53 protein-coding genes (1 of these 53 running past the window's edge) are annotated in these 55,363 nt (G+C 70.6%); 24 read left to right on the plus strand and 29 right to left on the minus strand.

The window, feature by feature from the left end:
* Window positions 1-198: 198 nt before the first annotated feature.
* Window positions 199-3,228 (minus strand): excinuclease ABC subunit UvrA, encoded by a 3,030-nt coding sequence (gene uvrA / locus ACFV7R_RS00985; protein ID WP_385258337.1) that lies wholly within the window; start codon window positions 3,226-3,228, stop codon window positions 199-201.
* A gap of 225 nt (window positions 3,229-3,453) precedes the next feature.
* Here uvrA and ACFV7R_RS00990 point away from each other — a divergent pair, with 225 nt between their 5' ends.
* Window positions 3,454-4,140: a maleylpyruvate isomerase family mycothiol-dependent enzyme gene (locus ACFV7R_RS00990; protein WP_385258340.1), complete on the plus strand. Its 687-nt coding sequence runs from the start codon at window positions 3,454-3,456 to the stop codon at window positions 4,138-4,140.
* A 112-nt stretch (window positions 4,141-4,252) separates the two neighbouring features.
* Window positions 4,253-4,909, plus strand: coding sequence for an MBL fold metallo-hydrolase (locus ACFV7R_RS00995; protein WP_385258343.1), 657 nt, complete (start codon window positions 4,253-4,255; stop codon window positions 4,907-4,909).
* A gap of 229 nt (window positions 4,910-5,138) precedes the next feature.
* On the opposite strand, the gene aroQ is transcribed toward ACFV7R_RS00995, so the two are convergent.
* Entirely contained in the window at window positions 5,139-5,618 is a 480-nt protein-coding gene (gene aroQ / locus ACFV7R_RS01000) for a type II 3-dehydroquinate dehydratase (protein WP_385258346.1), read from the minus strand.
* Between the two features lie 104 nt (window positions 5,619-5,722).
* On the opposite strand from aroQ, the gene ACFV7R_RS01005 reads away from it, so the two are divergent.
* Both ACFV7R_RS01005 and ACFV7R_RS01010 read left to right on the plus strand, forming a co-directional pair.
* A complete protein-coding gene (locus tag ACFV7R_RS01005) occupies window positions 5,723-6,769 on the plus strand; it encodes a S66 peptidase family protein (protein ID WP_385258349.1) in 1,047 nt (348 codons plus the stop codon).
* A 61-nt stretch (window positions 6,770-6,830) separates the two neighbouring features.
* Window positions 6,831-8,135, plus strand: coding sequence for an MFS transporter (locus ACFV7R_RS01010; RefSeq protein ID WP_385258352.1), 1,305 nt, complete (start codon window positions 6,831-6,833; stop codon window positions 8,133-8,135).
* 32 nt (window positions 8,136-8,167) lie between these two features.
* On the opposite strand, the gene ACFV7R_RS01015 is transcribed toward ACFV7R_RS01010, so the two are convergent.
* The 6 genes from ACFV7R_RS01015 to ACFV7R_RS01040 form a co-directional block, all read right to left on the minus strand.
* Window positions 8,168-9,268, minus strand: a complete 1,101-nt coding sequence (locus ACFV7R_RS01015; RefSeq protein ID WP_385258355.1) for a calcium:proton antiporter — start codon at window positions 9,266-9,268, stop codon at window positions 8,168-8,170.
* Between the two features lie 135 nt (window positions 9,269-9,403).
* On the minus strand, window positions 9,404-10,405 hold the full coding sequence (locus ACFV7R_RS01020) for a TerC/Alx family metal homeostasis membrane protein (protein WP_385258358.1): 1,002 nt from the start codon (window positions 10,403-10,405) through the stop codon (window positions 9,404-9,406).
* Window positions 10,406-10,665: 260 nt separating this feature from the next.
* Window positions 10,666-12,651 (minus strand): TerD family protein, encoded by a 1,986-nt coding sequence (locus tag ACFV7R_RS01025; protein WP_385258361.1) that lies wholly within the window; start codon window positions 12,649-12,651, stop codon window positions 10,666-10,668.
* A gap of 54 nt (window positions 12,652-12,705) precedes the next feature.
* Window positions 12,706-13,284, minus strand: a complete 579-nt coding sequence (locus ACFV7R_RS01030; RefSeq protein ID WP_129797301.1) for a TerD family protein — start codon at window positions 13,282-13,284, stop codon at window positions 12,706-12,708.
* Window positions 13,285-13,444: 160 nt separating this feature from the next.
* Window positions 13,445-15,595, minus strand: a complete 2,151-nt coding sequence (uvrB, locus tag ACFV7R_RS01035) for an excinuclease ABC subunit UvrB (protein ID WP_385258364.1) — start codon at window positions 15,593-15,595, stop codon at window positions 13,445-13,447.
* A gap of 40 nt (window positions 15,596-15,635) precedes the next feature.
* Complete coding sequence (locus ACFV7R_RS01040; protein WP_385258366.1) at window positions 15,636-16,505, minus strand: MHYT domain-containing protein; 870 nt, start codon at window positions 16,503-16,505, stop codon at window positions 15,636-15,638.
* A gap of 279 nt (window positions 16,506-16,784) precedes the next feature.
* On the opposite strand from ACFV7R_RS01040, the gene ACFV7R_RS01045 reads away from it, so the two are divergent.
* Together ACFV7R_RS01045 and ACFV7R_RS01050 are read left to right on the plus strand one after the other, a co-directional pair.
* Window positions 16,785-17,654, plus strand: coding sequence for a glycerophosphodiester phosphodiesterase (locus ACFV7R_RS01045; RefSeq protein WP_385258368.1), 870 nt, complete (start codon window positions 16,785-16,787; stop codon window positions 17,652-17,654).
* A gap of 55 nt (window positions 17,655-17,709) precedes the next feature.
* Window positions 17,710-18,264 carry a methylated-DNA--[protein]-cysteine S-methyltransferase gene (locus ACFV7R_RS01050; RefSeq protein WP_385258370.1) on the plus strand — a complete coding sequence of 185 codons (555 nt, stop codon included), beginning with the start codon at window positions 17,710-17,712 and terminating at the stop codon, window positions 18,262-18,264.
* A 13-nt stretch (window positions 18,265-18,277) separates the two neighbouring features.
* Here the strand turns inward: ACFV7R_RS01050 and ACFV7R_RS01055 are convergent, their stop codons facing one another.
* Window positions 18,278-18,706 (minus strand): VOC family protein, encoded by a 429-nt coding sequence (locus ACFV7R_RS01055; protein ID WP_385258372.1) that lies wholly within the window; start codon window positions 18,704-18,706, stop codon window positions 18,278-18,280.
* Window positions 18,707-18,772: 66 nt separating this feature from the next.
* On the opposite strand from ACFV7R_RS01055, the gene ACFV7R_RS01060 reads away from it, so the two are divergent.
* The 3 genes from ACFV7R_RS01060 (at window position 18,773) to ACFV7R_RS01070 (ending at window position 22,338) form a co-directional block, all read left to right on the plus strand.
* On the plus strand, window positions 18,773-19,714 hold the full coding sequence (locus tag ACFV7R_RS01060) for a pseudouridine-5'-phosphate glycosidase (protein WP_385258374.1): 942 nt from the start codon (window positions 18,773-18,775) through the stop codon (window positions 19,712-19,714).
* Entirely contained in the window at window positions 19,711-20,667 is a 957-nt protein-coding gene (locus tag ACFV7R_RS01065) for a carbohydrate kinase family protein (RefSeq protein WP_385258376.1), read from the plus strand. Before ACFV7R_RS01060 ends, ACFV7R_RS01065 begins: the two co-directional genes overlap by 4 nt.
* A gap of 543 nt (window positions 20,668-21,210) precedes the next feature.
* A complete protein-coding gene (locus tag ACFV7R_RS01070; RefSeq protein WP_385258378.1) occupies window positions 21,211-22,338 on the plus strand; it encodes a magnesium and cobalt transport protein CorA in 1,128 nt (375 codons plus the stop codon).
* A gap of 57 nt (window positions 22,339-22,395) precedes the next feature.
* Here ACFV7R_RS01070 and ACFV7R_RS01075 read toward each other — a convergent pair whose 3' ends face one another.
* Together ACFV7R_RS01075 and ACFV7R_RS01080 are read right to left on the minus strand one after the other, a co-directional pair.
* Window positions 22,396-22,824, minus strand: coding sequence for a CBS domain-containing protein (locus tag ACFV7R_RS01075; RefSeq protein ID WP_385258382.1), 429 nt, complete (start codon window positions 22,822-22,824; stop codon window positions 22,396-22,398).
* Between the two features lie 158 nt (window positions 22,825-22,982).
* Window positions 22,983-23,615, minus strand: a complete 633-nt coding sequence (locus ACFV7R_RS01080) for a uridine kinase (protein ID WP_385258385.1) — start codon at window positions 23,613-23,615, stop codon at window positions 22,983-22,985.
* A 197-nt stretch (window positions 23,616-23,812) separates the two neighbouring features.
* On the opposite strand from ACFV7R_RS01080, the gene ACFV7R_RS01085 reads away from it, so the two are divergent.
* The 3 genes from ACFV7R_RS01085 (at window position 23,813) to ACFV7R_RS01095 (ending at window position 26,897) form a co-directional block, all read left to right on the plus strand.
* Window positions 23,813-24,535 carry a DUF2293 domain-containing protein gene (locus tag ACFV7R_RS01085; protein WP_385258387.1) on the plus strand — a complete coding sequence of 241 codons (723 nt, stop codon included), beginning with the start codon at window positions 23,813-23,815 and terminating at the stop codon, window positions 24,533-24,535.
* Window positions 24,536-24,779: 244 nt separating this feature from the next.
* Window positions 24,780-25,259: a DUF1772 domain-containing protein gene (locus tag ACFV7R_RS01090; RefSeq protein ID WP_385258390.1), complete on the plus strand. Its 480-nt coding sequence runs from the start codon at window positions 24,780-24,782 to the stop codon at window positions 25,257-25,259.
* Window positions 25,260-25,409: 150 nt separating this feature from the next.
* The gene (locus ACFV7R_RS01095) at window positions 25,410-26,897 is read left to right on the plus strand and encodes a glutamate synthase subunit beta (RefSeq protein ID WP_385258393.1); all 1,488 of its coding nucleotides are present in this window, start codon (window positions 25,410-25,412) and stop codon (window positions 26,895-26,897) included.
* 136 nt (window positions 26,898-27,033) lie between these two features.
* Here ACFV7R_RS01095 and ACFV7R_RS01100 read toward each other — a convergent pair whose 3' ends face one another.
* The 3 genes from ACFV7R_RS01100 to ACFV7R_RS01110 all read right to left on the minus strand — a co-directional run bounded on the left by ACFV7R_RS01100 (window position 27,034) and on the right by ACFV7R_RS01110 (window position 29,061).
* Window positions 27,034-27,846: an SAM-dependent methyltransferase gene (locus tag ACFV7R_RS01100; protein ID WP_385258395.1), complete on the minus strand. Its 813-nt coding sequence runs from the start codon at window positions 27,844-27,846 to the stop codon at window positions 27,034-27,036.
* 78 nt (window positions 27,847-27,924) lie between these two features.
* Window positions 27,925-28,200: a DUF397 domain-containing protein gene (locus tag ACFV7R_RS01105; RefSeq protein ID WP_129797315.1), complete on the minus strand. Its 276-nt coding sequence runs from the start codon at window positions 28,198-28,200 to the stop codon at window positions 27,925-27,927.
* A complete protein-coding gene (locus ACFV7R_RS01110; protein ID WP_385258398.1) occupies window positions 28,201-29,061 on the minus strand; it encodes a helix-turn-helix domain-containing protein in 861 nt (286 codons plus the stop codon).
* 256 nt (window positions 29,062-29,317) lie between these two features.
* Here ACFV7R_RS01110 and ACFV7R_RS01115 point away from each other — a divergent pair, with 256 nt between their 5' ends.
* Both ACFV7R_RS01115 and ACFV7R_RS01120 read left to right on the plus strand, forming a co-directional pair.
* Entirely contained in the window at window positions 29,318-29,938 is a 621-nt protein-coding gene (locus ACFV7R_RS01115) for an ATP-binding protein (RefSeq protein ID WP_385258400.1), read from the plus strand.
* The gene (locus ACFV7R_RS01120) at window positions 29,929-30,363 is read left to right on the plus strand and encodes a hypothetical protein (RefSeq protein WP_385258402.1); all 435 of its coding nucleotides are present in this window, start codon (window positions 29,929-29,931) and stop codon (window positions 30,361-30,363) included. The genes ACFV7R_RS01115 and ACFV7R_RS01120 overlap by 10 nt, the downstream gene beginning before the upstream one ends.
* A 44-nt stretch (window positions 30,364-30,407) precedes the next feature.
* On the opposite strand, the gene ACFV7R_RS01125 is transcribed toward ACFV7R_RS01120, so the two are convergent.
* From ACFV7R_RS01125 to ACFV7R_RS01135, 3 genes are all read right to left on the minus strand, one after another.
* Complete coding sequence (locus ACFV7R_RS01125; RefSeq protein WP_385258405.1) at window positions 30,408-30,584, minus strand: hypothetical protein; 177 nt, start codon at window positions 30,582-30,584, stop codon at window positions 30,408-30,410.
* A 181-nt stretch (window positions 30,585-30,765) separates the two neighbouring features.
* Window positions 30,766-32,124, minus strand: a complete 1,359-nt coding sequence (locus ACFV7R_RS01130; protein WP_385258408.1) for an amidohydrolase — start codon at window positions 32,122-32,124, stop codon at window positions 30,766-30,768.
* A gap of 159 nt (window positions 32,125-32,283) precedes the next feature.
* Window positions 32,284-34,155, minus strand: coding sequence for an FUSC family protein (locus tag ACFV7R_RS01135; protein WP_385258411.1), 1,872 nt, complete (start codon window positions 34,153-34,155; stop codon window positions 32,284-32,286).
* A gap of 175 nt (window positions 34,156-34,330) precedes the next feature.
* Here ACFV7R_RS01135 and ACFV7R_RS01140 point away from each other — a divergent pair, with 175 nt between their 5' ends.
* Both ACFV7R_RS01140 and ACFV7R_RS01145 read left to right on the plus strand, forming a co-directional pair.
* Window positions 34,331-34,567 (plus strand): hypothetical protein, encoded by a 237-nt coding sequence (locus ACFV7R_RS01140; RefSeq protein WP_385258413.1) that lies wholly within the window; start codon window positions 34,331-34,333, stop codon window positions 34,565-34,567.
* Between the two features lie 80 nt (window positions 34,568-34,647).
* Window positions 34,648-35,598, plus strand: coding sequence for an expansin EXLX1 family cellulose-binding protein (locus ACFV7R_RS01145; protein WP_385258415.1), 951 nt, complete (start codon window positions 34,648-34,650; stop codon window positions 35,596-35,598).
* Here ACFV7R_RS01145 and ACFV7R_RS01150 read toward each other — a convergent pair whose 3' ends face one another.
* Together ACFV7R_RS01150 and ACFV7R_RS01155 are read right to left on the minus strand one after the other, a co-directional pair.
* On the minus strand, window positions 35,599-36,426 hold the full coding sequence (locus ACFV7R_RS01150; protein WP_385258417.1) for a maleylpyruvate isomerase family mycothiol-dependent enzyme: 828 nt from the start codon (window positions 36,424-36,426) through the stop codon (window positions 35,599-35,601).
* Window positions 36,423-37,199 (minus strand): nucleotidyltransferase domain-containing protein, encoded by a 777-nt coding sequence (locus ACFV7R_RS01155; RefSeq protein ID WP_385258420.1) that lies wholly within the window; start codon window positions 37,197-37,199, stop codon window positions 36,423-36,425. The genes ACFV7R_RS01150 and ACFV7R_RS01155 overlap by 4 nt, the downstream gene beginning before the upstream one ends.
* A 333-nt stretch (window positions 37,200-37,532) precedes the next feature.
* Between ACFV7R_RS01155 and ACFV7R_RS01160 the strand changes: the two genes are divergently transcribed.
* From ACFV7R_RS01160 to ACFV7R_RS01175, 4 genes are all read left to right on the plus strand, one after another.
* On the plus strand, window positions 37,533-38,219 hold the full coding sequence (locus ACFV7R_RS01160; RefSeq protein ID WP_385258423.1) for a hypothetical protein: 687 nt from the start codon (window positions 37,533-37,535) through the stop codon (window positions 38,217-38,219).
* A 121-nt stretch (window positions 38,220-38,340) separates the two neighbouring features.
* Window positions 38,341-39,195, plus strand: coding sequence for a GNAT family N-acetyltransferase (locus ACFV7R_RS01165; protein ID WP_385258425.1), 855 nt, complete (start codon window positions 38,341-38,343; stop codon window positions 39,193-39,195).
* A gap of 86 nt (window positions 39,196-39,281) precedes the next feature.
* A complete protein-coding gene (locus ACFV7R_RS01170) occupies window positions 39,282-39,695 on the plus strand; it encodes a RidA family protein (protein WP_385258428.1) in 414 nt (137 codons plus the stop codon).
* On the plus strand, window positions 39,692-40,153 hold the full coding sequence (locus ACFV7R_RS01175) for a GNAT family N-acetyltransferase (protein WP_385258431.1): 462 nt from the start codon (window positions 39,692-39,694) through the stop codon (window positions 40,151-40,153). The genes ACFV7R_RS01170 and ACFV7R_RS01175 overlap by 4 nt, the downstream gene beginning before the upstream one ends.
* A gap of 107 nt (window positions 40,154-40,260) precedes the next feature.
* On the opposite strand, the gene pip is transcribed toward ACFV7R_RS01175, so the two are convergent.
* From pip to ACFV7R_RS01190, 3 genes are read right to left on the minus strand one after another with little or no spacing between them, the layout of a single operon-like run.
* Window positions 40,261-41,235 carry a prolyl aminopeptidase gene (pip, locus tag ACFV7R_RS01180; RefSeq protein ID WP_385258434.1) on the minus strand — a complete coding sequence of 325 codons (975 nt, stop codon included), beginning with the start codon at window positions 41,233-41,235 and terminating at the stop codon, window positions 40,261-40,263.
* 37 nt (window positions 41,236-41,272) lie between these two features.
* Window positions 41,273-41,974, minus strand: a complete 702-nt coding sequence (locus tag ACFV7R_RS01185) for a uracil-DNA glycosylase (RefSeq protein ID WP_385258436.1) — start codon at window positions 41,972-41,974, stop codon at window positions 41,273-41,275.
* Between the two features lie 32 nt (window positions 41,975-42,006).
* Window positions 42,007-43,962 (minus strand): glycoside hydrolase family 5 protein, encoded by a 1,956-nt coding sequence (locus tag ACFV7R_RS01190; protein WP_385258439.1) that lies wholly within the window; start codon window positions 43,960-43,962, stop codon window positions 42,007-42,009.
* Between the two features lie 301 nt (window positions 43,963-44,263).
* On the opposite strand from ACFV7R_RS01190, the gene ACFV7R_RS01195 reads away from it, so the two are divergent.
* A complete protein-coding gene (locus ACFV7R_RS01195) occupies window positions 44,264-44,788 on the plus strand; it encodes an RNA-binding S4 domain-containing protein (RefSeq protein WP_385258886.1) in 525 nt (174 codons plus the stop codon).
* A gap of 118 nt (window positions 44,789-44,906) precedes the next feature.
* Here ACFV7R_RS01195 and ACFV7R_RS01200 read toward each other — a convergent pair whose 3' ends face one another.
* Together ACFV7R_RS01200 and ACFV7R_RS01205 are read right to left on the minus strand one after the other, a co-directional pair.
* Window positions 44,907-45,365, minus strand: coding sequence for a DoxX family protein (locus tag ACFV7R_RS01200; protein ID WP_385258441.1), 459 nt, complete (start codon window positions 45,363-45,365; stop codon window positions 44,907-44,909).
* Between the two features lie 124 nt (window positions 45,366-45,489).
* Entirely contained in the window at window positions 45,490-46,170 is a 681-nt protein-coding gene (locus tag ACFV7R_RS01205; RefSeq protein WP_385258443.1) for a class I SAM-dependent methyltransferase, read from the minus strand.
* Between the two features lie 193 nt (window positions 46,171-46,363).
* Between ACFV7R_RS01205 and ACFV7R_RS01210 the strand changes: the two genes are divergently transcribed.
* A complete protein-coding gene (locus ACFV7R_RS01210; protein WP_385258445.1) occupies window positions 46,364-46,630 on the plus strand; it encodes a DUF6343 family protein in 267 nt (88 codons plus the stop codon).
* A gap of 28 nt (window positions 46,631-46,658) precedes the next feature.
* Here the strand turns inward: ACFV7R_RS01210 and ACFV7R_RS01215 are convergent, their stop codons facing one another.
* The 4 genes from ACFV7R_RS01215 to rpsA form a co-directional block, all read right to left on the minus strand.
* Window positions 46,659-47,039 (minus strand): tetratricopeptide repeat protein, encoded by a 381-nt coding sequence (locus tag ACFV7R_RS01215; RefSeq protein WP_385258448.1) that lies wholly within the window; start codon window positions 47,037-47,039, stop codon window positions 46,659-46,661.
* A gap of 50 nt (window positions 47,040-47,089) precedes the next feature.
* A complete protein-coding gene (gene coaE / locus ACFV7R_RS01220) occupies window positions 47,090-47,710 on the minus strand; it encodes a dephospho-CoA kinase (protein ID WP_385258452.1) in 621 nt (206 codons plus the stop codon).
* Window positions 47,711-47,808: 98 nt separating this feature from the next.
* The gene (locus ACFV7R_RS01225; RefSeq protein WP_385258454.1) at window positions 47,809-48,747 is read right to left on the minus strand and encodes a PAC2 family protein; all 939 of its coding nucleotides are present in this window, start codon (window positions 48,745-48,747) and stop codon (window positions 47,809-47,811) included.
* Between the two features lie 314 nt (window positions 48,748-49,061).
* Entirely contained in the window at window positions 49,062-50,552 is a 1,491-nt protein-coding gene (gene rpsA, locus ACFV7R_RS01230) for a 30S ribosomal protein S1 (RefSeq protein WP_129797332.1), read from the minus strand.
* 294 nt (window positions 50,553-50,846) lie between these two features.
* Between rpsA and ACFV7R_RS01235 the strand changes: the two genes are divergently transcribed.
* Both ACFV7R_RS01235 and hrpB read left to right on the plus strand, forming a co-directional pair.
* Window positions 50,847-51,797, plus strand: coding sequence for a class I SAM-dependent methyltransferase (locus tag ACFV7R_RS01235; protein ID WP_385258457.1), 951 nt, complete (start codon window positions 50,847-50,849; stop codon window positions 51,795-51,797).
* 49 nt (window positions 51,798-51,846) lie between these two features.
* Window positions 51,847-54,384: an ATP-dependent helicase HrpB gene (gene hrpB / locus ACFV7R_RS01240; protein ID WP_385258459.1), complete on the plus strand. Its 2,538-nt coding sequence runs from the start codon at window positions 51,847-51,849 to the stop codon at window positions 54,382-54,384.
* Here hrpB and ACFV7R_RS01245 read toward each other — a convergent pair.
* Window positions 54,374-55,363, minus strand: the 3' portion of a protein-coding gene (locus ACFV7R_RS01245) for a DUF3068 domain-containing protein (RefSeq protein ID WP_385258462.1). The gene runs 3 nt beyond the window's last position; the window shows 990 of its 993 coding nt (coding positions 4-993); the start codon falls outside the window, past its right edge; the stop codon is at window positions 54,374-54,376. The two genes, hrpB and ACFV7R_RS01245, sit on opposite strands and share 11 nt — an antisense overlap.

Genomic DNA, 55,363 nt, shown 5'->3' on the forward strand with positions numbered 1-55,363 from the left:
GGTCCGGGGAGCAGAGGGCGTCGGAGGCGCCGCGGCCGCCGGCGTTCGTGGTGCCGGGGTCGGCGCGGGGGGGGGGGGGGCGCGCCGGTCGGGGTCGTATGTGGTTTCGGTGTTGGGGGGGTGCGGGTCCACGGGGGGGCCCCCCGGGGGGAGTCCCCGGGGGGCGCCGCCCTTCGCATGGTTCTTGCGAGGTGCTGCTCAGGCCTTGCGGGCCCGCGTCGTCTTCTTCGCAGGCGTCGTCTTCTTGGTGACCCCGGCCGCCTTCTCGGTCGACGTGTTGTTGGCCGTCCTGGCCGTCGCCGTCTTCTTCGCCGGCGCCTTGGCGGCCACCGTCTTCTTCACCGCGGACTGGCGCGGGACCTGCACCGCAGCGGCGTCGCTGATCCGGTCGGCGCCGAGGATCTCCCGCAGGAACTTGCCGGTGTGGCTGGTCGAGACCGCAGCGACCTGCTCGGGGGTGCCCTCGGCGACGACGAGGCCACCGCCGGCTCCGCCTTCGGGGCCCATGTCGACGATCCAGTCGGCAACCTTGATCACGTCGAGGTTGTGCTCGATCACGATGACCGTGTTGCCCTTGTCGACCAGGCCGGACAGCACCGTCAGCAGCTTGCTGATGTCCTCGAAGTGCAGGCCGGTGGTCGGCTCGTCCAGGACGTAGACCGTACGCCCCGTGGAGCGCCGCTGAAGCTCACTGGCGAGCTTGACGCGCTGGGCCTCACCGCCGGACAGGGTGGTGGCGGACTGGCCGAGCCGGACGTAGCCGAGGCCGACGTCGTGCAGCGTCTTCAGGTGGCGGGCGATCGCGGGGACGGCCTCGAAGAAGTCGAGGGCCTCCTCGATCGGCATGTTCAGGACTTCGGCGATGGACTTGCCCTTGTAGTGGACCTCCAGCGTCTCCCGGTTGTAGCGGGCGCCGTGGCAGACCTCGCACGGGACGTAGACGTCCGGGAGGAAGTTCATCTCGATCTTGATCGTGCCGTCGCCCGAGCAGTTCTCGCAGCGGCCGCCCTTGACGTTGAAGGAGAACCGGCCGGGCAGGTAGCCGCGGACCTTCGCCTCGGTCGTCTCGGCGAACAGCTTGCGGATGTGGTCGAAGACGCCGGTGTACGTCGCCGGGTTCGACCGCGGCGTGCGGCCGATGGGCGACTGGTCGACGTGCACGACCTTGTCGACGAGGTCGTCGCCGTCCACGCGCGTGTGCCGCCCGGGCACGTTCCTCGCGCCGTTCAGCTCGCGGGCCAGGTGCGTGTACAGGATGTCGTTGACCAGCGTCGACTTTCCGGAGCCGGACACGCCCGTGACCGCGGTGAACACGCCCAGCGGGAAGGACACGTCGATGTCCTGGAGGTTGTTCTCACGGGCACCGTGCACGGTGAGCTGCCGGGACGGGTCGCGGGGGCGACGGATGTCCGGCATCGGGATGGACTTCTTCCCGGCGAGGTACTGACCGGTCTGCGACTCCTCGTTGGCGAGCAGCTCCTTCAGGGAGCCGCTGTGCACGACCTTGCCGCCGTGCTCGCCCGCGCCGGGGCCGATGTCGACGACCCAGTCGGCGGTCTTGATGGTGTCCTCGTCGTGCTCGACGACGATGAGCGTGTTGCCCATGTCGCGCAGCCGGACGAGGGTCTCGATCAGCCGGTGGTTGTCGCGCTGGTGCAGGCCGATGGACGGCTCGTCGAGGACGTACAGGACGCCGACGAGGCCGGAGCCGATCTGGGTGGCCAGGCGGATGCGCTGGGCCTCGCCACCGGACAGCGTGCCGGCGGCGCGGTTCAGCGAGAGGTAGTCCAGGCCGACGTCGACCAGGAAGCGCAGCCGCTCGTTGACCTCCTTCAGCACGCGCTCGGCGATCTTCTTGTCCCGGGCGTTGAGCTTCAGCTCGCCCAGGAACTCCGCGCAGTCGCTGATCGACATCGCGGAGACCTCCGCGATCGACTTCTCCATGATCGTGACCGCGAGGACGATCGGCTTCAGGCGCGTGCCCTCACAGGTGGGGCAGGGCACCTCGCGCATGTAGCCCTCGAAGCGCTCGCGGCTGGCGTCGCTCTCGGCCTCGCTGTGCCGGCGCTTGACGAAGGGGACGGCACCTTCGAAGGGCGTGGTGTAGACGCGCTCGCGGCCGTACCGGTTGCGGTAGCGGACCTCGATCTGTGTCTTGTGGCCGTGGAGCAGCGCCTTCCGGGCACGCTGCGGCAGGCCCGCGAAGGGGATGTCCGTCCGGAAGCCCAGCGCGTCCGCGAGCGCGCCGATCAGGCGGCCGAAGTAGTCCTTGGTGTGCCCGTGCGACCAGGGGTGGATGGCGCCCTCGTCGAGGGACTTCTCCTCGTCCGGGACGATCAGCTCGGGGTCGACCTCCATACGCGTGCCGATGCCGGTGCAGTCGGGGCAGGCGCCGAAGGGTGAGTTGAAGGAGAAGGAGCGCGGCTCCAGCTCCTCGAAGGAGAGGTCGTCGTACGGGCAGTACAGGTGCTCCGAGTACATACGCTCGCGCTCGGGGTCGTCCTCGGGGAGGTCGACGAAGTCGAGCACGACCATGCCGCCGGACAGGCCGAGGGCGGTCTCCACGGAGTCGGTGAGGCGGCGCTTGGCGGAGTCCTTCACCGTGAGACGGTCGACGACCACCTCGATGGTGTGCTTCTCCTGCTTCTTCAGGGTGGGCGGGCTGGAGAGCTGGATCGTCTCGCCGTCCACCCGCGCGCGGGAGTAGCCCTTGGTCTGGAGGTCGGCGAACAGGTCGACGAACTCGCCCTTGCGCTCGCGCACCAGCGGCGACAGCACCTGGAAGCGGCTCCCCTCCGCCAGCTCCAGGACCTTGTCGACGATGGCCTGCGGCGACTGCCGCGAGATCGGGCGGCCGCATTCGGGGCAGTGCGGCTTGCCGATCCGCGCGAAGAGCAGACGCAGATAGTCGTAGACCTCGGTGATGGTGCCGACCGTGGAGCGCGGGTTGCGCGAGGTCGACTTCTGGTCGATCGAGACGGCCGGGGACAGGCCCTCGATGAAGTCGACGTCCGGCTTGTCCATCTGGCCGAGGAACTGGCGGGCGTACGAGGAGAGCGACTCCACGTAACGCCGCTGACCCTCGGCGAAGATGGTGTCGAAGGCCAGGGAGGACTTGCCCGACCCGGACAGGCCCGTGAAGACGATGAGCGAGTCCCGAGGCAGGTCGAGCGAGACGTTCTTCAGGTTGTGCTCGCGCGCGCCACGGACGATGAGACGGTCGGCCACGCCGGTCCGCACCTTTCTTGAGAGAAGTGACAGGGGCGGGGCCCCCGTGCTTTCTCAGACTAGGGGGAGCCACTGACAACGCCGGTCGGATTCCCGAGTTGCATAGCAATCCCCGACCATCCAGCATGCCCGACGCCACAACCGACCATATAGCACGCGCATTCGATTTACGGGCCGGGTCCACCACCTTCACCCAAACGTGTGGCGGGAGCTAGGGTCGGCATCATGACTGATCACGCGCGTGACCTGGTGTCTGTACGTGAAGCGACCGAACGGCTGCTCATCGCGGTCGGCAAACTGGACAACGCGTCCGTGTCGCAACCGTCACGGCTCCCCGGCTGGAGCTGCGGTCATGTTCTCGCCCACCTCGCCCGCAACGCGGACGCCCTCGTGAACGTCCTGGAGGGCCGTCCCATGTACGTCTCCGGCCAGGCCCGGGACGCTGACATCGAACGGGACGCGCCCCGTCCGCTGGACGTCCAGCTCGGTGATCTCCGCGAGAGCGCGGCCCGCTTCCAGGATGCGGCGGCCGTGCCCGCCGACTGGTCGCGCACGGTGGAGCTGCGCAACGGCGTCACCGACTCCGCGTCCCGGTTGCCCTTCCGGCGGTGGGCCGAGGTCGAGCTGCACCATGTGGACCTCGGCATCGGGTACGAGCTGGAGGATCTGCCGGCGGAGTTCGTGGAGCGGGAGATCGACTTCCTCGCGGACAGGTTCGCCGGTCATCCAGAGGTGCCGTCCACCCGGCTGACGGACGGCACGCGCGCGTGGAGCACGGGCAGCGCAGCGCCTGAGCCCGAGATCACCGTGACGGGGTCCCGGGCCGACCTTCTGGGCCGGCTCGCCGGCCGCCGCGACGGAGCCGGCCTGACCGTGTCGGGCGGCCCCCTGCCGACGCTTCCACCCCTGTAGCCGACGGGCAGCTCACACTCCTCCGGGCCGGGGCCGTGCCCGCCGCTCCCGGCCGCCCACGGTGGCCCCCTCGGCGGGCCCCGGCCCGGACTCCCGGCGATAGGCTGCCACCATGACGTACAGCGGACAGGTGACGGTCGGCGGCCCGGCGGACGTGCACGAACTGAAGGACCTGATGATCACCAAGATCGCGGTGGGCCCGATGGACAACAACGCCTATCTGCTGCGCTGCCGGGCCACGGACGAGCAGGTGCTGATCGACGCGGCGAACGACGCCCACACGCTGCTCGGCACGATCGGTGACGACGGCATCGCGTCCGTCGTCACCACGCACCGGCACGGCGACCACTGGCAGGCGCTCGCCGAGGTCGTGGCAGCCACGGGAGCACGCACCTACGCGGGCCGGGACGACGCCGACGGAATCCCCGTACCGACCGACGTCCTGGTCGACGACGGCGACACCATCCGGGTCGGGCGCGTGGAGCTCACCGCGCGCCATCTGGTCGGGCACACGCCGGGCTCGATCGCCCTCGTCTACGACGACCCGCACGGGCACCCCCATGTGTTCACGGGGGACTGCCTCTTCCCGGGAGGTGTGGGCAACACCCACAAGGACTCCAAGGCGTTCGCCAGTCTGATCCACGACGTCGAGACGAAGATCTTCGACGTACTTCCGGACGAGACATGGGTCTACCCGGGACACGGCAACGACACCACGCTGGGAGCCGAGCGGCCGCATCTGCCGGAGTGGCACGCGCGCGGGTGGTGACCCCCGTCTCCGGGGGGCGTGAACCGCCAAACGCGCGCCCCGTGTGAATCCTCTGCACGCGCCGGCCTCCCGCGCGCACTCCCCGCGCACGCGGTTGCGCGGTCAACTGGATGCAGCCCCGCGCGGGACGACGGCACCTGCGCGGTATGGGCCGCCGGCCCCCCTCGATCCCCGCCCTCGGCCGGCGGCCCGGGCAACACCCGTACCCCAGCGCCACCCTGACGGCGCTTCAGGACTGCGTGTCGGCCTGTGCCGACCCGACCAGCGCCGCGACCCGCTCCACCCCGAACACATACCCCTGGACTCCGCATCCCGCGATGACCCCGTCGGCGCGCAGGGAGACGTACGAGTGGTGCCGGAACGACTCGCGCTTGTGGATGTTGGAGATGTGGACCTCCAACACCGGAAGGCCGTCACAGGTGTTGAGCGCATCCAGGATCGCGACGGATGTGTGCGAGTAGGCGCCGGGGTTGATGACGATGCCGCAGTGATTCAGCCGCGCCTCGTGGATCCAGTCGACCAGCTCACCCTCGTGGTTGGACTGCCGGAAGTCGATCGTGCCGCCGTGCGCGGCCGCCGCCTTGGCGCACAGAGCCTCGACGTCGGCCAGGGTCTCGGAGCCGTAGATCTCCGGCTGGCGCTGGCCGAGCAGGTTCAGGTTGGGGCCGTTGAGGATCATGATCGGGGCGTTGGCCAGGGTGCGGGGCACGGTTCCTCCGGTCCGTTCGGGGTCGGGCGGTCCGTCGATGACCGCTGCTCAGACCCCGGTTTATCACGCTGCACGGACCACGCCATGGGTCATACCCTCCGGGTATGACCGTGATCTCGTATCCGCCCAAGCCCTTCCCCGGCGACCGCATCGCCGTCCTCTCGCCTGGCGCGGGCCTTCCCGGGCTCTTCCCACGCCCCTTCGAACTGGGCCTGGAGCGGCTGCGCAAGGACTACGAACTCGAACCGGTCGAGTACCCGGCGACCCGCAAGATGGGCTCGACACCGCAGGAGCGGGCCGACGACATCCACGCCGCGTTCGCCGACCCCGGCATCAAGGCGGTCATGGCGTCGGTCGGCGGCGACGACCAGATCACCGTACTGCCGCTGCTGGACCGGGAGTTGATCCGGGCGAACCCGAAGCCGTTCTTCGGGATGAGCGACAACACGAACCTGCTCATGCTCCTGCGCAACGCAGGAATCGTCGGCTACCACGGCGCGACGGTGATGACCGCGCTGGGCCGCCCGGGCGCCATGGACCCGCTGACGGCAAAGTCGCTGCGGGCGGCGCTGTTCACGTCAGGTGAGTACGAGTTGAAGCCCGCCGAACGTTGGAACGACGTCGACCGCGACTGGGCCGACCCGGCGACTTTCGAGGCGGAGCCGGAGACGCGGCCCGGCGCCGGGTGGAGCTGGGTGAAGCCCGACCGGGTGGTGGAGGGCCACAGTTGGGGCGGATGTCTGGAGATCGTCGGCTGGCTGCTGATGGCCGACCGGGAGATCCCGCACGACCTCTCGGAGTTCGACGGCGGCGTACTGCTCCTGGAGACCTCGGAGGAGATGCCGAGCGGCACGGAGGTCTTCCGCACCCTGCGGAACATGGGCGAGCGCGGGCTGCTCCAGCGCTTCTCGGCGCTGCTGATGGGCCGTCCGAAGACCTGGTCCTTCGACCGCCCCAACAGCGCGGAGGAGGCCACTCGTTACGCCGCCGGGCAGCGCGAGGCCGTCCTGCGCGCCATGGAGGCCTATGCCCCGGACACCACGATCGTCTTCGACGTCGACTTCGGGCACACCAGTCCGCAACTGGTGATCCCCTACGGCGGCCTGGTGCGCGTCGACGGGCCCGCCCGGCGCATCACCGTCACATACTGACGGGGCCGATCACCCCCGCGCGCCCCCGTAACCCGCCGTCACTGTGGGTAGTTGACGCAGCATGCACGACGTACGCACCGTAAGGGCGCCCTCCATGCTGCGGCTCGCGGCCGCCTCGCTCGCCGGAACGGCCATCGAGTTCTACGACTTCTTCGTCTACGGGACCGCCGCGGCGCTGGTCCTGGGGCCACTGTTCTTCCCGACGTTCTCGCCGGTGGCGGGGACCCTGGCCGCCTTCGCGACGTTCGGGGTGGGCTTTGTGGCGCGGCCACTGGGATCGGTGCTGTTCGGGCACATCGGGGACCGGCACGGACGCCGGCCGGTCCTCGTCGCCTCGCTGCTGCTGACCGGCGCCTCCACGGTCGCGGTCGGCTGCGTGCCCACGTACGACACGATCGGTGTGGCCGCTCCCCTGCTGCTGCTCGTGCTGCGCTTTCTGCAGGGGCTGGGGCTCGGCGGCGAGTGGGGCGGGGCCGTGCTGCTGACCGTGGAGCACGCGCCTGCCGAGCGGCGAGGTCTGTGGTCGAGCTTCCCGCAGGTCGGGCCGGCGCTGGGTTTCCTGCTCGCCAACGGCGTGGTGCTGGGGCTGTCGGCGACGCTGTCCGACGCCGAGTTCGCCGCCTGGGGATGGCGGGTGCCGTTCTGGGCGGCGGGGGTGCTGGCCCTGCTGGGGCTGTGGCTGCGGTCGTCGCTCGCCGAGAGCCCCCGGTTCCTCGAGATCGACGACCACGCGCGCGTGCCGCTCGCCGAGGTGGTACGCGACCACTGGCGGCTCCTCCTGCTGACGGCCGGGGGGCTGTCGATCGGATACGCGATCTTCTACGCCGTGACGACCTGGTCGCTCGCGTACGCCACGGAGCGGCTCGGTGTGAGCCGCTCCGTCATGCTGACCTGCATCATGGGCGCGGTGGTGGTGAAGGGCTCGCTCACACCGCTGATGGCGCTGCTCGGCGACCGGTACGGGCGGCGGCCTCTGTGCCTGATCGGGTGCGCTGCCGCCGCCCTGTGGATGTTCCCGATGGTCGCGCTCCTCGCGACGGGCGCGCCGTTGCCGATGTTCCTGGGCTTCGTCGGGGCGATGCTCGCGTTCATCACGATGTTCGCCGTGATCGCCGCGTATCTGCCGGAGCTGTACGAGCCCCGGGTGCGCTGCACGGGCGCCGCGGTGGGCTACAACCTCGGCGGCGTCCTCGGGGGCGCGCTCACGCCGATCGTGGCGACGGCGCTGGCCGAGCAGGGCGGTCGGGTGCCCTGGGGCGTCGCCGCGTACCTCACCATCATTGCGTTGCTCAGCCTGGGATGCTTCGCGCTGCTCCCGGAGACCCGTCCGGTGCGGGTGGCGGCGGCAGAGGCGACGGCCGGCTGACGCAGGACGTCCATGGGTGGCTCGTACGCCTCCTAGGGATTGATCGCGAGTTCCAGGTAGGCCGCGAACATCACCAGGTGGACGCCTCCCTGGAGGGGTGTGGCCCGGCCCGGCACCACGGTCAGGGAGGTCACCACGACGGTGAGCGCGAGCAGCACCATGTGGGTGGCGCCGAGGCCCAGGACCAGGGGTCCGGAGAGCCAGATGGAAGCCAGGGCGACTGCGGGAATGGTCAGGCCGATGCTGGCCATCGCGGAGCCGAGGGCGAGGTTGAGGCTGGTCTGCACACGGTCGCGGCGGGCGGAGCGCAGCGCGGCGATGGTCTCGGGGAGCAGGACGAGCAGCGCGATGATCACACCGACGACGGCGTGATGCAGACCGGCGGCCGCCACTGCGGACTCGATGGTGGGCGACACACCCTTGGCCAGTCCGACCACCCCCACCAGCGCGAGCCCCAGCAGGGCCAGACTGATCCACGCGGTGCGCGCGGACGGCGCTTCGGCGTGGTCGTCCGCGGTGATCACCTCGCCCTGCCGGGTGATGGGCAGGAAGTAGTCGCGGTGCCGCACGGTCTGGGTCGCCACGAACAGGCCGTAGAGGATCAGCGAGGACAGTGCGGCGAAGGTGAGTTGTACGGCGGAGAACTCCGGGCCCGGCTTGCTCGTGGTGAACGTGGGCAGCACCAGGCTGAGTGTGGCGAGCGTCGCGACGGTCGCGAGGGCGGCGCCGGTGCCCTCGGGGTTGAAGACGGCCGTGCCGTGGCGCAGGGAGCCCACGAGGAGGCTGAGGCCGACGACGCCGTTGCAGGTGATCATCACCGCCGCGAAGACGGTGTCCCTGGCCAGGGTCGAACTCTTGGCGCCGCCGTCGGCCATCAGGGTGACGATCAGGGCGACTTCGATGATGGTGACGGCGACGGCGAGGACGAGGGAGCCGAAGGGCTCGCCGACCCGGTGGGCAACGACCTCGGCATGGTGCACGGCGGCCAGGACCGCCCCGGCCAGCACCACGGTGACCACCGCTACGACTGCGGCCGACAGATCCCGCCCCCAGGTGAGGACGAGCAGGACCACCGCGAGCATCGGCATGAGGGACGTCCACCGGGTCGTGAACGACCTGAGCCGAGGGATCATGCGGCGATCGTCGCAGACGGGCAGGGGCCCCGCATTCCGGCCAGTCCCGGCATCAATGTCCGCACGAACGACCGGGGCGGTGGACGGCAATCCGCCGCACACCGCCCTGACTGCGTTGCTCTCGCGTCTCCGCGGTCAGGCGTCGACGCTGTTCTTCGGAGTGCCCTCGCTCGGCGCCTGCGCCGCTTCGGCGGCCGCCTGCTTCTTGGAGGCCCTGAGGCTGGTGATCGTGGTGATGACCAGGACCGAGCAGATCACGCCGAGCGAGACCGGGATGCTGATCTCGGGGACGTGGACCCCCGACTCGTGCAGGGCGTGCAGCACCAGCTTGACACCGATGAAGCCGAGGATGATCGACAGGCCGTACGACAGGTGGACCAGCTTCTTCAGCAGGCCGCCGATGAGGAAGTACAGCTGCCTGAGGCCCATCAGCGCGAAGGCGTTGGCCGTGAACACGATGTACGGGTCCTGCGTGAGACCGAAGATCGCGGGGATCGAGTCGAGCGCGAAGAGCACGTCCGTGGTGCCGATCGCGAGGATCACGACCAGCATCGGGGTCATGACCCGCTTGCCGTTCTGCTGGATCCACAGCTTGGTGCCGTGGTAACGGTCGGCCACACCGAAGCGCCGCTCGGCCGCCTTGAGCAGCTTGCTCTCCTCGTACTCCTCGTCCTCCTCCTCGGCCCGGGCCTCCTGGATGAGCTTCCAGGCCGTGTAGATCAGGAAGGCGCCGAAGATGTAGAACACCCACGAGAAGCTGGCGATGATCGCGGCGCCCGCGGCAATGAAGATCGCGCGCAGTACGAGAGCTATGAGCACGCCGATGAGGAGCACTCGCTGCTGGTACTGCGTGGGCACGGCGAACTTCGCCATGATCAGCACGAAGACGAAGAGGTTGTCGACACTCAGCGATTTCTCGGTGATGAAGCCGGCGAAGAACTCACCGGCGGGCTGGCCTCCGCCGAAGACGAGCAGCCCGAGGCCGAAGAGGCCCGCCAGCACGATCCAGACGACGGTCCAGATCCCGGCTTCCTTGATCGATACGTCGTGCGGCTTGCGGCCGATGAAGAAGTCGACCGCGATCAGCGCGGCCAGTCCTACGACGGTCAGGACCCACAGGGTCAGGGAAACATCCACTGCGCCTCCGGCAGTACGTAACGGCAAACAGTCAGTCAGCGTCGTCGCTGCCGGAGGTCTCTTCCACCCATAAGCGGGCCGACGCCCCGGGATCTGGCCTGATCCGTATTGACGGGTACGCCGCAGTAGTCAGGGAGTACTCCCCTCCGTGCTGAAAAGAGTACCCAATCACCAAGGAAAGGCAAAGTGATTAGTAAAAGAATGACCAAAGACGCTGGTCAGAGCGCTTTACATGTGCTTGGTACGGGCGGCGATGACGGTCACCGGTGCCATGTGCGGCGAGCCGCGGCCACCTGTGTGAGCACCTGCTGGAGCACCTGGCTGCCGGAGGGCACGACCGGCGGCTCGTACGTCCAGGCGTGCCCCACCCACGGGTCGGCGAGGTGGTCGTCGGCCACCGGAGTCAGTCGCAGAAGCGAACGCCACAGGGGGTCGAGCAGCGGTCCGTAACCCGCGGAGTCCTCGCGGTCGGCCACCATCATCAGATGGACGCCGACAGCCGGGCCCTCGTCGGCGAGATAACGCAGCTGGGTCACCGCCCGGTCGTCGAAGCCGTGCGGGAAGTCGTTGACCACCAGCAGGTGCTGGGAGGTGTCCATGCCCGGTGGCAGAGCGTCGGCCGCGCCGCCCCGCACCGCCATCTGCACGAGGTCGACGCGCTGAGTGAGTCTGGCCAGGGCGTCCGCCACACCGGCGGCACCTACGGCGGGCGGCGCCGCGAGCGCTCCGGTCTGCACCAGCGGTACCAGCGCCTGCGCTCCGGAACCGGCCGGGTCGATCACATGCACGGTGAACTCACCCGCCGGATGGACGGCGAGCAGCCGGGCCGCGTGGGCCACCGCCGATTCCATCGCCAGGCGCCGCAGATCGTGCGAGTCGGCGAACGAGCCGTCGAGCGCCCCGACACGTCCGCTGTCGATCCACAGACCGCGCTCCAGCGGCAACCGGACCAGCATCGGGATGCGCAGCTGGGCACACTCGGGCAGATGCAGGTCGCCCAGGCGCAGGGCCATCGGCATCTCCATCGGCACCCGGTAGCCGTGCCAGACGGGGTTGTCCCAGCCCGCGTACGCCGGTGGCAGCGCGGGTTCGACGACGGCGGCCTCCGCAGTGAGCTGGGCGACATCCCGGTCGAGGGCCTCTTTGGCCTGGTCGACGAGTTGGGTGTGCCGGGCGCGGGCGGCCTCGCGCGCAGCGTCGGCCTGTCCGCCGATCCGGCCGCGCGGATCGGACAGGACCTGCTCCAGCTCCTTGTCCATGCGCGATTCGGCGAAGTCGACTGCGCTGCGGTAGGCGGCCGTGGTGCGGGCCAGGTCCTCGAACATGCCCCACACCTGGTTGTAGAGCCGCTCGTCCATGGACCAGCCGGTGGCGTCGCCCGCGACGGGCTGGGCGGGCTGACCCGGCGCCGCAGGGGGCGCGGTCGGCGGGGGCGGGGGCGGCGCCCCGTTCTGCCGACGGGGATGGTTGTAGTCGATCGGGCCGGCGGCGGTGGGCGCGGACGGCTCCGTGAGGGCGGACGGGTCGGCCGAGGCCGGTCCTCCGGGGTAGCCCGTACGGGATCCCGCGCCGGTCTGGGGGCTCTGGGCGCCGTAGGGTGAGCCGCTCTGGTCCGGCCGGGTGGGGGCGGCCGACTGCCTCGTGCGGTCACCGTCCGCCGTGCGCGGTGGGGGCGCCGCCACGGAGCGGGCCAGTCCGCGGGCCACGGCGTCGTTGATGGTGCCGGCGAGCTGGTGGGCCTGGGGCAGGTGCTGGTCGGTGAAGAGCTCGGCGAGCCCGCCCGCATAGCCCTGACCGACCGCGCGCACCTTCCAGGCGCCCTGGCGGCGGTAGAGCTCCAGGGCGACGACGGCCGTTTCCGCTTCCAGGCCGGTGATCGTGTAGCTGGCGACCTCGGTTCCGTCCAGCCCGGTGACCGCGACGTAGGGGGCGGCCAGGGCACCGAAGCGGTTCGGCCCTCCCCCGACGCCGCCCGGCAGGGCGAGCAGCACATGGACGCGGTGCACCGTGTCCGGCATGGCGTCCAGATCCACCGCGAGGCGATGGTCGGCGGCCGCCTGCCGGGGGACCTCGAGTCCGGGCAGGGTGGGTGCGCCCGGGTGGGCCACCCGCTCCACTGCGTGGACCTTGCCCTGGTCGTCGCTGAGCGTGGCCACGGCCACGATCGGCGTGCCGGCCGAGACCCGGATCTCGAGACGGACCTGGGAGAGCGGGTGGTTCTGCCCCCGCACCAGTTCGGCCGTCATCGCCTTCGTCCCCCTGTGTCGTGTCGGTGTCGTGTGCCGCTCGCCGGGCCCGTCCTAAAGGAGCGGCAGGATCGCCGGCATCAGGTCCTGGAAGGTGCGACCGTTGGCCGGGTTACCGAGGGCCGTCATCGTCCAGCCCGGGCCATTGCGATGCACCTTCGCCATGATCTGGGCCGTGTACTGACCGCCGCCCGCCAGCGTGTAGCGGGCGAGCTCCTGGCCGTTGGTCTCGTCGACGAGGCGGCAGAACGCGTTCTGCACCTCCTGGAAGGTCTGGCCCGTGAAGGAGTTCACGGTGAAGACGATCTGGTCGATGTGGACCGGGAGGCGCTGCAGGTCGACGAGGATCGCCTCGTCGTCGCCGCCCTGGCCGACACCGCCGACGAGGTTGTCACCGGTGTGCCGAACGGAGCCGTCGTCGCTCACCAGGTGGCGGAAGAAGACGACGTCGACCGGCTGCTTGTCCGCGAACAGGACGGCGGAGGCGTCGAGGTCGATCTCCCGGGTGCGCGAACCGAACAGGCCGCGGCGCGGGGCCGCCTGCCAGCCGAGACCCATGCGCACCGCGGTCAGGCTGCCGCCGTCGTTCTTCTGCAGACTGATGGCCTGACCCTTGGTCATGTTGACGGTCACGCGCTGTTTCCCCTCTCGAGCGTTCCCCTGTTGCCGCGATGCCGCGGATGACCAGAACCCTACGCAGGGGCACTGACAGTGCCGTACCCCGGTCCGCACTTTGTGTCGGTCTTGCAACACAGCGCATTCCCGGCGAGGTCACTGAGGCCTCCGAGGCCCGTCAGGCCAGTCCCGCCTCCTTCATCTGGCGGAGTTCCTTCTTCATCTCGGAGACCTCGTCGCGCAGCCGGGCGGCGATCTCGAACTGCAGGTCCGCGGCTGCGGCGCGCATCCGCGCGGTCAGCTCCTCGATCTGCTCGGCGAGTTCGGCCGCGGGACGGTCGGTGGGCACGGTTTCCCCGGCCTTGCCCTTGGCCCGCTTGGCCGCCTTCCCGCCCTTGACCGCGTGCTCGCCCAGGGAAGGCACCGGGGCCTTGGTGCCGTGGCCGTCCTTCTTCGCCTTGCGGTAGCCCGTACCGAGCAGCTGCTCGGTGTCGACGTCCTCGCGCGCGATCTGCGCGACGATGTCGTTGATCTTCTTGCGCAGCGGCTGGGGATCGACGCCGTTCGCCTTGTTGTACGCGACCTGCTTCTCCCGGCGGCGGTTGGTCTCCTCGATGGCCTTCGCCATCGCCGGGGTGATCTTGTCGGCGTACATGTGGACCTGGCCGGAGACGTTGCGCGCCGCACGGCCGATGGTCTGGATCAGTGAGGTGCCGGAGCGCAGGAAGCCCTCCTTGTCGGCGTCGAGGATCGCCACGAGGGAGACCTCGGGCAGGTCCAGGCCCTCACGCAGGAGGTTGATGCCGACCAGCACATCGAACTCGCCGGAGCGCAGTTCGCGCAGCAGCTCGACGCGGCGCAGGGTGTCGACGTCGCTGTGCAGATAGCGGACCTGGATACCGAGTTCCAGGAAGTAGTCGGTGAGGTCCTCGGCCATCTTCTTGGTGAGCGTGGTGACCAGGACGCGCTCGTCCTTCTCCACGCGCGTGCGGATCTCGTGCACCAGGTCGTCGATCTGGCCCTCGGTGGGCTTGACGACGACCTCCGGGTCGACCAGGCCGGTGGGGCGGATGATCTGCTCGACGACGCCGTCCCCGCGGGAGAGCTCGTAGGTGCCCGGGGTCGCCGAGAGGTAGACGGTCTGTCCGATGCGCTGCTGGAACTCCTCCCACTTCAGGGGGCGGTTGTCCAGAGCGGAGGGCAGCCGGAAGCCGTGCTCGACGAGGGTGCGCTTGCGGGAGGCGTCGCCCTCGTACATGGCGCCGATCTGCGGCACGGTGACGTGCGACTCGTCGATGACGAGCAGGAAGTCCTCGGGGAAGTAGTCCAGCAGGGTGTTCGGCGCGGAGCCGGGCAGGCGGCCGTCGAAGTGCATCGAGTAGTTCTCCACGCCGGAGCAGGTGCCGATCTGGCGGAGCATCTCGATGTCGTACGTCGTCCGCATCCTGAGGCGCTGGGCCTCCAGGAGCTTGCCCTGCTTCTCCAGCTCGGCCAGGCGCTCGCCGAGTTCCTTCTCGATGTCGTTGACGGCCCGCTCCATGCGCTCGGGGCCCGCGACGTAGTGGGAGGCCGGGAAGACGTACAGCTGCTCGTCGTCGCTGACGATCTCACCGGTGAGGGGGTGGAGGGTGGAGAGCGCCTCGATCTCGTCGCCGAACATCTCGATGCGGACGGCCAGCTCCTCGTAGACCGGGAAGATCTCGATGGTGTCCCCGCGCACCCGGAAGGTGCCGCGGGTGAAGGCCATGTCGTTGCGTGTGTACTGGATGTCCACGAAGCGGCGCAGCAGCTCGTCGCGGTCGATCTCCTCGCCGACCCTGAGCGGGACCATACGGTCGACGTACTCCTGCGGCGTACCGAGACCGTAGATGCAGGACACCGAGGCGACCACGACGACGTCGCGGCGGGTGAGCAGCGAGTTGGTCGCGGAGTGACGCAGGCGCTCGACCTCCTCGTTGATCGAGGAGTCCTTCTCGATGTAGGTGTCCGACTGCGGGACGTAGGCCTCGGGCTGGTAGTAGTCGTAGTACGAGACGAAGTACTCGACGGCGTTGTTCGGCAGGAGCTCTCTGAACTCGTTCGCCAGCTGGGCGGCCAGGGTCTTGTTCGGGGCCATCACCAGGGTGGGGCGCTGAAGCTTCTCGATCATCCACGCGGTGGTGGCGGACTTGCCGGTGCCGGTCGCACCGAGGAGGACGACGTCCTTCTCACCTGCTTCGATGCGCCGGGCGAGATCGGCGATGGCCGTCGGCTGGTCGCCGCTCGGCTGGTAGGGGCTGACGACCTCGAAGGGCGCCACCGTGCGTTCGATGCTGGAAACGGGCCGCATGGAATCCACCGTACGACCCCGCACTGACAACGGGCTCGGATCACCAGTTCTGCGGGGTGCGGGAGCGGTGGCGGGTCGGGTGCCGACGGGAGCGGAGCGCGATGCGGCGGGACTGGTGGGGCCGGTCGGGCGCGTGGGCCGGGACGCCGGGCTTGTCCTCGGCTCGCGGCCAGCGCGGCTTGCCCATGACCATGAGGGGGTCGAACAGCACGACGACGCCCGCGAGGCAGAGGAAGGCGAGGGGGCCGATCAGCATGGGGGCGAGCAGCGCCGCCGGTGAGTCGCCCGTGGACGGGTCGGCGGGGGCGTGGAGGTGGACGCTGAGGGCTGCCATGCCCGTGTAGTGCATGCCGCTGACCGCGAGCCCCATGACGAGGCTGGCGCCCACGCTCCACCACAGTCCTCTGACCTGTCCGGCCGCCCACAGGGCGGCCGTGGCGGCGACCATGGCTATGACGACGGAGGCGGCGACGGTGAGGGTGTTGTACTCCAGTTTGCCGTTCAGCTGCATGCCGGCCATGCCCAGGTAGTGCATCGACGCGATACCGAGACCGGTGATGGTGCCTCCGGTGAACAGGGCGGTGCCCCTGGCACCCCGGTAGCCGACGATGAAGATCCCGATGCCGACCATCACGATGGCGATGCCCAGGCTGGCGTACGTCATCGGTTTGTCGTAGTGGATCGGCGCTTCTTCGACCTTGAAGCCCATCATCGCGATGAAGTGCATGGTCCATATGCCGGAACCGATCGCCGCGGAGCCCAGGGCGAGCCACCCGGGGCGCCAGGAGCCGGCCACGAGCATGGATCTCGTGGTGCAGCGCAGGCCGAGCGCACCGCCGAGGCATGCCATGAGGTAGGCCACCACGGGTGTGACGAGGCCGTAGCTGAATCCGTCGACCGTGCCTTGCATGCGCGGCTGCCTTTCCGCCCTCTTCCGTCCCGGAATGTCCTGATGTGCGCCCCTCCCAGGACCGCAACGAACGGTCAGGGTTGAGGCAGAGAGTATGACTCGCACCGGAATGCTCGAACGATTTTCCGGCAAAGAAACACGTCCCTGCCTCAGTTGTGCCGCTACGGTGAGCGGTCTCGGGCATCACCATTCAATCTGTGGCCATCCTGTACCCCTCTGGCGTTGACCCTCTGCTGTCACGGTGGAGCCGTCCGTGATTCTTCGACGCGAGGAGTACGCATGCACGCGCGCGCAGTTGCCGCCACGACCACCGCGCTCCTGGGGACCGTCGCCCTGTTGCTCCCCGCCGCCGACGCCGACAGTGCTGCCGAGCAGCCTGTGGTCATCGCCCACCGGGGCGCCTCGGCGCAGGCGCCCGAGAACACCCTCGCCGCCGTCGACAAGGCAGCCGAGCTGGGCATCCAGTGGGTCGAGAACGATGTGCAGCGGACCAAGGACGGCGAGCTCGTGGTGATCCACGACGACAGCCTGCAGCGGACCACCGACGCGGAGAAGGTCTTCCCCGACCGCGCGCCCTGGAAGGTGAAGGACTTCACGGCCGCCGAGATCGCGCGCCTCGACGCGGGGAGCTGGTTCGCCCCCTCCTACGCGGGCACGCGCGTGCCGACGCTCAAGGAGTACCTGCGTCGAGTCGAGCACCATCACCAGAAGCTCCTTCTCGAAATCAAGAAGCCGGAGCTGTATCCGGGAATCGAGCAGCAGACGCTCAAGCTCCTCGGCAACGAAGGCTGGCTCGACCGGCAGCACCTCACGGGCCGGCTGATCGTGCAGAGCTTCAGCGCGGACAGTGTGCGGGCCGTCCACGAGCTGAAGCCCGCCGTCAGGACGGGTTTCCTCGGGACACCGTCCATGGCGGAGGTTTCCGGGTACGCGCGCTTCGTCGATCAGATCAACCCGTCGTACGGGACCCTCTCGGCCCGTTATGTCTCCGCCGTCCACGGCTTCACCGGCGCCCACGGCAGGCCGCTGGAGGTCTTCACCTGGACCGTGGACGACGCGGCCACCGCCCGGCGGGTCGCCCGGTACGGCGTCGACGGCATCATCACCAACAAGCCCGACGTGGTGCGCGAGGCCCTCGGCGGGGAGTGACGGGTGCCGGGGCCGGCCGCCGGTCGTTGTCAGTGGCGGGTCGTACGGTGGGCGCATGGACAGCCATGGGCAGGACGAGCAGCAGGTCGTGTGGACCGTCGTCGACAGCGACATCGGTCCGCTGCTGCTGGCCGCGACGACCGAGGGCCTGGTCAACGTCGTGTTCCACGCCACGGACGCGGTGTGCGACAGGGCGCTCGCCCGGCTGGCGTCCCGGCTGGGCGCCGAGCCGGTCGAGGCACCCGGCTCTCCCCTGCTGGCCGAGGCGATACGTCAGGTGGAGGCCTACTTCGCGGGTGAGCGGCGGGACTTCCGGCTGCCGCTGGACTGGTCATTGATCTCGGGCTTCAACCGTCAGGTGCTGCGCGAGCTGGCGTCCGGCGTGCCGTACGGCACGGTGGTCGGTTACGGCGATCTGGCCGACCGGGTCGGTCAACCGGGCGCGGCCCAGGCGGTGGGCATGGCGATGGGCTCCAATCCGCTGCCGGTGGTCGTGCCCTGCCATCGGGTCGTCGAGAGCGACGGCGGCATCGGCGGGTTCGGCGGCGGTCTGGAGACCAAGCGGAGGCTGCTGGCGCTGGAGGGCGTGCTGCCCGAGCCGCTGTTCTGAGGCCCGGGCCCACTCACGCGTAGTGACGTGCCTCCAGGACGTTGCCGTCCGGATCCCGGAAGTAGAAGCTGCGGGGTGCCTTGCCGCGTGCGCCGAAGGAGTCGCGGGAGATGTCCGAGACGGGGACCGAGCGCTCCTCCAGGGGTGTGCGCAGTGCGTCGAAGTCGTGCTCCGACAGTGCCAGGCAGACGTGGTTGACCGGGTGGCCCGCGCTCCCGGCGGCGTCGGGGAGCACGTTCATGCGTTCGGCCATGCTGAGAGGTGCGAGGTCGAAGATGGTCTCGTCATTGAGGCGTACGGAAGGGAAGGACACCTTGCCCGCGGCGAACTCGGTGACCCTCAGGGGCTCCAGGCCCACCGCCTTCTCGTAGAAGTCTGCGGCGGCGGCCGGATCGCGCACCCACAGGACGACGTGATCGAGACGTGTCGTGTTGTCCGTCATGCTCCCCAGGCTGGTGTCGTCCCTCACCGGCCGCAAGGGTTTGACGGGGCCCGCCGCCCGCCAGAGATGAGGGAAGACCGACAGACAGGAGGCAGGCGCGTGACGCTGGTGGTGTCCGAAGAGGTGCGGGAGGCGGTCCACGCACGCCGGCCCGTGGTGGCCCTGGAGTCCACGATCATCGCGCACGGGCTGCCGCGGCCACGCAATCTGCAGGTGGCGCTCGAGCTGGAGGAGGCCGTACGGCAGGAGGGCGCCGTCCCGGCGACGATCGCCGTGCTGGACGGACGGCCCCGGGTCGGCCTGGACAAGGAGCAGCTGGAGCGGGTCGCCGGCGAGGACGGGATCCGCAAGCTGGGCCACCGTGACCTGGCCCTCGCCGTTGCCTCCGGGGCGAGCGGGGCGACCACGGTCTCCGCGACCGCGCTGCTGGCGGCGCTGGCCGGAGTGCGGGTCTTCGCCACCGGCGGGCTCGGCGGGGTGCACCGGCAGTGGACGGTGACGCAGGACGAGTCCGCCGACCTGGGCCTGCTGGCGCGCACGCGGATCACGGTGGTGTGCGCGGGGGTGAAGTCGATCCTGGACGTACCGGCGACTCTGCAGCGGCTGGAGACACTGGGCGTCGCGGTGGCCGGGTACGGCACGGACCGTTTCCCCGGCTTCTACCTCTCCGACTCGGGACACCCGGTGGACTGGACCCTGGACAACCCGCAGCAGGTGGCGGAGGTCATGCGGGCCCAGGACACGCTCGGTGTCCCGGACTCGGCGCTGATCGTGGCCAACCCCGTTCCGGAGGCGGAGCAACTGGATCCCGGGCTGCACGCACGCGTGCTCGCCGACGCACTGCGGGCCTGCGAGGAGGAGGGAGTCAGCGGCCAGGCCGTCACACCGTTCCTGCTCGACCATCTGGTACGGCACACCGACGGTGCCTCGCTGCGGGCCAACCTGGCCGCAGTACGCGGCAACGTACGGCTGGCGGGGCGGATCGCGGCGGCCTGGGCCGGGGCGTGAGCGGCTCGGGGACGCCGGGGCAGGGGGCCGCTTCGACCCGCCGTGGCTCCCCGAGCGGTGCGCTGCTGGTGGTCGGGGACGTGGTGACGGACGTCGTCGCCCGGCATCGAGGGCCTCTGGCCGCGGGCACCGACACGGCCGCCGTGATCCGGACGGTGCCCGGTGGCGCGGGCGCCAATGTGGCCTGCTGGGCCGCCCATTGGGGTTGCGCGGAGGTGCGGCTGCTCGGGCGGGTGGGGAAGGACGCGGCGGATTGGCACGAGCGGGAGCTGGCCGCCGCCGGGGTGCGCTCACGTCTGGTCATCGATCCGCAGGCGCCGACCGGGACGGTGATCTGCCTCGTCGACACGGGCGCTTCGGCAGAGCGGACGTTCCTCACCGACAGCGGTGCCTCGCTGCGTCTCGAGCCCGGTGACTGGTCGGACACCTTGCTCGACGGCGTCGCATGGCTGCATCTGTCCGGCTATCTGCTCTTCTCCGAGCAGAGCCGCGCGCTGGCGGCGCTGGCCCTGGCATCGGCAGGCGCACGTGGGGTGCCGGTGAGTCTGGATCCGGCGTCGGCCGGTTTCCTCATGGAGCTGGGCGTCGACCGTTTCCTCGCGTCGGTCGAAGGGGTGGGGGTCCTGCTGCCCAGCCGGGACGAGGCGTGCCTGCTGACCGGGTTGCCGGATGCGGCGGACGCGGCGGCGAAACTGAGCCGCCACGTCCCGCTGGTGGTCGCCAAGCAAGGGGCGGACGGGGCTCTGGTCGCCCGCTCCGGGACCGTGCACACACGGGTGCCCGCCGCGCCGGCGAGGCCCTTGGACACCACCGGCGCCGGCGACGCGTTCACGGGCGCGTTCCTCACCGCCCTGCTCGCAGGCGCCGAGCCCGAGGCCGCGGCGGCGGACGGGTGTCTGGCGGGTGCGCGGGCGGTCGAACAGGTGGGCGGCAGGCCTCCGGTGAGCAGCTGACGGCAGGCAGAACGGCGAGCCTGGTCCGCCTTGTCGACCGCTTCCTGGGCGCGGCAGTTCCCCTCATGTCCACCCCTTGCGTCCCCACGCCGAAATCATCGGAACCGCGGCAAGATCCATGGTGTCGGAGGGTGGTGAGGGCCTCGGAGCGCGCTCCCGCCCCGGACTGCCGGTTGTCGAGGAGAGACCCGTCCATTGACGTCATACCGAGATCATCCCATTTATCCGACTTGCCGGGAGGGGGCGACGCTCCGGTGCGACGGGAGGTCCACGACGAGGTGGACGACGAGATGGACGACGAGATGGACGAGGTATCAGGCGCCGGGCGCATCGAGACGGGCGGTCGGCCCGTGCCGATGCCAGACGGCGTAATTCCCGCCACGGGACCGCCACAGGCCCCACGGGTCAACTCCCGTTGTCCACAGGCCGGAACCAAGCGGAACCCGTGGTTTCCACAGGCTTACCCGCCGCTCACGCGGCCCTGGCACACTGGCGCGACAGGCGCAGGATGCGGCGCGAGGGGATCCGAGCAAGGAGATCCAGATGTCCATGGCAGGGAATCTGCGGAAGGTCACAAGCCTCGGCACGGTCGACGGCCTCCGCAAGGTGGCGCGGCTGGCCCGGCGGCGCAGGCGGGTCGACCTGAGCCACCCCGCGCGATCCCCGCTGGGCTCCTCGGTGGTGAACTGCGTGGCGTACGAGGAAGGAGGCCGCGTCCCCGTCGGCGGCGACCTGGTCGACACGGTGGAGCGGGTACGCAAGAACGGTGACGGCTTCGTCTGGCTCGGTCTCCACGAGCCGACGAACCAGGAGTTCGCCGGCATCGCCGAGCTGTTCGACCTGCATCCGCTGGCCGTCGAGGACGCGATCGAGGCACATCAGCGCCCGAAGGTCGAGCGGTACGGGGAGACACTGTTCGCGGTGTTCAAGACGGTCTGCTACGTCGAGCACGAGGAACTCACGGCCACGAGCGAGGTGGTGAACACCGGCGAGATCATGGTGTTCGTCGGCCAGGACTTCGTGATCAGTGTGCGGCACGGACGGCACGGTTCGCTGGGCCCGCTGCGCGAGGAGCTGGAGGCGGAGCCCGGCCAGCTCGCCAAGGGGCCGTCCGCGGTGCTGCATGCGATCGCGGACCATGTGGTCGACGACTACCTCAACGTCATCGACTCGGTACAGGCCGACATCGACCACGTCGAAACGGATGTCTTCGCGGAGAACGGCGCGCGAGCGGATCCCGGCCGCATCTATCAGCTCAAGCGTGAACTCCTGGAGCTGAAGCGTGCGGTGGTCCCACTCGGCCGTCCGCTCGCGGATCTCGCCAACCGGCCGATCCGGGTGGTGGAACCGGAGATACAGGCCTACTTCCGCGACGTGTCCGACCACCTGCAGCGGGCCACGGAGCAGATAGCCACCTTCGACGAACTGCTCAACTCGATCCTGCAGGCCCACCTCGCCCAGGTGACGGTCGCGCAGAACGAGGACATGCGGAAGATCACGGCGTGGGCCGCGATCGTCGCGGTGCCGACGATGGTCTGCGGGCTCTACGGAATGAACTTCGACCACATGCCGGAGCTCCACTGGCGATACGGCTACGGCATGGTCATCGGCGTCATATCCCTCGTCTGCCTGGTGCTCTACCGCGGTTTCCGGCGCAACGGCTGGCTCTGAGCGGGCCGGTGATGCGCGCCGGACGGGGCCGCGGTGCCGGCGAGGCAGGGCATCGGGTCAGCGTGCCGCGCTCCTGGCGTAGACTCGCTCGGCCCAGGCGCCGATCTGGTCCTCCGTCAGATGCTGGGCCAGGTCGGCCTCGCTGATCATGCCGACCAGGCGCTTGTTCTCGATGACGGGCAGGCGGCGGATCTGGTGGTCCTCCATCTCCTGGAGCACCTCGCTGACATCGGCGCCGGCGTCGATCCAGCGCGGCGTGCCCTTGGCCATCTCGCCCGCTGTGACCTTGGACGGGTCGTGCCCCATGGCCACACAGCCGACCACGATGTCCCGGTCGGTGAGGATGCCGCAGAGCCGTTCGTTCGCGTCGCTGATGGGCAGGGCTCCGACGTTGAGCTCACGCATCAGCTGGGCGGCACGGTCCAGGGTCTCGTGGGCGGGGATCCACTGGGCACCACGGTGCATGATTTCTCCGGCGGTGGTCATGGGGTACCTCCCGGTGCCGGACGGCCGGCGCGGCGCAGGACACACCGCTAGTCCCGGCGCCCTACATTCTCGCCGGGTCGCGCGGCGCACGCACCCGGAACCCCGGCAGCCGGGGGGACGGGGAGGCGCTCTCGGAGGGGATGGATCACATACTCCGCTCAGCCGTTCCAGGCCGGGCGGCGCGGATCGTCGAGGCGTACCAGGACGTCGGCCGTGCCGACGGGATCGGTCTCGTGCTCGTAGCGCTCGAACGCGGGGAGGGTCCAGTGCTCGGGCTCGGGCGTACGGCGGCGCAGGGCGCCCGGTGACAGGAAGAGGTGAACTGTCAGATCGAAGGGGAACCAGTGGCGCAGGAGAAGGGGACCGTGCAGCAACAGGAGACCGCCGGGAGGGAGCTGGACGTACGGGCTGCGGGTGGCGCGGTCGGTGACCGGGTCCAGGAGATCGGGCAGGACACGCCCGTCGCCACCGGGTTCGAGGGGGCCGAAGACCTCGCGCCACAGGGCGCCGGTGTCGAACCAGCCGTCGTAGTAGGCGTCCACGTCCTGGTGGCCGTGCTCCAGCCGGAGGGAGGCGGGGCGCAGGAAGCCCTCCGTGCCGACGACCAGCGACGGGCGGCCGCGTATGCGCAGCGCCTCGTGGACACGCTCGGCGAGGTCTCCGGGCCGGGCCGCCGGGGCGCCGTCGAAGGCGATCCGCGGCCAGGGGCCACCGTCGGCCGGCTCCAGGTCGAGCAGGCGCTCGGCGAGGCGGTCGCCGAGCCGGTCCCAGGTGATCGCTTCGAGTCGCACAGGGCCATGATGCCGCGCGCTGCCGAAAGCACCGACGGCCGGGCGCCGGGCTCTCGGTGCGGTCGGCGGCGGACAGTCGCGAGTGAGCCCAGGCGCGGGGAGACGGGTGAGGTGAGGTGCGGTACGAGGCCGGCGATACGGCGTAGATCCCGGGGGTCCGCGGGCATGAAGCGGACATGGCGGATCATGAAGCGAATATGACGGACAAGGCAGTGCCCGTGACTCCTTCGTCCCGCACCGGACTCGTCGCCATCCAGCCCCTGAAGAAGAAGCGCTGTGCCGCGTGCCGGCGGGGACCGCTGTCGCTGCTCGTCCTGGAGGAGGGCGTGCCACGGTGCCTCGACTGTGCCGACCTCGGGCACCTGGTGTTCCTGCCGCGCGGGGACACCGCGCTGACCCGCAGGGCGCGCGAGGAGAGCACGCTGTCGGTGATCGTCATGCGGTTCAACCGGCGCAAGAGCCGGTACGAGCGTCAAGGCGTCCTCGTCGAGGAGGAGGGGCTCGCCCGCGCCGAGGAGCGGTGTCTGGCGGACGCGGAGGCGCGACGGCGGCGCCGGGCGAGGGACGCGCAGCGCAGGGCGGTCGAGGACGACCGGTTCACGGAGGCGTTCGCGGCGGAGATCCTGCGGCTGTTTCCCAGGTGTCCGGCCGAGCGGGCGCGGGCGATCTCGGCGCACGCGTCCGTGCGGGGCAGCGGGCGGGTGGGCCGGAGCGCGGCCGGGCGGGCGCTCACCGAGGGGGCGGTGACATCGGCGGTCGTGGCGGCCGTACGGCATGTGGACACGCCCTACGACCAGCTGCTGATGAACGGGGTGGCGAGGTACGAGGCACGGCGGCGGACAGCGGCGGCGGTGGAGACGGTGCTGCGGGGGTGGCGGGAGGCGGCGTCCGGCTTTCCGCAGTCGTCGCAGCCGTTCTAGCGATGGCCATGGGCAGGTGGCGGCGCCGGCAGCGGATCGGCGTACGGCACCCCACCCCCTCCCCCGGCTCGGCCGGCCTCACATGGCCCGTCCCAGGCCTGGACGCTCGCGTATGTGGGCGCGGCGATGGGGCATGGTCCGGGTTCTTGTGCGGACATTCACTGGTGGGGAGCGGTGAGCGGTGAGTCGTGATCAAGGATGGGCTGGGCGCGGGCCCGGTCCGAAGTGGGAGATGAGGGGCAACATGATCAATGGGCCGTACTTCGTGCTGACGGTGCTGGGAGTGCTCGGGACGGGCCTGGTGGCCGGGGTCTTCTGCGCCTTCTCGACGTTCGTGATGCGAGGACTCGCCGTGCTGCCGCCCGCACAGGGCGTGGCCGCGATGAAGGCGATCAACGTGACGGCCGTGCAACCGGCTTTCATGATCGTGTTCCTGGGGTCGGCGCTGCTGTGCGCGGTGATCGCCGTGGTGACGTTGGTGGTCTGGCCGGAGGAGGGGGCGGTGGAGGTGCTGCTGGGCAGCGCGCTGTATCTGATCGGCTCGTTCGGCGTGACCGTGGTCGCGAACGTGCCGCGCAACAACGCGCTGCTCGAGCTGGACGCGGGGACACCGGAGGCAGCCGCGTACTGGCCCACGTATGTCAGGGAGTGGACGGCGTGGAACCACGTCCGCATGATCGCCTCGGCCGCCGCGGCGGTGCTGTACGTGCTGGGGCTCACGTGACGACGCCCGCGCGGTCGGAAGGCTCCCGGTCAACCCGCCAGAAAGCGCTGTCCCACGCTCTGCACCCGTGGCCGACGGGACGTATCGTGGCCGAAAGAGTGCCGCCCGAAGACGCACGGCCTGTCGTACGCGTACGCAAGGAAAACGGCCATGGGCGATCCCAAGGGTTTTATGACCACCCCCCGCGAGGAATGGCCCCGCCGGCCCGTCGAGGAGCGGGTGCGGGACTGGAACGAGGTCTATGTCCCGGGGGCGCTGCTGCCCATCATCAACAAACAGGCCGACCGCTGTATGGACTGCGGCATCCCGTTCTGCCACGAGGCCTGCCCGCTGGGCAATCTGATCCCGGAGTGGAACGATCTGGTCTCCCGCGACGACTGGCGGGCGGCGAGCGACCGGCTGCACGCCACCAACAACTTTCCTGAGTTCACGGGTCGGTTGTGCCCGGCGCCGTGCGAGGCGGGTTGTGTGCTCACCATCAACCAGCCGGCAGTCACGATCAAGAACGTCGAGTGCGCGATAGCCGACCGGGCCTGGGAAGAGGGTTTCGCACCGCCGCGGCCGCCGGAGCGGCTCAGCGGGCGGACGGTCGCGGTCATCGGGTCGGGGCCCACCGGACTTGCCGCGGCTCAGCAGCTGACCCGGGCGGGCCACACCGTGGCGGTGTACGAGAAGGACGACCGGCTCGGCGGGCTGATGCGGTACGGCATCCCGGAGTTCAAGATGGAGAAGCACCATCTGGAGCGGCGGCTGGAGCAGATGCGGGCCGAGGGGACCAAGTTCCGTACGTCGACGGTGATCGGGCGGGACATCGGGGCAGCGGAGTTGCGGGCGCGCTACGACGCCGTGGTGATCGCGACCGGGGCGACCGCGTGGCGTGAACTTCCCGTTCCGGGGCGGGAGTTGGCCGGTATCCATCAGGCCATGGAGTATCTGCCGCTGGCCAACCGGGTGTGCGAGGGGGATCTGGAGGTCTCCCCACTGTCCGCCGTCGGCAAGCATGCCGTGATCGTCGGTGGTGGTGACACGGGAGCGGACTGTCTCGGCACGGCCGTACGCGAGCGTGCCGCCTCCGTCACACAGCTGGACATCTACGCCCAGCCCGGCGCCGAGCGCGACGAGGACGCCGAGCCCTGGCCGACGTACCCGAAGCTCTACCGGCTGTCGGCCGCGCACGAGGAGGCCGGTGCTCTGCGGACCGCGCCGGCGGCGGACGCCGACGCCCGGTTGTTCGCGGCGTCGACGCTCCGCTTCACCGGTGACGCCGACGGACATGTGCGGTCGTTGCACCTCGTCGAGGTGGACGCGCAGCGGCGGCCGGTGCCGGGCACCGGGCGGGTACTCCCGGCCGACCTCGTGCTGCTGGCGCTCGGTTTCTCCGGGCCCGACCGGGCCGACGGCCTCATCGACCAGCTGGAACTGGTGTTGGAGCCGCGCGGCACGATCGCACGGGATGCCGGATTCGCGACCAACGTCCCGGGCGTGTTCGCCGCCGGGGACGCCGCGCGCGGGCAGTCGCTGATCGTGTGGGCGATCGCGGAGGGGCGGGCGGTGGCGGCGGCCGTCGACCGCCATCTGACGGGAAGTTCACAGCTGCCGGCGCCCATAGGGCCGTATGACCGGCCCATGAGGGTCTAGTGCCGCGGCACCAACTCGGCGCTGGACGCGCTGTGCGGGTGCCGCCGCCGCGGTGAACGGCGCCCAGAGCCCACCCGGCGCCCCGAGCCCGAAGCCCCGTCGTCCTCACCCCACAGCCCAGCCCTGGTCGGCAGCCCTACGGCTTGCGCCCCACCGCCCCATACCCGGGAATGACCCCGTCGTCCTGCCCCGGCACCGGCTCCCCCAGCTCGGGATGCCACTCGTGGACCACGGAGACTCCCGGTTCGACCAGCTCCAGTCCGTCGAAGAACCGGGCGAACTCGACGCGGGAGCGGAGTGCCAGGGTAACGCCCGCGGCCTTCAGTTTCGCGGTTGCCGCCGCCGACTCCTCCGGCGTGAAGTCGGCGGTGGCGTGGGTCATCATCAGGTAGCTGCCGGAGGGCAGTTCGGACAGCAGGCCGGCGACCAGCTCGTGCGCGCCGTCCTCGTCGGAGACGAAGTGCAGCAGCGCGACGAGGGAGAGCGCCACGGGCCGGCTCAGGTCCAGGATCTTCCTGGCCCCCTCGATGATGGTGGCCGGATCCCGCACGTCGGCCTGCAGATACTCGGTCACGCCCTCGGGCGTGCTGCGCAGCAGGGCCGCCGCGTGGGCCAGCACGATCGGGTCGTTGTCGCAGTAGACCACGCGCGCGTCGGGCGCGACGCCCTGGGCCACCTGGTGCAGGTTCGGCTCGGTCGGGATGCCGGTGCCGATGTCCAGGAACTGCCGTACGCCGTTCCCGGCCAGCCAGCGGGTGGCCCGGTGCATGAAGGCGCGGTTGACGCGCGCCATGACCGGCACGCGCGGGTCGAGGGCCAGCATCTGCTTGCCCATCTCCTCGTCGACCGGGTAGTTGTCCTTGCCGCCGAGGTACCAGTCGTACATGCGCGCGGGATGCGGCTTGCTGGTGTCGATCTGGATGGCGCCGGTGGGGTCCTGCCCGGTCATGAGCCACTCCGTAAGCGTCGAATGCGATAAGTGATCAATTCACTACTCAAATCGGTACTCTTCATCAGTCAGATCGCTTCAGGACAGCAGAAAGTCCGCCTCCCCCGCCTTCGCGCCCTTGATGAACGCGGTCATCTCGTCGGAGGTGTAGATCAGCGCCGGTCCGTCGGGGTCGGTGGACTGCCGGACCGCTATCCGGCCGTCGGCCAGTTTCATCGCCTCCAGGCAGTTGCCCCCGTTGCCGCCACTCCACGGCTTGTGCCAGCCCTCGCTGCCCAACTCCCGGGCGGGCATGCCGTTGTAGATCCGCTCGGTGCGGATCCGCGGCCTGGGCTGGGACGTGCTGCGATCCATTCACAACTCCTTGCGGAGATCCCTGAGGATCTCCTTCGTGCGATGTGCCGTAGCGGCCTGCGCCGCCATGCGGTCCATGACCTCGAGGTGGGTCGCCACCTCGGCGCGCGCGTCGAGATAGACGGCGCCGGTCAGGTACTCGCTGTAGACCATGTCCGGCAGTTCGGGCATGGCGAACCGGAACAGCACGAAGGGCCCGTACGTGCCGGGGTGCGGACCCGTGGCGAACGGGACGACCTGCAACGTCACGTTGGGCAGCTTCGTGGCCTCGAGCAGTTTGTCGATCTGCGCACGCATCACCTCCGGACCGCCGACCGGGCGCTGCAGCACGGTCTCGTCCATCACGACCCACAACCGGGGCGCGTTCTGGCGGGTGAGCAGTTCCTGGCGTTGCATACGCAGGTCGACATGGCGCTCGATGTCCTCGGGCCGGGTCTGGCCGACGGCGCCCGACCTCAGCACACCGCGCGCGTAGTCCTCGGTCTGCAGGAGGCCGGGCACGAAGTGGGGGTCGTAGCTGCGGATGAGGGCGGCGGCGCCCTCCAGGCTGACGTACATCGAGAACCAGCCGGGCAGGATGTCGTGGAACCGCTGCCACCAGCCGGGTTTGTTGGCCTCCTCGGCCAGCTCCACGAAGGCCTCGGACTCGTCGTCGGGGATGCCGTAGGCCTTGAGGAGCAGTTGGAGGTACGGGATCTTGAGGGCGACCTCGGCCGTCTCCATACGGCGGACGGTGGCGGGGGCGACGCGGAGAACGCGGGCGGCCTCCTCGCGCTTGAGGCCGGCGCGTTCCCGCAGGTCCTGCAGGCGTCGGCCGAGGACGACCTGGCCGACCGTCGGCGCGGACCGCGGTTCGCTCACGCTCCACCTCCACTCACGGGAACTGACGACACCTGGGCGCCCCCTGACAACCCTGGCGGCACCCCTGGCGCAAATCCTGCACAGCCCAGCGGCGCCATTCGAAGATCTATTCGAAGACCGAGGCCGACCTCCGCCGATCCCAACTGGCGCCGCGTCACATGCTGTTGCGAGCAGTGTGCCACGACCCTTCACCGCGTCACACGGCACTCTGCAATTTTCAGAGTGACACTTGCCAAGTGTTCACGCCGGGGCGATAGTGGCAAGCGTGATTCCGTCCGCGCCCTTAGGAACAGACGCCGCCGCAGGCCGCTTCGGCCTCGGTTCCGCTTCGGGAGCCGGCCCCCTCAGGGCGGCTGCCGAGCGCCGGTTCCGCTTCGAACTGGCCGCACATCCGGGTTCCCCCGCTCAGGCCAGACGCCTGACGCGTACCCGGCTGACCGGCTGGTCGGTGTGCGAGGACACCTGCGACACGGCCGCCCTGGTGGTGTCGGAGCTGGTCACCAACGCGATCATGCACACCGCGAGCGAGGTCGTCGTCTGCGAGTTGCACGACCGCGACGACGTGGTGCGCATAGCGGTGCGTGACGAGGGGTGCGCTCCGGGTGCTCCGCACCCGTCCCCGCGCCGGCCCGAGGAGGAGCATGGGAGGGGACTGCTCCTCGTCGACGCCCTGTCGCACTCCTGGGGCGCCCAGGAGCACGGCCCCGGGCTGATGGTCTGGGCAGAGCTGCCGCGCCAGGCCGACGCCCCCCGCGACGATCTCGGCTGGGGCGCCCGCCCCAAGCCGGGCCCGTCCGGCGGCTCGGACGAGGAGGGCGAGGCGCACCGGGGGGCGCCGGACGCGACGCACCGCGAAACGGGGGCCGAATGGGTCTGACGGCTGCCTCCGGCGGCGGACAGGTGCTCAGTCTGGACACCCTGGTCCGTCTGGGTCGCGGGCTGCGCACCCCGGACACGCCCCGGCGGCTGTCCGTGCCGGACGGTATGACGGCCCCGCTGGGATGCGACGCGGTGGCGGTGCCCGCCCGCTTCGGACCCCTCGTACTGCCCCGGCTGCCCCGCGTGGGATGCATCTACGCGGATGAGGCGCACTGGTGGTGGCTGGTCCCGTCGGACTCCGACTACGCCCTGGAGTGGCCCGCCCCCGCGCGGTACGCCACCGGCGCGCTCGTCCCGGAGACCCCGCGCCTCATCCACCGCCCGGAGGGCACGTTCCCCTACACGCCGCCGATCCCGCTCTATCTGGCGCTGTGCCGGATCATGGGCACGACGCCGACGTGGTCACGGGCGGTCAGCGTCTGAGGCGCAAGGCCGGGCCCTGAGTCCTTAAGGCGGCCCGGCCCGACTCACTCCACGCCGTCGCCACCCCGGACGATCACCAGGAACGTGTCCGTCGCGAGGTCCATGACGACCTCGGCGGGCAGGCCCTCCATCCGGCGCGCCTGCGCGAACTCCTCCGCCGGCCACGATCCCCGCGGCCCGCCTGCGGGAAAGCGCTCGAGCACCCTTCGCCCGTTCACCATCTCGCACCTCCAGTAAGCGTCGTACTTGTTGGAGTTAACGCCTTCCAGAGGTGAATGGCCTCGCGAAGTGACGAGACTGAGACGTACTTGACACGCGTTCAACTTGGATGGTGAGAAGCATCTCGCCACTCCGGGGTTTCGGCGACGCTCCGTGTCGCTCCCCGTACTCGTCGAGTCAGGATCAGGTGTCGTACTCCTGGATCCGCTCACCGTGGCTCCGGTCCAGGAGTGCCGGCATACGCTCCCCCAGCTGCCGTACGACGGCGGGCACATCCAGCGTCAGCAGCTCGCGGTCGCGCATGAGGATCCGTCCGTCGACGATCGTGGTGCGCACGTCGGCGGAGCGGGCGCTGTGCACCAGGGTCGCGGCGAGGTCGTGCACGGGCTGGGTGTGCGGGCCGGTGAGGTCGACGAGGATGATGTCGGCGCGGCGGCCGGGTGCGATGCTGCCGATGTCCTGGCCCAGCCCGACGGCCCGCGCGCTCTGGAGGGTTGCGTGATGCAGGGCTTGACGGGCGGTCAGCCATCGCGGGTCACCCTCGGTCGACTTCTGGATGAGGGCGGTGAGCGCCATCGACTCCCATACGTCGAGGGAGTTGTTGGAGGCGGCGCCGTCCGTGGCGAGGCCGACGGGGATGCCGATGTCGTACAGCGCGCGTACCGGTGTGGTGGTGGGCCAGGCGAACTTGAGATAGCCGCGCGGTGCGCAAGCGACGGCGACACGTCCCGTGGCTCGCTGAAGGACGGGCAGGTCACGGTCGAGGATGCCGGTGCCGTGGGCGATGAGCACGTCGGTGTCGAGGAGCCCGGCGGCTTCGAGGACCTCGATGGGCGTACGGCCGTGGCGGGCGAGGCTGGTGGCGGCCTGGTCGCGGTTCTCGGAGGCGTGGATGTGGACGGGCAGGCTGTGTGCACGGGCGAGCGCGGCGGTGGCGGCGAGGTCGGCGTCGTCGACGGTGTAGGGGGCGTGCGGGGCGAGGGTGGTGGTGATACGACCGTCGGCGGCGCCGCGGTGCCGCAGCGCGAACTCCAGGGACTTCTCCCGCCCTTGAGCGCCCTGTGAGGAGAAGTAGGCCTCACCGAGATGAGCCCGCATGCCGCACTCCTCGACCACGGCGGCGACCGCGTCCATGGCGAAGTAGTGGTCGGCGAAGCAGGTGACGCCACCACGGATCATCTCGGCGCAGGCGAGCCGAGCACCCAACTCCACGTCCTTCTCGGTGAGGTTGGACTCGATGGGCCACACGACGTCGTTGAACCACTCCTCGGTCGGCAGGTCCTCGGCGACACCGCGCAGCGCGACCATCGGGGCGTGCGTATGGCAGTTGACGAGGCCGGGCATGGCGACCTGCCCGCGGGCGTCGAGGCGTTCGCGTGCCGCCAGGCCCTCGGCATCGGCGGCGCCGATGACAGCCTCGACGACTCGGTCCCGTACGACGATGGCGGCGTCCTCCTCGAACCCGATCCGCTCGTGATCGTCGTGCACGAGGACGGTGCATCCGGTGATGATGAGATCAGCTTCCGCGGGAGAAGGCGTCATGGGGCCAACGTACGACGGTGCCGTGCCGTGACGTCAGCCCCACCGCGCATCCCGTCGCGCCCGTCTCGCCGGGCGGTCACCCTGGCCTCGCACAGCCCGCACCGGCTCCCCCGGGCCCGGGGAGCCGGCCGGGAACAGCCCTCCTGAGCCGACCACGCCCTACACGGCGAGGGGCAGATCGGGCAGGCGTAGCCCCACGCGATCACGCCGCTCGGCGAGTTCGTCGAGGAGCTCGGTGAGCCGCTCGGTGTGCCGGGGAGTGAGCCGGCCGGAGTCGTCGAGGTGGACGGCGCACGCGGTGGTCGTGTCGACGAGCCGTTCGAGGACGGCGACGATCTCCTCCGCGCCTTCCGAGTGCCGGGCGAGCGCGGGGAGTTCGGCGGCCGCGAGCGCGATGGCGGTACGGGCCTCGGCGAGGGCCCGGTAGGCCTCGCGGCGGAGGGTCCAGCGGACGGCGCGGGTGTCGGAGTCGGGGTCGGTCTCGTGCAGAACGTGGGCGAGGTACGCCTGAGCCGCGCCGCCCGCCGCAGCGAGCCGGGCCCGCACACCCCCACCCCGCTGCCCCGGCATCGGCAGATGTCCGACGATCAGCACGATCGCGCAGGCCAGCAGCGTCTCCCCGATCCGGCTGACGGAGGCCTGCGGCTCGCCGCCCACCATCACCAGGGCGAGCACAAGGACGGTCACGACGGCGGTCTGCGCGGCGAAGTGCCGCGTGGCCACGGGAATGAGCGCACCACTGACGGCGACGAGCGCGATGAGCCCTTCGGGACGGGGCAGCACGGCGGCGAACCCGGCGAAGACGAGAGCACCGAGGACGGTCCCGGCGGCCCGGCACAGCACCCGCGAAACGAGCGGCCCGAGATCGGGCTTGACGAGGAAGACGACGGTGGCGGGCAGCCAGTACCAGTGCTCGTGCTGCCCGTGCCACTGGGCGTGGTGCAGAGCCTGGGCGACAGCCGCGCCGGCCCCGAAACAGAGGCCGACACGCAGCCCGTACTCCCGCCCACCGACCCCGAAAACGGTGCGGAGCAGATCCCCGGCCGTACGCCTCCGGGAGTGCAGGTCGGCCCCCGTGCCCCGGTCGAAGGCCTCGGCGGCGTGCAGCAGGGCGTTGTCGAGGGCGCGCAGGGCAGGCGCGTTCCGGTGGGGCGCGGGCAGCGGCCCGGTGTGCGTGTTGCCGCGTACGGCGGCGGCGAGCCGCCGGGGCCCCTCGGAGGCCCGCTCGGAGACGGCCTCCCCCGCCCACGCGAGCGCGGTGGCGGCCTCGGCGAGCGGAAGGGCAGCGGCATACTGCGCATGCAGCCGCCGCTCGGCCGCGGAACTGGCGTACCGCCGCAGCCGGGGCCCGGCGAGGGCGTCCTGCGCATGATCGAGGGTGGCGGTGAGAGCGGCCCGGCGGGCGGTGGCGTGCGCGGTACCGACGGCGTCGAGAAGCCCGGCGACGGCGTCGTACACGTCGGCCACCGCCTCCCGCTCCCCGTCGAACCGGAAGTCCCCGGCGATCGCCCCGGGGGTCGGCAGCACCAGCCGCAGCCCGAGCAGCCACCCGGCCCCCGCTAGATAGGCGAGAGCCCGCTGCCACCCTTCCTCCGGCAACGGCATCCCGGCCCCGATGGCAGCGGCGACGAGCAGCTGGGTCCCGGCCCCGGAGGCAACGGGCCCCACGGCACTCATGCCGCCGGCGACCAGCCCGACAAGGGTGAGGAGAACGCTCAACGCCACGGCCCCGACATGGTCCCCCGCATACGTCCCGACGAGCATCCCACCGGCGCCCGCGAGCGCGGGCACCCCGAGCCGCCTGACGGAGGCCCGCCGGCTGCCGGGGCGGTCGTTGATGCCGGCGAGCATGGCGGCGATGGCGGCCACCACGCCGAGGGAGGTGCGGTCGGCAAGCACGGCAACAAGCAGCAACGGCCCGCTGGACAGGGCGCCGCGCACGACCGCGGGCCAGGGCACGGGGCCCCGCTGGGTGCGGAGGGCGTGGGCGAGCCAGGGCGGAAGGTGCAACGCGGGGGCGGGGCGGGACACGGGGCTCCTGTCGGGACGAGGGCGGGGGTGGTGCCTTCGGGCGACGGTGGCCGGGCGATGGGTGGGACCCAGTGGGACCCACCGTAGCTCGGGGATCTGGAGAAAATGGAGCGCAATGATTTCCCCGAGGTGACACTTGACCTGGATGCCGTGTTCTTTATGTACGCAATCCGGCATGACAGGGCCCCGCGACGGACAGCGCGGTCACGAGGCACTGCAAGGGTCACGCCTGGCGGGCAGCGAAGTCGACGAACTCGCTCAGCGACTCCCCCACGTCCCCGGCCGCGACTTCCACCTCCGCCTCGCCTTCGGCGAAACCGAGGGAGTCATCCGCGTCGAGGTCACCGACACCCGCGGCGAGAAACTCCCCGCCCCGAACGCCCCGGAGTTTCTTCTACCGCACCGCCGCTGAAAGCCCGGCAACCTTTCCGGCCCCGGTGACCACTGATGAGTCGGAAGCCGTGTTCTCCTGAACCACGTAAGGACTCATCCGTGGCATCCCCTTCCCACCGCCGTCCGCTCCGCAAGCGTCGACGCACCGCCCTCGTCTCCACTGTCGCCGTGGCGGCCACCGTGCTCGTCGTCTCGCTGGTCGTGGCCCTCCGCCCCGACCGGGATGCCAATACCGTGCAGGCCACGGCCACGCCCGTCGCCGGCACCCAGGTGAGCGCCTCGCCGACGAAGCCGAAGCCGACGCCGAAACCGAAGCCGAGGCCGTCCACGACGTCCCCGAACCCGACGCCCGCCACGACCACCCCGTCGGCGCGGCCGTCACCCAGGAGCACCCCCGAACCCGCCCCACGCCCGGCTTCCGGCACGGCACCACTGGCGGGACGGATTCAGCCCGAGGTCACCTACCAGGGAGCCGCCACCCACTACGACGCCGGAGACGGCGACGGCGCCTGCCTGTACGGCCCGAGCCCCGACCTCATGGTCGCGGCGATGAACCACACGGACTACGAGTCGTCCAAGGCGTGCGGGGCGTATGTGCTGGTCCGTGCGGCCGGCGGTGCCTCCGTAACGGTCCGGATCACCAACGAATGCCCGCTGCCCTGCGCACCCGGGCAACTCGACCTCAGCAAACAGGCCTTCGCGGAACTCGCCGGTCTCTCCGCCGGCCGGATCCCGATCACCTGGAGCCTGCTGAGTCCCAGCACGTCCGACACGGTCTCGATCCGGTACAAGACCGGGTCCAGCCGCCACTGGTGCGGCATCCAGGCGATCGGCCACCGCAATCCGCTGGCCCGGCTGGAGGTCGGCGTCGGCAGCGGCTGGCGTCAGCTCTCCCGTACGGACTACAACTACTTCCTCTCCGCCGACGGCACCGGCTGCGGCGGCCCGCTGAGGCTCACCGACATCTACGGAGAACAACTGACCGTCAACGGCGTCGCCATACGCCCGGACGCCGTACAGCCGACCGGGGTCCAGTTCACCCAGCACTGATCAGTGGACGATGGACACGATCCGACATGCAGCTTCGGCCAGTCGACGCTCCCCCTGGACGCGGGCTCGGCCAAGGGCGGTGCCGGGATCGATGCCGCGCGTGCACAGGCGCCAGGCGGTCTCTGTGTCCAGGACTACCGAGGCGGTCGGCCTGCCGCTGGGCGGTACGGCCAGTGACCAGCGGTCCGCGGTGGCGGTGGCGGTCCACCTGCCACCGGCCGGCCCCTCGGCGATCACTTCGATTTGGGCCCCGACCGGTGCTGCCGTATGCCGCAGGGTGTGGGGGAGGGCCCGCATGAAGGTGTCCAGGACGGTGGACAGGGCATGTGGTTCCGGGTCGGTGTCACGGCCGACGGCATGGCGGATCTGCTGCCGGTGGGTCCAGTACTCGGTGAACTCCCGGGCGATGTCCAGCCATCCTGGCGCCGGGTCGACTCCTGCCCACGACACCCCCAGGGCGGGCGCTTCGAGGTCAGCGGTGGCGAATCGGTCGGCGAGCCGGGACCCGGCCGTGTCCAGGGCATCGATGAGCGAGGCAGGGCTGTCATCGGCGCGGAGGTCGACCCATTCCTGATTGGTGCGGTGGATGAATGCCTCCAGCGTCTCCCCAGGTTTGAAGACACGCTCGTATCCTCCTGGGGTGCGGCCCAGGCGGCCGCAGTAGTCGCCGAGAACGTGGGCGGCGAGGTCATGCACAGTCCAGCGCGGGAGTGCCGTCCTGCTCCAGTCAGCGGGCCACAGACCGCGCAGGGTGTCGAGCAACGCCTGCAGCTCAGAACCGAACAACGGGCGGGCGTCGACCGGGTCGCCCAACCAGGAAGTGGTCATCGGCGGGCCACCTCCACGGCCCGGCCGAGGAGCATCTCGGCCTCGGTGACCGACCGGGCGAGCGCCTCCGGATCGCGCGTCAGATTCCCCACCAGTACGTCGACTTCCTGCAGCCCGGCCCGCTCGACGAGGCCCTTCTCGTTGGTGACCCATTCCCCGCGCGCCGCCAGCACCGCATGTGCCGTCTGCGTCGCGGCCAGGGCGATCGCGCCCGCGATCTGGGTGAGGGCGCCCTTGGGGGCGTGTCCCGCCTTCGCGTACGCGAGGGTGGCCGCGGCCACGCCGTACCACCGTGCCGGGGCGTTCTCGCGCAGCGCCGACGGATAGGCTGCGGGGCGCGGCAGCTCGCCCCGCAACACCTTGTTGACAGCGAGTTCGGCGACGAGCAGGTACGTCGGGATGCCCGCCAGGTGGAACATCAGCGGTTCGACACGGAAGCGTCCCGCCTCTGCCTCCGCCAACTCGTGCTCAACGACGTCGAGATCCCGATAGTGGACGTCCACGCGCCTGCCCTCGATCGTCAGCCAGGCGCCGCCGTTGAATACGCCGCCGCCCCAAGCCCCGATCTCGGTGACCTCGCCCTCCCAGCCAACCGCACGCAGGTCGGCGGGGGCGAAGGGGCCGCGGTAGTAGATGGCCAGGTCCCAGTCGCTGTCGGGGCGTTCCGTGCCTTGGGCGCGGGAGCCGCCGAGGGTTACCGCCCGGACCGTGGGGAGAGTGGCCAGGCGGTCGGCGGTGGTGTTGAGGAAGGTGGCGTCGTCACGGGAGGACATGGGTGCAGCGTATGCAGCTGTGTGCCATGGCTCCACGCGATTACGCAGTCGCCGCCCGCCCCGGGACCCTGGGCCTCACCCCCTCGCCGCCGCTTTGAAGTCCGCCCCTGAAGTGGATCAACGACTCAGCGAGGTCAGTGCCTCGCGCAGGCTTCCCGCCCCCGGAGGGGTCCTGACGGTTCCGGCGGTTGAGTACGGCCCTGACCGCCGACGGTTGACCCTGATGGCCTGACGTCTCGCGCCGGCCGCCGGAGGCGCCGCGAGGGCGATTGTCAGTGGTGCGCGTTATCAATGAACTCGTCACTCAGCGTAACGATGACGGGGGAAGCAGTGATGACGCACGAGAAGGATCACAAGGGTCAAGAGGCCCACGCCGGCCAAGACCAGCAGCCGACCCGCACCTACCTGTCCGTCGCGGGGCTACGGGCTCGCGGCTGGACTCCCGGCATGGTGCGGCAACTGCTCGGCGAACCCGATCAACTGCGCACCAATCCGTACTTCCGCTCCGCCCCGCAGACCCGCCTCTACCGCACCGAGCGCGTCGAAGCCGCGGAGCGGAGTGAGGAGTTCCGGTCCGCTTCGGCCGCTGCCGCGCGACGGTCCGCCGCGGCGCGGGCTGCCGCTCTGCGCAGGCGGCGGGAGGTGTTGGCGCGGATCGCGGCGGAACCCGTCGATGTGCCGCGGCTCGCCCCGCACACGCTGGCAACGCTGGCGGTCGAGCACCGCAATCGCCGGGACGAGGAGCGGGCGTTGTGGCGATGGGGGCACGTGGCGGATCCGGCCACGGTGGAGAGCGCCGAGCCCGGCGCGCTCGATCGCTGGAAGGTCAACTACCTGCGCCATCGGCTGACTCGCTACGACGAGATCCTCGACGAGTTGTTCGGGCGCATCGGACGCGCGGCTGCGGAGGACCTGCTGCGACGCAGGGTCTACGCGGCCATCTCCAAGGCGTACCCGGACCTTGCACAGGAGTGCGAACGCCAGCTGCGTGAACGGGAGTGCGGTCCATCGCCCGGATGACATTCCCGGGTGAAGCTCCGAGGACGCAGGGCCGACCGTCGGACACGTCCCTACGCTCCGGGCCCATGAAGGATGATCAAGTCGCCCGCCTGCACGAACGCCTCGCGGCCCGCGCCGAGTTGTGTCCTGTCGCCTTCGGCGAAGGCCGTCGGTTCGGGCTCTGGGACCTCGCCTCACTCGCCGAAGGCGCCCTCGGCGGTGTGTCGACCCCGAGTCGCTCACCGTCTCGAGCGAGAAGCGGTGGCGGCTCCGGCTGGGCTCGGACGGGCGTGAGCACAGGCACGACGACGACTTCCGCAGGAGGTACTGGATCTGCTCGCCGGGCGGCGGGCCCATGGGGACCATCGCCGTCGACACCTGGCCCGTGGGCGTGGGCGCGGTGCGCATCTCGTCGCTGTACGTCCATCCCGTCGCCCGCCGGCAAGGACTCGCCTCGGCCGCGCTGGACATGGTGTACGACGCCTGCCGCGCCGAAGGGCTGCACGGGTTCCGTCTGGACACGTACTGGACCTGGCAGCCGACCGTCCGCTACTACCTCGGCCGAGGGCTGTGGGTCACCTCGTGGAAGCATGCGCTGGGGCTCGCCCGGCTGTCGTATCTGCCTCGGTACGAGGTCCGGGAGAACGAGGAGGGTGAGGTGACGTTCCTGGTGGCCGACGCCGAGGGGAAGTTGGTCCCGCTCCTCGTCGCCGGAAGCGACGGCGGGCGGCTGCGCCTGCGGGAGACGGAACGGTACCGGCGTATGAGGGAAGAGCGTGATGCCGTACGGGTGTATGCGCGCTCGACTCTGGCATTGCATCTGGCCGTGCGCGGGCGGCCGTTGGTGCGCGGGGAGGAGGAACGGGCCAAGGCCCACTGGTCGTGTGACATCGGGGAGCCGGAGGGGCTGGCGTACAAGATCGGCGTCTTCGAGCGGGTGGCGCGGGAAGGGGGATGGCGGGTGGAGAGTCCGTACGGCGGTCTTTCGGCCGTGTGACGCGGGCGCGCGGAAATTCGGGTGCGGGCCCGGCCGAGAGCTCGGATGATCGGCAGGTTGACCGTCCCCCCGCACATGGAGCCGCCGTGATCCAGCGCGTCACCGTCCCCAGCCTCTTCCCTCCGCCCACCTACTCCCACGCCTCCGTCGTCGAGGCCGGCACGAAGCTCGCGTTTCTCGCGGGGGCCGTGCCGCTCGACGCCGAGGGGAAGCTGGTCTCAGAAGGGGATCCCGTGCGGCAGGCCGAGCAGGTGATCGCGAATCTGAAGGAGCAACTGCTTGCCGTCGGCAGCGACTTGGCGCATGTCGTGTCGACCGACGTGTACGTCGTGAGCAGTGAGCCCGCGGCGCTGTCCGCCGTATGGGACGTGGTCGAGGCGTCGGGGCTCAGTACGGGCCCGCACTCGTCCACGCTCATCGGTGTGGCCTGCCTCGGGTACACCGGGCAGCTGGTCGAGATCACGGCGACGGCCGTCGTCCCGGAGGGGGCCGGCTCATGAGTTCCGTCGTTCTCCGCCGGGCCGCCGCCCCCGATGCCGCCGCCGTGGCGGACGTCTGGCTGCGGTCCTACAGCGCCGCGCTGCCCACCGTGCGGCGGGCCCACTCCGACGACGAGGTCCGCGCCCACATCCGGGATGTCGTGGTGCCACGGGGCACGACCTGGGTCGCGGAGACAACCGGCGAGAGCCCAGCTGCGGTGGTCGGCATGATGACCCTCGACGGTGAGGAGGTGAACGCCCTGTATCTCGACCCCGGTTGGCGAGGGCGGGGCATCGGGGACCGTTTCGTCGCGCTGGCCAAGGAGCTCAGCCCCACCGGCCTCGCCCTGTGGGCCTTCCAGGTCAACCACCCCGCACAGCGCTTCTACGAACGTCACGGCTTCGTCGAGGTGAACCGCACCGACGGCAGCGGCAACGAGGAGCGGGAGCCTGATGTGAGGTACGCCTGGCGGCCATGAGCCGGTCACTCCGACGGTGCCCCCGCCCCCTCCTCTTCGGCAGCGGCTTCGCACAACTCCCCGCCTTGCTGGTCGTCAGCCCTGGCCCAACCCGCGACTCCGCGAGCTCACCGCCGCCCCGACCCTGCCGCGTACTTGTCCGTCGCCGCCACCAACACCTCCGTCATCCCAGGCGCACCCGCGTTGTGCCCGACCTCGTCGACCACCACCAGCTCGCTGTCCGGCCAGGCGTGGTGCAGCCGCCAGACGATGCCGAGCAGGTTGCCGAAGTCGAGGCCGCCCTGGACGAGGGTGCCGGGGATGCCCTTCAGCAGATGGGCCTCGCGCAGGACGACCTCGTCGTCGACGCCCTCGCCCAGCAGGTGGTCGTTGCCCCAGTAGTGCGTGACCGTGCGGGCGAAGCCCATGCGGAACGCCGGGTCCTCGTAGCGTTCCACGGATCGCGGCGGCGCTGGGATGATCGCCGTCTCCCAGTCGGTCCAGGCACGCGCCGCCCGCTCCCGCACCGCCGGATCGGGGGACTCCAGCAGCCGGTTGTACGCGGCGGCGAGGTTTCCGTCGCGTTCGGCCACGGGCAGTTCGCCCACGAAGCGTTCGAAGGCCTCCGGGAAGATCCGGCCAAGCCCCCTGGTCATCAGGGCCACTTCGGCGTTCGAGCCGGTCGCGACACCGGTCAGCACCAGCTCGGACACCGCACCGGGGTGCGTCTGCGCGTACCGCAGTCCGAGCACCGACCCCCATGACACGCCCCAGACCAGCCACCGCTCGATCCCGAGGTGGCGCCGCAGCAGCTCCAGGTCGGCGATGATGTGCGGCGTCGTATTGACGCTCATGTCGGTGTCGTACGCGCTCGCCGGCGGCGTCGAACGCCCGCAGCCGCGCTGGTCGAGCAGCACGATGCGGTAGGCGGCCGGGTCGAAGTAGCGCCGGAAGCTCGGAGAGCAGCCGGAGCCGGGCCCGCCGTGCAGCATCACCGCGGGCTTGCCGTCCGGGTTGCCGCAGGTCTCCCAGTAGATGCGGTTGTCGTCACCGACGTCGAGCATGCCGTGGTCGTACGGTTCGATCTCCGGATAGAGGCCCATCGGGGCACCGTAACGTCGCTACGGCGGCCCTGTCCCGTCAGTTTCGCGCCGCCAGGCCCGCCGTACGCGCCGCTCCACGCAGCACGTCCCGCAGCATCTGAGGAGTGAGGCGCCCGGTGAAGGTGTTGCGCTGGCTGACGTGGAAGCAGCCGAAGAGGTCCAGTCCGTCGAGGGTCACCCGCGCGCCGTGCGCGAAGGCCGGCCGGGGCCGCGGCACCGTCCAGCCCGCCTCCGCGAACGCCGGGAGCGCGGCCTGCCAGCCGAAGGCGCCGAGCACGACCACCGCCCGCAGGGTGGGGCGCAGCAGGTGCAGTTCCTGTACGAGCCAGGGGCGGCAGGTGTCGCGTTCCTCGGGGGTGGGTTTGTTGGCGGGCGGGGCGCAGTGGACGGGGGCGGTGACGCGTACGCCGTAGAGCTCCAGGCCGTCGTCGGCGGTGCGGGAGGTGGGCTGTGAGGCCAGGCCCACGTCGTACAACGCCTCGTACAGCACGTCCCCGGACCGGTCGCCGGTGAACATCCGGCCGGTGCGGTTGCCGCCGTGCGCGGCCGGGGCCAGGCCGACGATCAGCAGCCGGGCGTCCGCCGGGCCGAAGCCCGGGACGGGCCGCCCCCAGTACGTCCAGTCGGCGAAGGCGGCGCGCTTGGTACGGGCCACCTCCTCACGCCAGGCAACCAGCCGCGGGCACGCCCGGCAGCCCGCGATCCGCTGGTCGAGGGCGCAGAGGCTGCCGGTGTCCATGGGTCCACGGTAGATCCGGGTGTGCCGGGCGGTCAGCCCAGCTTGCGGCAGTACAACGCATCCGGCGTCCGTGCCGACCCCACCCGGCCCGTGTACGCGATCCCGGCCGCGTACTCGTCGTCCGCGCACTGCCCCTTGTAGTGACCCTGCGCGAAGTCCCCGCCCTTGGGGGCCGAGCCCCTGTTGTCGCCCCGGTCGAACCAGACCGTACGGCCGCTCGTGCCCAGCCTGCCGGGCGGTACGGACGCACACAGGGCGGCGGAGACGGCGGCGCCGCGGATGCTGTACCCGGTCAGGAACCGACCGTCGGCGCACTGCAGCTTGGTGTAGCCGGACGCCCAGTCCTGGCCGGGTCTGACGTGCCGCTCGTCGACGACTGCTTCGTGTCCGCCGGCCGGGTCCCACAGGGCACCGGCGGACACGTCCGTGCACAGGCCGCGGTTGCCGGTGTGGCTGAGGCCGAGGAGGCGCTGCCCGTCGGGGCAGACGGCCTTGCGGGCGCCGGAGTCCCAGTCGGGGAGCGCGCGCATCCGTCGCGACTGGACGAAGTCGCCGTGGTCGGGGCTGAGCATCGACCACTCCGTCGCGGGGGCGACGTGACCGGTGCGGCCCTGGGCCCCGATCAGCCGGGTCCAGGCGGCGGCCCGCCAGTCGTCGCCGTCATACAGGCCCATACGGTTGCCTGCGGAGTCCCAGTGCAGCAGGGCCCAGCCGTTGCCCTTGCGGTCCTCGTGCCAGCCGACGAGCGGCCAGTACGCGAAGTCGGCGTCGGTACGGATCAGGTGGTCGACGAAGTTCTCGAACCAGGCTCGCTGTTTCACACCGGTCTCGTCCCGGCCGCCGATGCCGAACTCGCTGATCCAGACGGGGGCGGTGAAGTGCTGGTCCTGTTCGGCGGTCACGAACGAGGCCTGGCGGTTCAGTACCTCGATCAGTTCGGCGGGGCTCAGGTCGCGGTAGCGGGGGTCACTGGTCTCCCCCGTTCCGGTCGCTCCGCTGTGGTTCGGGCCGGTGTAGTCGTAGAAGTGGGCGGAGTACACGAGCTTGCCGGAGTCGACGAGGGTGTGCGAGAGGCGGCGTACGGGCTCCAGGGTGGGGCGTTCGTGCGCGAAGCCGTCGACGGGGATGCCCGTCCAGTTGATGCCCTCGACGATGATCAGGAGGCCGGGATTCGCCTCCGTCAGGATGCGGTCGCCGACGCGCTGCGAGGCGGCGAACCAGTCGTGGTTGTCGCCGATCCCCCAGTTGGGGTCGTCCCAGACATTGCGACGCACCTCGTTGTAGAGGTCGGCGCCGACCACGCGCTGGTTGTCCTTGTAGCGGCGGGCCATGAACAGCCAGTCGTTCTCCCATGTCCCGGTGGACTGGCTCGCGTTCCAGCGCTCGTTGCCGTCGACTCCGCAGCACCAGCGGGTGGTGTTGGTGTGGTTGTTGAGGATCACCGCGAGTCCGGCGGCGGTGAGCTCACGGACCACGACGTCGTACACCTCGAGCGGGGTCCTGCCGCGCAGGGAGGGGTTGGCGGCGACGGAATCGTCGGTGACGGGACGGCTGTCGTGGATCATCTCGTTGGAGAAGGGCAGCCGGATGCTGTTGATCCCGAGCTCCTGGAAACCGGCGATGATCTCGGCCATGGGGGCGCGGTCCAGGCCGAGCGGTATCCGGCCGGAGTTCTCGCCGGCGTGGTGGTTGGCGTCCTCGTCCGCGCTTCCCGAACCGTTCCAGGTGCCGCTCGCTCCGTGCCAGTTGCCTGAGCGCAGCTTGAAACGGTCACCGTCGGCGTCGACGATCCAGCGGCCCCGGGTGCTGAGCGGGGGCGTCCAGTCCCCGGCGGCGGCATCGGCCGCGGGTTGGGCGGCGGACTCGGGTTCCTCGGCTGCGCGGGGGGCCTGTGTGGTCGCGGTCTCCTGCGCGACCGCGGGGAAAGGCGCCATCAGGAGTACGGCGGCCAGTGTGGCTCTGACGAGGGATCCGCGCACGGTCACCATCCGAGGACTACGTTGTCATGGCGGCGTCATCATGGTGGATGCCGGGCCATTGGTCCAGACGTACGCCTTGACCGGCGGCAAAAGGCATTCGGACGCGACCGACCCGGAGGGCTAAGGTCGAGACATGGGCTCGGAGCGCACCGGCAGGGACAGAAGTGGCGGCAACGGCCGGAAGGGCACGCATGCCCAGGCCGGTGGAGATCCGCAGACCGGCACGGACACGACGGTCGACCTGGCCCCGCAAGCTGAAGAACCCGAGGGACTGGGTCCGAAGGCCGAAGAACCAGAAGAACCAAAGGCCATGGATCCAGAACCAAAGGCCATGGATCCGAAGATCGCCGCCGCCGTGGCAGCCGCCGAGGCGGCCGGACCGGCGAACGGCGAGACCGTCCGCATCGACAGCTGGATCTGGTCCGTACGGCTGGTCAAGACCCGTTCCCAGGGCGCCACGGCCTGCCGGGGCGGCCATGTGCGCGTGAACGGCGAGCGGGTCAAGCCCGCGCATTCCGTCCGCGTCGGCGACGAGGTGCGTCTGCGGCAGGAGAACCGGGAGCGGATCGTCGTCGTCAAGCGACTGATCCGCAAGCGGGTCGGCGCCCCGGTGGCCGTCCAGTGCTACATCGACAACAGCCCGCCGCCCCCGCCCCGCGAGGCCGTCGCCCCCGCCGGCATCCGCGACCGAGGCACCGGCCGGCCGACCAAGCGGGACCGCCGCGAACTGGAACGCCTACGCGCCCTGGGCGGCCTCGGCGGTCCGGGCGGCTTCAGCGGTCCAGGGACCCCTGGCGGCCGGGGGCGGACGGAAGGCCGTGCCGGAGGACGATGACCGGTCGCCCACTGGACGACCGGCCACCGCCCCGAGGACCTCCCCGGGTGGGGCTCACCGAGTGTCGCCCGCGTCGACCCGTGCGCGCCGTCGGCACGACCGTCCGTGGCCGGAACACTCACCCCCGTCGAAGCACCACCCGCAGCAACTCCCCGTTCTGCCGCCGCCGCGCCCAGGCGATCAGGGTGAGCGGCACGAGCAGGATCAGGGGTGTCGCCGCATACTCGCCGTCGAAGACGGTGAGCTGGACGATGAACGCGCCCACCATCAGCCCGCTCAGCCCGATCGCCGCGACGGACTGCAGCAGCGGCAGCAACAGGCCGACTGCACCGGCCAGTTCAAGCGCACCGATGCTGTACATCCCGACGCTGCCCCAGCCCATGTCGTCGAAGATCTCGGCGGCCGAAGAGTGGCCGATCAGCTTGGGGAGGGCGCTCGCGGTCGCGAAGAAGAGCGCGAGCACGACCTGGAGAGAACGCAGGGCGATACGGGCGCGACGCCCCCGCGCGGTCTCGGACTCGGCGACGACGATGCCGGACGAGGCGACGGAGGCTGCGGAAGCGGTGGACTCGGACATGAGGGTCTCCTGGGGCAGGTGAAGCGGTCCGTGATGCTGTCACCTGGATAGACCCGCCCGCGCTTCGGAACTCATCGCATCCGAGGGAGATCCCTGCGTGCCCTCCCCGCAGCCGCCCCGGCCATCAGCCCGCCGCGACCGCCCTCACCCATATCCGGTCCTCCGTCAGGTACTCGTCCACTCTCAGCCCCGCCTCCGCCAGCGCCTCCTCGAACTCCTCCTTCGTCAGCGGCCGGGCCCGGAACGTCTGGGTCCAGGTCGCGTCGGGGAACTCGTACTCCGCGCGGACCGAGTTCGTGCCGTCCCCGAGCGGTTCCGACGACACGATCCGCAGGGTGAAGCCGGAGGCATCGACCCGCTCGCGCGGTATGTTCGTGTGGTAGTCCTCGCCCTCCCGCTGGATCAGCACGCAGCCGCCGTCCGCCAGGTGGCGGACGCAGGTCCGCAGCAGGCTGTGCCGCACCTCCACGTCCCCCGTGTGCACCAGGAACGATGCGAGCAGGACCGCGTCGAACCTCTCGCCCAGGTCGAGTTCCTCGATCGGGCTGCATATCGTGCGGGCACCGCGGACGCGTACGAGCATGTCGGGAGACTCGTCCACCGCGGTGATCGCGTAGCCGCGCTCCAGCAGCGGGTGCGTCATGCGGCCCACCCCGCAGCCGAGTTCCAGGATGTGCGCGCCCGGGGGTACGGCCGCGGCGATGATGTCCGGCTCGGTGCCGACGGGCAGCCGTGAGTAGAGCTCGACTGCGCAGCCGTCCGGGGTGATGGCTCCGGGGCCCGTCCCGTGGTGTCCTTCTCGCATTTTCAGCTCCATGCCAGTCCAACGGACCGCATCCGCACGCCCGTTCCCGCCCACCTCGGGTTCACCCGTTCGAGTGGCGAAGGCGAGGCAAAGGCGCTGGTCTCATCATGGAAACGACCCTGCGAGTCCCCCGGTCTCCCCCTTGGAGAACGTCCGCACCGAAGAGTACGTTTCAAGAAGGAGTGGTGATCCGATGCGTACGGGCAGTGAACCGGTGACAGCGCGCAGTGCACTGCGTATGCGCTTCTGGCTGAGCGTGTGGGGGCTGCTCTGGACGACCTTCGGGACGGTCGCGTTCGCTCTGGCAGGGCGGCCGGGGTGGGCGATCACCTGCGGTGTGCTCTGGCTGGTGGTCACCATCGATCTTGCCGTGGTCCTCAGGCACATCCGCCAGGGCCCGCACTACCAGCCGGGCCCGGACGTCCCGCCGTACCAGCCGCCGGACGACCGGGCCCCGTAGCGCCTGCTCAGGGGGCGCCGACGCGCTCTCACCCGTCGAACCGGGCCGCCTTCAGATACTGCGGCTTCGGGTCCAGCGCCGCCGCCAGGCGGAAGTGGCGCTTGGCCTGCTCGGGCCGCCCCTGGCGTTCGTACGTCCGGGCGAGCGCGAAGTGGGCGAACGCGTTGTCCGGCTCGCGCTCCAGGACGATGGTGAACTCCAGCTCCGCCGGCCTCAGCTGCGCGGCCGCGAAGAAGGCACGCGCGCGCAAGAGCCGGGCCGCGGTGTTCTCGGGATGCGCGGCGATGACTCCGTCGAGCAGCTTCACCGCACCCCGCGGATCCCGTGCGGCGAGCAGGTGCTCGGCGGCTCGGAAGTCGATGACATGCGTCTCCGGAGTACGTCCGGTCGATCCGCTGGTGTCGGGCACGGCAGAGTCCTTCCCTTACTGACCGGTTTCAACGCCCGGTCGCGGGGCCGCTATTCCTGGTGCGGCTCCTGGGACGTCTGCGCCCTCCGGACGAGATCGGCCCATACGTCCTTCACACGCTGCTGAAGCTCCCCCAGCGGTACGTCGTTGTCGATGACGATGTCCGCGATCTTCAGGCGCTGCTCGCGCGTCGCCTGGGCCGCCATACGCGCGCGTGCGTCTTCCTCCGTCATGCCTCGCAGCTGTACGAGACGGTCGAGCTGGGTCTCGGGGCTCGCGTCGACGACGACCACCAGGTCGTACAGCGGCGCCAGACCGTTCTCGGTGAGCAGGGGGACGTCATGGACGACGACGGCGTCCTCGGCGGCCGCCGCCTCCAGTTCGCGGGAGCGGGCCCCCACCAAGGGGTGCACGATCGAGTTCAGGACGGCGAGCTTGTCCGGGTCGGCGAAGACGATGGAGCCCAGCTTGGGCCGGTCCAGGCTGCCGTCCTCGGCGAGCACGTCCTCGCCGAAGGCCTCGACGACCGCGGCGAGACCGGGCGTGCCCGGCGCGACCACCTCGCGCGCGATGCGGTCCGCGTCGATCAGCACGGCCCCGCACTCGACGAGCAGCCGCGACACCTCACTCTTGCCGGCGCCGATCCCACCGGTCAGACCCACCTTCAGCATGACCGGAAGTTTAGGGTCTGCCAGTGACAACGCACCCAGCCGGTCCGCGACCACCGGGCGGGCGCCCGGGGACCGGCCCGGCCCCCCGGGGGCGAGCCCTAGTTGTCCCCTTCCCGCTCCGCCAGGAACCTCTCGAACTCCCGCCCGATCTCGTCCGCCGACGGGATCTCGGCCGGCTCGGCGAGCATGTTGCCGCGGGTTTCGGCGCCCGCGACGGCGTCGTACTGGTGCTCGAGGCCCTGGACCAGGGCGGTGAGGTCCTCGTCGCCCTCCTGGATCTGCCGGTCGATCTCGGTCTGCGTACGGTAGGCGTCCGTACGCAGGGAGTGCGCGATGCCGGGAAGGACCAGTCCGGTGGCCGCCGTGATGGCCTCCAGGGCGGTGAGCGCCGCATCCGGGTACGGGGAGCGGGCGATGTAGTGCGGGACGTGTGCGGCGACACCCAGGACGTCGTGCCCCGCCTCCATGAGGCGGTACTCGACGAGCGCATCGGCGCTGCCGGGCACCTGGGCCTCGTCGAAGGGGCTGCGGTGGCCCGGTACGAGCTCGGTGCGGTTGCCGTGCGGGGTGATGCCCACGGGGCGGGTGTGCGGGACGCCCATGGGGATGCCGTGGAAGGTCACGGCGAGGCGGACGCCGAGGCGCTCCACGATCTGCTCCACGGCCGCGGCGAACCGTTCCCATTCCACGTCCGGTTCCGGACCGGACAGCAGCAGGAAGGGGGCTCCGGTGGCGTCCTGGACCAGTCGCACGGCGAGTGTGGGCTCGTCGTAGGCCGTCCAGCGGTCGCGCCGGAAGGTCAGCAGCGGGCGACGGGCGCGGTAGTCCACGAGCCGGTCGTGGTCGAAGCGGGCGACGACCTGGTGGGGCAGCGAGTCGAGGAGCCGGTCGACGATCTGGTCGCCGGTCTCGCCCGCGTCGATGTATCCGTCGAAGTGGTAGAGCATGACAAGACCGGCCGACTCCTGGGCGAGCGCCATGTCGACGACGGCCAGCCCCTTCGGCTCCCACGTGTACAAACCCTGCGGATCAAGCACTGTGACCGCTCCTCCTCGTGTTCGTACTGCACAACGCGCGGGCGGGCATGGCCATTCCCGGCCTACGCACTTGATCACCTGAGCCTTACAGCCCGTCAGTTACTGGTGTACCCCGCACGTTTCCGCAACGGCGAGGGCAACGCCGCCCAGGGGCGCGGGGAACTGCGCGACAAGCCACCGACGGCCCGCAGTCGAACGACAACGGACACCCCCCCCAACACGCCAAACACGCCAAACACGCCAAACACGCCAAAGGGGCCGTACCTCGAAAGGTACGGCCCCTTTGTCAAAGGCTAAGCCTCAGCGGCAGCGGTTCAGCTCTGGCCGCCGGCCAGCTTCTCGCGCAGCGCAGCCAGCGCCTCGTCCGAGGCGAGGGCACCGGACTGGTCGCCACCCTCGGAGGAGTACGAACCGCCGGTCGCGGCCGGAGCCGCAGCCTCGCCGCCCTCGGCGGCAGCCGCCGCGTCGGCCTCGCGGGACTTGATGACCTGCTGCTGGTGCTGCTCGAAGCGCTGCTGCGCCTCGGCGTACTGACGCTCCCACTCCTCGCGCTGCTTCTCGTAGCCCTCGAGCCAGTCGTTGGTCTCGGGGTCGAAGCCCTCGGGGTAGATGTAGTTGCCCTGGTCGTCGTAGGACGCGGCCATGCCGTACAGGGTCGGGTCGAACTCGACCGAGGCCGGGTCGGCACCGAAGGACTCGTTGGCCTGCTTCAGCGAGAGGCTGATGCGACGGCGCTCGAGGTCGATGTCGATGACCTTGACGAAGATCTCGTCGTTGACCTGGACGACCTGCTCCGGGATCTCCACGTGGCGCTCGGCCAGCTCGGAGATGTGGACCAGACCCTCGATGCCCTCGTCGACGCGGACGAACGCACCGAACGGAACCAGCTTCGTGACCTTGCCGGGCACGACCTGGCCGATCTGGTGGGTGCGGGCGAACTGCTGCCACGGGTCTTCCTGGGTCGCCTTCAGCGACAGGGAGACACGCTCGCGGTCCATGTCGACGTCGAGGACCTCGACGGTGACCTCCTGGCCGACCTCGACGACCTCGGAGGGGTGGTCGATGTGCTTCCAGGACAGCTCGGAGACGTGAACCAGACCGTCCACGCCACCCAGGTCCACGAAGGCGCCGAAGTTGACGATCGAGGAGACGACGCCGGAACGGACCTGACCCTTCTGGAGGGTCGTGAGGAACGTCTGGCGAACCTCGGACTGGGTCTGCTCCAGCCAGGCGCGACGGGACAGGACCACGTTGTTGCGGTTCTTGTCCAGCTCGATGATCTTGGCCTCGAGCTCCTTGCCCACGTAGGGCTGAAGGTCGCGGACGCGGCGCATCTCGACCAGGGAGGCCGGGAGGAAGCCACGGAGGCCGATGTCGAGGATGAGACCACCCTTGACGACCTCGATGACGGTACCGGTGACGATGCCGTCCTCTTCCTTGATCTTCTCGATGGTGCCCCAGGCACGCTCGTACTGGGCGCGCTTCTTCGAGAGGATCAGGCGGCCTTCCTTGTCCTCCTTCTGGAGGACCAGGGCCTCGATCTCGTCGCCCACGGCGACGACCTCGTTGGGGTCGACGTCGTGCTTGATCGAGAGCTCGCGGCTCGGGATGACACCTTCGGTCTTGTAACCGATGTCGAGCAGGACCTCGTCCCGGTCGACCTTCACGATGACGCCGTCGACGATGTCGCCGTCGTTGAAGTACTTGATCGTCTCGTCGATCGCTGCGAGGAAAGCTTCCTCGTTACCGATGTCGTTGACCGCTACCTGCGGGGTGGTGGCGGTGGTCTCGGTGCTGCTCGTCATGTGGGAAAGGGCTCCGGTACGGACATTGAAGTCGTAGGTACTGCTTACGCCGGGAGCCCGTTTCGCTCTGCAGAAGCCGGACAGCCAAGGAAGCGCCCCACCAGTGACTGATGGTGGCGCCTCGACAACCGAGGGGACATACAACAGATGCGAGCGCAGCCTGCTACGTCTGAGGTGCGCAGGCCCGCAGCGCAACTTGTAGCATACGGGGGCAGCCGGGCATGGTCAATGCGCGAAGCCGCACACCCGGGGCGGATCGCCGCATTCCCGGCACAAAACCTGTCTCTTCAGGCCATGTGGGCCTGGTGCGCCCCTCGTGTGACACCGCCGGGACGGGTTGGACGGAAGAGTACGACGAGGGAGCCGATCATCCAAGAGCCCGAAGCGAGCGAGACGGAAGCCACCCGACGCCACGCGGACGTCACGGAGAGCGCCCGGGCCAACCGGGGCTGGTGGGACCGCAACGCGGACGAGTACCAGGTCGAGCACGGCACGTTCCTCGGCGACGACCGCTTCGTGTGGGGGCCGGAGGGTCTCGAGGAGGTGGAGGCGGAGCTGCTCGGCCCGCCGGAGCAGCTGAAGGACAGGGACGTCCTGGAGATCGGCGCCGGCGCGGCCCAGTGCGCGCGCTGGCTGGCCGCGCAGGGTGCCCGTCCGGTCGCCCTGGACCTCTCCCACCGCCAGCTCCAGCACGCGCTGCGGATCGGCGGATCGTTCCCTCTCGTGTGTGCGGACGCGTCCGCACTCCCCTTCGCGGACGGCTCGTTCGACCTGGCGTGCTCGGCGTACGGTGCGCTTCCGTTCATCGCCGATCCGCGGCTGGTGCTGCGGGAGGTCCGGCGGGTGCTGCGGCCGGGCGGGCGTTTCGTGTTCTCCGTGACGCACCCGATCCGCTGGGCGTTCCCGGACGAACCGGGCCCCGAGGGCCTGAGCGTGTCGGGGTCGTACTTCGACCGCACGCCCTACGTCGAACAGGACGACGAGGGCCGCGCGGTCTACGTCGAGCACCACAGGACGCTCGGCGACCGTGTGCGGGACATCGTGGCGGCGGGTTTCCGGCTGGTGGATCTGGTGGAGCCGGAGTGGCCAGCCTGGAACACCTCCGAGTGGGGCGGCTGGTCGCCGTTGCGGGGGAACCTGATCCCGGGGACGGCGATCTTCGTCTGCGAGCGAAGCGAGACGGGGGTCCCCCCGGCCGAAGTCACCCAGCCATCGGCCGGGGGCGCCCCCAGCGGGAGGGACTGACGCACGCGCGCGTGCAGGGCGTTTCCGGGTACGTACGACACTGGGGTGCGTGATCCGCTACGACGCCCTGGACGCGCTGCCCGTCCGCACTGCTCTGCCCGCCCTGCGCGAGGCCCTGGACGGACACGGCACGGCCGTCCTCGTCGCCCCGCCCGGCACCGGCAAGACGACGCTGGTGCCGCCGACGCTGGCGGGGCTGCTCGGCGAGGGACCGGCACGGCGGGTGGTCGTCGCCGAGCCCCGGCGGATCGCGGCCCGGGCTGCGGCGCGGCGGATGGCGTGGCTGCTGGGCGAGAAGGTCGGCGAGAGCGTCGGCTACACCGTGCGCGGCGAGCGGGTGGTCGGGCGGCACACGCGCGTGGAGGTCGTCACGACCGGTGTGCTGCTCCAGCGGCTCCAGCGGGACCAGGAGCTGAGCGGCGTCGACGTGGTCGTGCTCGACGAGGTTCACGAGCGGCATCTGGACGCGGACACGGTGGCGGCGTTCCTGTGGGACGTACGGGAGGCGCTGCGGCCGGAGCTGCGGCTGGTGGCCGCGTCGGCGACGACCGACGCCGAGGGGTGGGCGCGGCTGCTGGGCGGGGCGCCGGTCGTCGAGGCGGAGGGCGCTGCGCATCCGGTCGAGGTGGTGTGGGCGCCGCCCGGACGTCCGGTGCGGCCGCCGCACGGCATGCGGGTCGATCCGGCGTTGCTGGCGCACGTGGCGTCGGTGGTGCGGCGGGCGCTGGCCGAGCGGTCGGGGGACGTGCTGTGCTTCCTGCCCGGCGTCGGGGAGATCGCCCGCGTCGCCGGGCAGCTGGGCGATCTGGGGGATGTCGACGTGCTCCAGGTGCACGGCCGGGCGCCGACGGCGGTGCAGGACGCGGTGTTGTCGCCCGGGGCGCGGCGCCGGGTGGTGCTCGCGACGGCGGTGGCGGAGTCGTCGCTGACGATTCCCGGCGTGCGCGTGGTCGTCGACTCGGGGCTGGCGCGGGAGCCACGGGTGGACCATGCGCGCGGGCTGAGCGCGCTGACGACGGTGCGGGCCTCGCAGGCGGCGGGACGGCAGCGGGCGGGGCGCGCCGGGCGTGAGGCGCCGGGTGCGGTGTACCGCTGCTGGGCGGAGGCCGAGGACGCGCGGCTGCCGCGTTTTCCGTCGCCGGAGATCCTGCTGGCCGATCTGACGGCGTTCGCGCTGCAGACGGCGTGCTGGGGGGATCCGGACGCGTCCGGGCTGGCATTGCTGGATCCGCCACCGGGTGGGGCGATGGCGGCGGCGCGGGCCGCTCTCGCGGGAGTGGGCGCGGTGGACTCCGCCGGCAGAGCCACGCAGCGGGGTGTGCGGCTGGCTCGGCTGGGGTTGCATCCCCGGTTGGGGCGGGCGCTGCTGGACGCGGGTCCCTTCGGTGCGGTCGCCGAGGTTGTGGCCCTGCTCAGCGAGGAGGCGCCGCGGGAGTACGGGGATGATCTCGCCGGTGCGCTGCGGACCGCCCGGCGTGGGGGTGACGCCTATGCAGGGCGGTGGCGGGCGGAAGTCCGGCGGCTGCGGACCGTCGTCGGGGAGTCTTCACCCCCGCCCACCCGTGACTCTCTCCCGGTGGAGGTGAACGTCGAGGCCGACCGCGCGAACGTCAGTGAGGACCGTCTGGCCGGACTCGTTGCCGCGCTTGCCTTCCCTGAGCGTGTCGCCAAGGCCGACGGCGGTTCGTATCTCATGGTCTCCGGGACACGGGCCGAGGTGGCTGAGGGGAGCGGCCTGCGTGGTGCGCCCTGGATCGCTGTCGCTGCGGCTGATCGCCCCGTCGGGAAACGGCACGCGCGCGTGCAGGTCGGGGCCGTCGTCGACGAGGACATCGCGCGGCAGGCGGCCGGCGCACTGCTCGACGAGCGGGACGAGGTCCACTGGGCCGGCGGGGACGTCGTAGCGCGGCGTGTCGAGCGGCTGGGGGCCGTCGAACTGGCCTCGCGGCCGCTTGCCGACGCCGATCCCGTGCTCGTACGCGACGCGCTCCTCGAAGGCCTACGGCGAGAAGGGCTCGGCCTGTTGCGCTGGTCCGCCGAGGCGGGCGTACTGCGGCAGCGGCTCGCCTTTCTGTACCTGCACCTCGGCGAGCCCTGGCCCGATGTCTCCGACGACGCGCTCCACGCACGCGTGGACGAGTGGTTGGAGCCCGAGCTGAGCCGGGCCCGGCGGCGGGCCGACCTCTCGCGGATCGACGCCGGGGAGGCGCTCGCCCGGCTGTTGCCGTGGGCCTCCGGGGAGGCCGGGCGGCTCGACGAGCTGGCCCCGGAACGGATCACCGTACCCAGTGGGTCCAGAATCCGGATCGACTACGGCAACCCCGAACAGCCCGTCCTCGCCGTGAAGTTGCAGGAGATGTTCGGGCTGCACGAGTCGCCCTCGGTCGCCGGGGTGCCGCTCCTGGTCCATCTGCTCTCCCCCGCCGGGCGCCCCGCCGCCGTCACCGCCGACCTCGCCTCCTTCTGGAAGGACGGCTACCACGGCGTACGGGCGGAGCTGCGCGGCCGCTATCCCAAGCATCCGTGGCCCGAGGACCCCGTCACCGCCGAGCCGACCCGGCACACCAACGCCCGGCTCAGGCGGTGACCGGTTCGGGTTCGGTGTTCTTCGTCGGCTCCGGGTCGCCGGGGCGGCGGCTGCGTGCCTCCAGGTAGAGGGAGAGCGACAGGAGCAGCACGCCGAGGGTCAGGAAACCCCAAGGCAGATACGACGTCATCAGCAGGACCAGCGTGCGGTTGGACTTGACCAGGTTCACGGTGTGGTCGATGTAGTCCTCGCGCATCTTCACGTGGCCGGCGAACGCGGTGACCTTGTCCCGGTCGCCGAGCAGGGTGCCGCCGCGCAGTTCCTCCTTGTGGATCTCCTCGCCGTAGACGGGGGCGCCGGTCAGCGGTTCGACCCAGAACTTGCGGACCGTGGTGTACCAGCGGGTCGTGCCCGTCTCGGCGACGGACTCGGGGGTGATTCCCTCGACGGGCATGGCCTTGGGGAAGGCGACCTTCGTCCAGGGGATGGTCTGCTCGAAGTAGTAGACCTCGACGCCGCGGAAGTTCTGGGTGCCCTTGTAGTGGATCGGGGCCGTGATGCGGGCCTGTGCGTCGAAGTACTCGTAGTCCCTCTTCTCGGTGAGGAAGGGCCATTTGAACTCGATGCCCTCGCGTTTCACGCGATCACCGTCGACCATCTCGCCCGTGGCGTGGACGGGTTCCTGGGTGTGGGCGTCGAAGATGTACCGCTCGGGGATCTTGGAGACCATCTTGCCGTCGTGGCCCTGGACGTAGGACAGGCCGTCCCAGACCACGACATCCCGGTCCGCCGTCTTCTCGATCCGTTCGGAGGCCTCCACGTTGCCCTTGAGGGTCTGGACGATGGTCACTTTGTCGACCTTGCGAGCCGTCATCGTGCCGTAGTCGAGAAGGGTGGCGTCCTCGGCCTCCAGGACCATGTCCTGGTACTGGCTCGGCGGGATCTTGGCCAGGCGCGGGAAGGCGTACCAGCGCAGCAGCGGGGACAGCGCCGCGAAGAACACGGCGAGGGCGAGCAGGATCAGACCGGCCTTGCGGCG

It is taken from the genome of Streptomyces sp. NPDC059866 (assembly GCF_042731325.1).
In the GTDB taxonomy this organism is placed as follows: Bacteria; Actinomycetota; Actinomycetes; order Streptomycetales; family Streptomycetaceae; genus Streptomyces; species Streptomyces flavusporus.

Excerpts from the sequence above, each read along its gene's own strand:
- ACFV7R_RS00990 (WP_385258340.1), top strand. The coding sequence starts at position 3,454 with ATGACTGATCACGCGCGTGACCTGGTGTCTGTACGTGAAGCGACCGAA.
- ACFV7R_RS00995 (WP_385258343.1), top strand. The coding sequence starts at position 4,253 with ATGACGTACAGCGGACAGGTGACGGTCGGCGGCCCGGCGGACGTGCAC.
- ACFV7R_RS01005 (WP_385258349.1), top strand. The coding sequence starts at position 5,723 with ATGACCGTGATCTCGTATCCGCCCAAGCCCTTCCCCGGCGACCGCATC.
- ACFV7R_RS01010 (WP_385258352.1), top strand. The coding sequence starts at position 6,831 with ATGCACGACGTACGCACCGTAAGGGCGCCCTCCATGCTGCGGCTCGCG.
- ACFV7R_RS01015 (WP_385258355.1), bottom strand. The coding sequence starts at position 9,268 with ATGATCCCTCGGCTCAGGTCGTTCACGACCCGGTGGACGTCCCTCATG.
- ACFV7R_RS01025 (WP_385258361.1), bottom strand. The coding sequence starts at position 12,651 with ATGACGGCCGAACTGGTGCGGGGGCAGAACCACCCGCTCTCCCAGGTC.
- uvrB (WP_385258364.1), bottom strand. The coding sequence starts at position 15,595 with ATGCGGCCCGTTTCCAGCATCGAACGCACGGTGGCGCCCTTCGAGGTC.
- ACFV7R_RS01040 (WP_385258366.1), bottom strand. The coding sequence starts at position 16,505 with ATGCAAGGCACGGTCGACGGATTCAGCTACGGCCTCGTCACACCCGTG.
- ACFV7R_RS01045 (WP_385258368.1), top strand. The coding sequence starts at position 16,785 with ATGCACGCGCGCGCAGTTGCCGCCACGACCACCGCGCTCCTGGGGACC.
- ACFV7R_RS01050 (WP_385258370.1), top strand. The coding sequence starts at position 17,710 with ATGGACAGCCATGGGCAGGACGAGCAGCAGGTCGTGTGGACCGTCGTC.
- ACFV7R_RS01055 (WP_385258372.1), bottom strand. The coding sequence starts at position 18,706 with ATGACGGACAACACGACACGTCTCGATCACGTCGTCCTGTGGGTGCGC.
- ACFV7R_RS01060 (WP_385258374.1), top strand. The coding sequence starts at position 18,773 with ATGAGGGAAGACCGACAGACAGGAGGCAGGCGCGTGACGCTGGTGGTG.
- ACFV7R_RS01070 (WP_385258378.1), top strand. The coding sequence starts at position 21,211 with ATGTCCATGGCAGGGAATCTGCGGAAGGTCACAAGCCTCGGCACGGTC.
- ACFV7R_RS01075 (WP_385258382.1), bottom strand. The coding sequence starts at position 22,824 with ATGACCACCGCCGGAGAAATCATGCACCGTGGTGCCCAGTGGATCCCC.
- ACFV7R_RS01085 (WP_385258387.1), top strand. The coding sequence starts at position 23,813 with ATGACGGACAAGGCAGTGCCCGTGACTCCTTCGTCCCGCACCGGACTC.
- ACFV7R_RS01090 (WP_385258390.1), top strand. The coding sequence starts at position 24,780 with ATGATCAATGGGCCGTACTTCGTGCTGACGGTGCTGGGAGTGCTCGGG.
- ACFV7R_RS01095 (WP_385258393.1), top strand. The coding sequence starts at position 25,410 with ATGGGCGATCCCAAGGGTTTTATGACCACCCCCCGCGAGGAATGGCCC.
- ACFV7R_RS01100 (WP_385258395.1), bottom strand. The coding sequence starts at position 27,846 with ATGACCGGGCAGGACCCCACCGGCGCCATCCAGATCGACACCAGCAAG.
- ACFV7R_RS01105 (WP_129797315.1), bottom strand. The coding sequence starts at position 28,200 with ATGGATCGCAGCACGTCCCAGCCCAGGCCGCGGATCCGCACCGAGCGG.
- ACFV7R_RS01120 (WP_385258402.1), top strand. The coding sequence starts at position 29,929 with ATGGGTCTGACGGCTGCCTCCGGCGGCGGACAGGTGCTCAGTCTGGAC.
- ACFV7R_RS01125 (WP_385258405.1), bottom strand. The coding sequence starts at position 30,584 with ATGGTGAACGGGCGAAGGGTGCTCGAGCGCTTTCCCGCAGGCGGGCCG.
- ACFV7R_RS01130 (WP_385258408.1), bottom strand. The coding sequence starts at position 32,124 with ATGACGCCTTCTCCCGCGGAAGCTGATCTCATCATCACCGGATGCACC.
- ACFV7R_RS01140 (WP_385258413.1), top strand. The coding sequence starts at position 34,331 with ATGACAGGGCCCCGCGACGGACAGCGCGGTCACGAGGCACTGCAAGGG.
- ACFV7R_RS01150 (WP_385258417.1), bottom strand. The coding sequence starts at position 36,426 with ATGACCACTTCCTGGTTGGGCGACCCGGTCGACGCCCGCCCGTTGTTC.
- ACFV7R_RS01155 (WP_385258420.1), bottom strand. The coding sequence starts at position 37,199 with ATGTCCTCCCGTGACGACGCCACCTTCCTCAACACCACCGCCGACCGC.
- ACFV7R_RS01160 (WP_385258423.1), top strand. The coding sequence starts at position 37,533 with ATGACGCACGAGAAGGATCACAAGGGTCAAGAGGCCCACGCCGGCCAA.
- ACFV7R_RS01175 (WP_385258431.1), top strand. The coding sequence starts at position 39,692 with ATGAGTTCCGTCGTTCTCCGCCGGGCCGCCGCCCCCGATGCCGCCGCC.
- pip (WP_385258434.1), bottom strand. The coding sequence starts at position 41,235 with ATGGGCCTCTATCCGGAGATCGAACCGTACGACCACGGCATGCTCGAC.
- ACFV7R_RS01185 (WP_385258436.1), bottom strand. The coding sequence starts at position 41,974 with ATGGACACCGGCAGCCTCTGCGCCCTCGACCAGCGGATCGCGGGCTGC.
- ACFV7R_RS01190 (WP_385258439.1), bottom strand. The coding sequence starts at position 43,962 with ATGGTGACCGTGCGCGGATCCCTCGTCAGAGCCACACTGGCCGCCGTA.
- ACFV7R_RS01195 (WP_385258886.1), top strand. The coding sequence starts at position 44,264 with ATGGATCCAGAACCAAAGGCCATGGATCCGAAGATCGCCGCCGCCGTG.
- ACFV7R_RS01200 (WP_385258441.1), bottom strand. The coding sequence starts at position 45,365 with ATGTCCGAGTCCACCGCTTCCGCAGCCTCCGTCGCCTCGTCCGGCATC.
- ACFV7R_RS01205 (WP_385258443.1), bottom strand. The coding sequence starts at position 46,170 with ATGCGAGAAGGACACCACGGGACGGGCCCCGGAGCCATCACCCCGGAC.
- ACFV7R_RS01210 (WP_385258445.1), top strand. The coding sequence starts at position 46,364 with ATGCGTACGGGCAGTGAACCGGTGACAGCGCGCAGTGCACTGCGTATG.
- coaE (WP_385258452.1), bottom strand. The coding sequence starts at position 47,710 with ATGCTGAAGGTGGGTCTGACCGGTGGGATCGGCGCCGGCAAGAGTGAG.
- rpsA (WP_129797332.1), bottom strand. The coding sequence starts at position 50,552 with ATGACGAGCAGCACCGAGACCACCGCCACCACCCCGCAGGTAGCGGTC.
- ACFV7R_RS01235 (WP_385258457.1), top strand. The coding sequence starts at position 50,847 with ATGTGGGCCTGGTGCGCCCCTCGTGTGACACCGCCGGGACGGGTTGGA.